56 protein-coding genes and 2 tRNA genes (1 of these 58 running past the window's edge) are annotated in these 55,089 nt (G+C 59.6%); 37 read left to right on the top strand and 21 right to left on the bottom strand.

Annotated elements, in window-relative coordinates; genetic code table 11:
* The 3 genes from ACP26L_RS25255 to ACP26L_RS25245 form a co-directional block, all read left to right on the top strand.
* Nucleotides 1–11, top strand: partial view of a late competence development ComFB family protein gene (locus tag ACP26L_RS25255; protein ID WP_426447451.1) — the 3' end only. 259 nt of this gene lie to the left of the window's left edge; 11 of the gene's 270 nt are visible here — the last part of the coding sequence; its start codon lies beyond the left edge, outside the window; the stop codon is at nt 9–11.
* 134 nt (nt 12–145) lie between these two features.
* Nucleotides 146–231, top strand: a tRNA-Leu gene (locus tag ACP26L_RS25250).
* 147 nt (nt 232–378) lie between these two features.
* A complete protein-coding gene (locus ACP26L_RS25245) occupies nt 379–597 on the top strand; it encodes a spore germination protein (RefSeq protein ID WP_426447449.1) in 219 nt (72 codons plus the stop codon).
* Nucleotides 598–726: 129 nt separating this feature from the next.
* Here the strand turns inward: ACP26L_RS25245 and ACP26L_RS25240 are convergent, their stop codons facing one another.
* Complete coding sequence (locus tag ACP26L_RS25240) at nt 727–1,194, bottom strand: hypothetical protein (protein WP_426447448.1); 468 nt, start codon at nt 1,192–1,194, stop codon at nt 727–729.
* Between the two features lie 143 nt (nt 1,195–1,337).
* On the opposite strand from ACP26L_RS25240, the gene ACP26L_RS25235 reads away from it, so the two are divergent.
* The 5 genes from ACP26L_RS25235 to ACP26L_RS25215 are packed head-to-tail and all read left to right on the top strand — an operon-like array spanning nt 1,338 to nt 2,992.
* The gene (locus ACP26L_RS25235; RefSeq protein WP_426447446.1) at nt 1,338–1,571 is read left to right on the top strand and encodes a spore germination protein; all 234 of its coding nucleotides are present in this window, start codon (nt 1,338–1,340) and stop codon (nt 1,569–1,571) included.
* Nucleotides 1,572–1,574: 3 nt separating this feature from the next.
* Complete coding sequence (locus ACP26L_RS25230) at nt 1,575–1,796, top strand: spore germination protein GerPB (protein ID WP_426447444.1); 222 nt, start codon at nt 1,575–1,577, stop codon at nt 1,794–1,796.
* A 16-nt stretch (nt 1,797–1,812) separates the two neighbouring features.
* Nucleotides 1,813–2,427: a spore germination protein GerPC gene (gene gerPC, locus ACP26L_RS25225; RefSeq protein ID WP_426447443.1), complete on the top strand. Its 615-nt coding sequence runs from the start codon at nt 1,813–1,815 to the stop codon at nt 2,425–2,427.
* Complete coding sequence (locus ACP26L_RS25220) at nt 2,424–2,609, top strand: spore gernimation protein GerPD (protein WP_426447441.1); 186 nt, start codon at nt 2,424–2,426, stop codon at nt 2,607–2,609. The genes gerPC and ACP26L_RS25220 overlap by 4 nt, the downstream gene beginning before the upstream one ends.
* A complete protein-coding gene (locus ACP26L_RS25215; protein ID WP_426447439.1) occupies nt 2,606–2,992 on the top strand; it encodes a spore germination protein GerPE in 387 nt (128 codons plus the stop codon). The genes ACP26L_RS25220 and ACP26L_RS25215 overlap by 4 nt, the downstream gene beginning before the upstream one ends.
* A gap of 6 nt (nt 2,993–2,998) precedes the next feature.
* On the opposite strand, the gene ACP26L_RS25210 is transcribed toward ACP26L_RS25215, so the two are convergent.
* Nucleotides 2,999–3,235, bottom strand: a complete 237-nt coding sequence (locus tag ACP26L_RS25210; protein ID WP_426447438.1) for a hypothetical protein — start codon at nt 3,233–3,235, stop codon at nt 2,999–3,001.
* A 216-nt stretch (nt 3,236–3,451) separates the two neighbouring features.
* Here ACP26L_RS25210 and ACP26L_RS25205 point away from each other — a divergent pair, with 216 nt between their 5' ends.
* Complete coding sequence (locus ACP26L_RS25205; RefSeq protein ID WP_426447436.1) at nt 3,452–3,841, top strand: VOC family protein; 390 nt, start codon at nt 3,452–3,454, stop codon at nt 3,839–3,841.
* Between the two features lie 12 nt (nt 3,842–3,853).
* Complete coding sequence (locus tag ACP26L_RS25200; protein WP_426447434.1) at nt 3,854–4,057, top strand: hypothetical protein; 204 nt, start codon at nt 3,854–3,856, stop codon at nt 4,055–4,057.
* 83 nt (nt 4,058–4,140) lie between these two features.
* Here ACP26L_RS25200 and ACP26L_RS25195 read toward each other — a convergent pair whose 3' ends face one another.
* Nucleotides 4,141–4,302, bottom strand: a complete 162-nt coding sequence (locus ACP26L_RS25195) for a hypothetical protein (protein WP_426447432.1) — start codon at nt 4,300–4,302, stop codon at nt 4,141–4,143.
* Between the two features lie 146 nt (nt 4,303–4,448).
* On the opposite strand from ACP26L_RS25195, the gene ACP26L_RS25190 reads away from it, so the two are divergent.
* Together ACP26L_RS25190 and ACP26L_RS25185 are read left to right on the top strand one after the other, a co-directional pair.
* A complete protein-coding gene (locus ACP26L_RS25190) occupies nt 4,449–4,655 on the top strand; it encodes a hypothetical protein (RefSeq protein WP_426447430.1) in 207 nt (68 codons plus the stop codon).
* 51 nt (nt 4,656–4,706) lie between these two features.
* On the top strand, nt 4,707–4,880 hold the full coding sequence (locus ACP26L_RS25185) for a hypothetical protein (RefSeq protein WP_426447428.1): 174 nt from the start codon (nt 4,707–4,709) through the stop codon (nt 4,878–4,880).
* A gap of 70 nt (nt 4,881–4,950) precedes the next feature.
* On the opposite strand, the gene ACP26L_RS25180 is transcribed toward ACP26L_RS25185, so the two are convergent.
* On the bottom strand, nt 4,951–5,133 hold the full coding sequence (locus ACP26L_RS25180; protein WP_426447427.1) for a DUF3973 domain-containing protein: 183 nt from the start codon (nt 5,131–5,133) through the stop codon (nt 4,951–4,953).
* A gap of 513 nt (nt 5,134–5,646) precedes the next feature.
* On the opposite strand from ACP26L_RS25180, the gene ybaK reads away from it, so the two are divergent.
* A complete protein-coding gene (gene ybaK, locus ACP26L_RS25175; protein ID WP_426447425.1) occupies nt 5,647–6,117 on the top strand; it encodes a Cys-tRNA(Pro) deacylase in 471 nt (156 codons plus the stop codon).
* Nucleotides 6,118–6,204: 87 nt separating this feature from the next.
* The gene (locus ACP26L_RS25170; protein WP_426447423.1) at nt 6,205–7,092 is read left to right on the top strand and encodes a DNA ligase; all 888 of its coding nucleotides are present in this window, start codon (nt 6,205–6,207) and stop codon (nt 7,090–7,092) included.
* A 60-nt stretch (nt 7,093–7,152) separates the two neighbouring features.
* On the opposite strand, the gene ACP26L_RS25165 is transcribed toward ACP26L_RS25170, so the two are convergent.
* Together ACP26L_RS25165 and ACP26L_RS25160 are read right to left on the bottom strand one after the other, a co-directional pair.
* Entirely contained in the window at nt 7,153–8,502 is a 1,350-nt protein-coding gene (locus tag ACP26L_RS25165; RefSeq protein WP_426447422.1) for an Nramp family divalent metal transporter, read from the bottom strand.
* Between the two features lie 169 nt (nt 8,503–8,671).
* Nucleotides 8,672–8,744 (bottom strand) — tRNA-Val (locus ACP26L_RS25160).
* 219 nt (nt 8,745–8,963) lie between these two features.
* On the opposite strand from ACP26L_RS25160, the gene ACP26L_RS25155 reads away from it, so the two are divergent.
* Nucleotides 8,964–9,908 carry a hypothetical protein gene (locus ACP26L_RS25155; protein WP_426447420.1) on the top strand — a complete coding sequence of 315 codons (945 nt, stop codon included), beginning with the start codon at nt 8,964–8,966 and terminating at the stop codon, nt 9,906–9,908.
* On the opposite strand, the gene ACP26L_RS25150 is transcribed toward ACP26L_RS25155, so the two are convergent.
* A complete protein-coding gene (locus ACP26L_RS25150) occupies nt 9,905–10,336 on the bottom strand; it encodes a PilZ domain-containing protein (RefSeq protein ID WP_426447418.1) in 432 nt (143 codons plus the stop codon). The two genes, ACP26L_RS25155 and ACP26L_RS25150, sit on opposite strands and share 4 nt — an antisense overlap.
* Nucleotides 10,337–10,450: 114 nt before the next feature.
* Nucleotides 10,451–10,678 (bottom strand): hypothetical protein, encoded by a 228-nt coding sequence (locus ACP26L_RS25145; protein ID WP_426447416.1) that lies wholly within the window; start codon nt 10,676–10,678, stop codon nt 10,451–10,453.
* Nucleotides 10,679–10,787: 109 nt separating this feature from the next.
* On the opposite strand from ACP26L_RS25145, the gene ACP26L_RS25140 reads away from it, so the two are divergent.
* The gene (locus ACP26L_RS25140) at nt 10,788–11,831 is read left to right on the top strand and encodes a phosphotransferase (protein WP_426447415.1); all 1,044 of its coding nucleotides are present in this window, start codon (nt 10,788–10,790) and stop codon (nt 11,829–11,831) included.
* On the top strand, nt 11,828–12,127 hold the full coding sequence (locus tag ACP26L_RS25135) for a YfhH family protein (protein ID WP_426447413.1): 300 nt from the start codon (nt 11,828–11,830) through the stop codon (nt 12,125–12,127). Before ACP26L_RS25140 ends, ACP26L_RS25135 begins: the two co-directional genes overlap by 4 nt.
* 2 nt (nt 12,128–12,129) lie before the next feature.
* Here ACP26L_RS25135 and ACP26L_RS25130 read toward each other — a convergent pair whose 3' ends face one another.
* Nucleotides 12,130–12,852 (bottom strand): Crp/Fnr family transcriptional regulator, encoded by a 723-nt coding sequence (locus ACP26L_RS25130; RefSeq protein ID WP_426447412.1) that lies wholly within the window; start codon nt 12,850–12,852, stop codon nt 12,130–12,132.
* Nucleotides 12,853–13,064: 212 nt separating this feature from the next.
* Between ACP26L_RS25130 and mobA the strand changes: the two genes are divergently transcribed.
* Together mobA and ACP26L_RS25120 are read left to right on the top strand one after the other, a co-directional pair.
* Nucleotides 13,065–13,685, top strand: a complete 621-nt coding sequence (mobA, locus tag ACP26L_RS25125) for a molybdenum cofactor guanylyltransferase (protein WP_426447410.1) — start codon at nt 13,065–13,067, stop codon at nt 13,683–13,685.
* Between the two features lie 92 nt (nt 13,686–13,777).
* Nucleotides 13,778–14,305 carry a divergent PAP2 family protein gene (locus ACP26L_RS25120; RefSeq protein ID WP_426447408.1) on the top strand — a complete coding sequence of 176 codons (528 nt, stop codon included), beginning with the start codon at nt 13,778–13,780 and terminating at the stop codon, nt 14,303–14,305.
* Here the strand turns inward: ACP26L_RS25120 and ACP26L_RS25115 are convergent.
* The 5 genes from ACP26L_RS25115 to ACP26L_RS25095 all read right to left on the bottom strand — a co-directional run bounded on the left by ACP26L_RS25115 (nt 14,274) and on the right by ACP26L_RS25095 (nt 20,782).
* Nucleotides 14,274–15,911 carry an ATP-binding protein gene (locus tag ACP26L_RS25115; RefSeq protein ID WP_426447407.1) on the bottom strand — a complete coding sequence of 546 codons (1,638 nt, stop codon included), beginning with the start codon at nt 15,909–15,911 and terminating at the stop codon, nt 14,274–14,276. The two genes, ACP26L_RS25120 and ACP26L_RS25115, sit on opposite strands and share 32 nt — an antisense overlap.
* A gap of 278 nt (nt 15,912–16,189) precedes the next feature.
* Nucleotides 16,190–17,893 (bottom strand): methyl-accepting chemotaxis protein, encoded by a 1,704-nt coding sequence (locus ACP26L_RS25110; RefSeq protein ID WP_426447405.1) that lies wholly within the window; start codon nt 17,891–17,893, stop codon nt 16,190–16,192.
* A 449-nt stretch (nt 17,894–18,342) separates the two neighbouring features.
* Nucleotides 18,343–18,576 carry a DUF3892 domain-containing protein gene (locus ACP26L_RS25105; RefSeq protein WP_426447403.1) on the bottom strand — a complete coding sequence of 78 codons (234 nt, stop codon included), beginning with the start codon at nt 18,574–18,576 and terminating at the stop codon, nt 18,343–18,345.
* A 118-nt stretch (nt 18,577–18,694) separates the two neighbouring features.
* On the bottom strand, nt 18,695–19,609 hold the full coding sequence (gene rocF / locus ACP26L_RS25100; RefSeq protein WP_426447401.1) for an arginase: 915 nt from the start codon (nt 19,607–19,609) through the stop codon (nt 18,695–18,697).
* A gap of 432 nt (nt 19,610–20,041) precedes the next feature.
* A complete protein-coding gene (locus ACP26L_RS25095; RefSeq protein WP_426447399.1) occupies nt 20,042–20,782 on the bottom strand; it encodes an MBL fold metallo-hydrolase in 741 nt (246 codons plus the stop codon).
* Between the two features lie 482 nt (nt 20,783–21,264).
* On the opposite strand from ACP26L_RS25095, the gene ACP26L_RS25090 reads away from it, so the two are divergent.
* Nucleotides 21,265–21,879: a stalk domain-containing protein gene (locus ACP26L_RS25090; RefSeq protein WP_426447397.1), complete on the top strand. Its 615-nt coding sequence runs from the start codon at nt 21,265–21,267 to the stop codon at nt 21,877–21,879.
* 106 nt (nt 21,880–21,985) lie between these two features.
* Nucleotides 21,986–22,279, top strand: a complete 294-nt coding sequence (locus ACP26L_RS25085; RefSeq protein ID WP_013917654.1) for a DUF1292 domain-containing protein — start codon at nt 21,986–21,988, stop codon at nt 22,277–22,279.
* Nucleotides 22,280–22,481: 202 nt separating this feature from the next.
* Here the strand turns inward: ACP26L_RS25085 and ACP26L_RS25080 are convergent, their stop codons facing one another.
* Entirely contained in the window at nt 22,482–22,901 is a 420-nt protein-coding gene (locus ACP26L_RS25080; RefSeq protein ID WP_426447395.1) for a DUF1885 family protein, read from the bottom strand.
* A 139-nt stretch (nt 22,902–23,040) separates the two neighbouring features.
* On the opposite strand from ACP26L_RS25080, the gene ACP26L_RS25075 reads away from it, so the two are divergent.
* On the top strand, nt 23,041–23,904 hold the full coding sequence (locus ACP26L_RS25075; RefSeq protein ID WP_426447393.1) for a Cof-type HAD-IIB family hydrolase: 864 nt from the start codon (nt 23,041–23,043) through the stop codon (nt 23,902–23,904).
* Between the two features lie 21 nt (nt 23,905–23,925).
* On the opposite strand, the gene ACP26L_RS25070 is transcribed toward ACP26L_RS25075, so the two are convergent.
* A complete protein-coding gene (locus ACP26L_RS25070) occupies nt 23,926–25,218 on the bottom strand; it encodes a stalk domain-containing protein (protein ID WP_426447391.1) in 1,293 nt (430 codons plus the stop codon).
* Between the two features lie 182 nt (nt 25,219–25,400).
* Nucleotides 25,401–26,876 carry an aminotransferase class I/II-fold pyridoxal phosphate-dependent enzyme gene (locus ACP26L_RS25065; protein ID WP_426447390.1) on the bottom strand — a complete coding sequence of 492 codons (1,476 nt, stop codon included), beginning with the start codon at nt 26,874–26,876 and terminating at the stop codon, nt 25,401–25,403.
* A 273-nt stretch (nt 26,877–27,149) separates the two neighbouring features.
* On the opposite strand from ACP26L_RS25065, the gene ACP26L_RS25060 reads away from it, so the two are divergent.
* Nucleotides 27,150–28,328: an MFS transporter gene (locus ACP26L_RS25060; RefSeq protein ID WP_426447388.1), complete on the top strand. Its 1,179-nt coding sequence runs from the start codon at nt 27,150–27,152 to the stop codon at nt 28,326–28,328.
* 290 nt (nt 28,329–28,618) lie between these two features.
* Here the strand turns inward: ACP26L_RS25060 and ACP26L_RS25055 are convergent, their stop codons facing one another.
* Together ACP26L_RS25055 and ACP26L_RS25050 are read right to left on the bottom strand one after the other, a co-directional pair.
* Nucleotides 28,619–29,182: a GNAT family N-acetyltransferase gene (locus ACP26L_RS25055; protein WP_426447386.1), complete on the bottom strand. Its 564-nt coding sequence runs from the start codon at nt 29,180–29,182 to the stop codon at nt 28,619–28,621.
* Nucleotides 29,176–29,871, bottom strand: a complete 696-nt coding sequence (locus ACP26L_RS25050; protein WP_426447384.1) for a TetR/AcrR family transcriptional regulator — start codon at nt 29,869–29,871, stop codon at nt 29,176–29,178. The genes ACP26L_RS25055 and ACP26L_RS25050 overlap by 7 nt, the downstream gene beginning before the upstream one ends.
* Nucleotides 29,872–30,256: 385 nt before the next feature.
* Between ACP26L_RS25050 and ACP26L_RS25045 the strand changes: the two genes are divergently transcribed.
* The 6 genes from ACP26L_RS25045 to ACP26L_RS25020 all read left to right on the top strand — a co-directional run bounded on the left by ACP26L_RS25045 (nt 30,257) and on the right by ACP26L_RS25020 (nt 39,751).
* Nucleotides 30,257–31,900 carry an extracellular solute-binding protein gene (locus ACP26L_RS25045; protein WP_426447382.1) on the top strand — a complete coding sequence of 548 codons (1,644 nt, stop codon included), beginning with the start codon at nt 30,257–30,259 and terminating at the stop codon, nt 31,898–31,900.
* A gap of 107 nt (nt 31,901–32,007) precedes the next feature.
* The gene (locus ACP26L_RS25040) at nt 32,008–32,970 is read left to right on the top strand and encodes an ABC transporter permease (protein ID WP_426447380.1); all 963 of its coding nucleotides are present in this window, start codon (nt 32,008–32,010) and stop codon (nt 32,968–32,970) included.
* A gap of 27 nt (nt 32,971–32,997) precedes the next feature.
* Nucleotides 32,998–33,879 (top strand): carbohydrate ABC transporter permease, encoded by an 882-nt coding sequence (locus ACP26L_RS25035; protein ID WP_426447378.1) that lies wholly within the window; start codon nt 32,998–33,000, stop codon nt 33,877–33,879.
* 390 nt (nt 33,880–34,269) lie between these two features.
* Entirely contained in the window at nt 34,270–36,726 is a 2,457-nt protein-coding gene (locus tag ACP26L_RS25030) for an AraC family transcriptional regulator (protein WP_426447376.1), read from the top strand.
* 564 nt (nt 36,727–37,290) lie between these two features.
* Nucleotides 37,291–38,556 (top strand): hypothetical protein, encoded by a 1,266-nt coding sequence (locus ACP26L_RS25025; RefSeq protein WP_426447374.1) that lies wholly within the window; start codon nt 37,291–37,293, stop codon nt 38,554–38,556.
* A 190-nt stretch (nt 38,557–38,746) separates the two neighbouring features.
* On the top strand, nt 38,747–39,751 hold the full coding sequence (locus ACP26L_RS25020) for a GDSL-type esterase/lipase family protein (RefSeq protein WP_426447372.1): 1,005 nt from the start codon (nt 38,747–38,749) through the stop codon (nt 39,749–39,751).
* A gap of 990 nt (nt 39,752–40,741) precedes the next feature.
* Here the strand turns inward: ACP26L_RS25020 and ACP26L_RS25015 are convergent.
* A complete protein-coding gene (locus ACP26L_RS25015) occupies nt 40,742–41,476 on the bottom strand; it encodes a hypothetical protein (RefSeq protein WP_426447370.1) in 735 nt (244 codons plus the stop codon).
* 102 nt (nt 41,477–41,578) lie between these two features.
* Nucleotides 41,579–42,262 (bottom strand): DUF1054 domain-containing protein, encoded by a 684-nt coding sequence (locus ACP26L_RS25010; protein WP_426447368.1) that lies wholly within the window; start codon nt 42,260–42,262, stop codon nt 41,579–41,581.
* A 269-nt stretch (nt 42,263–42,531) separates the two neighbouring features.
* Here ACP26L_RS25010 and ACP26L_RS25005 point away from each other — a divergent pair, with 269 nt between their 5' ends.
* From ACP26L_RS25005 to ACP26L_RS24970, 8 genes are all read left to right on the top strand, one after another.
* Nucleotides 42,532–43,494 (top strand): ABC transporter permease, encoded by a 963-nt coding sequence (locus ACP26L_RS25005; RefSeq protein WP_426447367.1) that lies wholly within the window; start codon nt 42,532–42,534, stop codon nt 43,492–43,494.
* 27 nt (nt 43,495–43,521) lie between these two features.
* On the top strand, nt 43,522–44,400 hold the full coding sequence (locus tag ACP26L_RS25000; RefSeq protein ID WP_426447365.1) for a carbohydrate ABC transporter permease: 879 nt from the start codon (nt 43,522–43,524) through the stop codon (nt 44,398–44,400).
* A 429-nt stretch (nt 44,401–44,829) separates the two neighbouring features.
* Nucleotides 44,830–46,392, top strand: a complete 1,563-nt coding sequence (locus tag ACP26L_RS24995; protein ID WP_426447363.1) for an extracellular solute-binding protein — start codon at nt 44,830–44,832, stop codon at nt 46,390–46,392.
* Nucleotides 46,393–46,446: 54 nt separating this feature from the next.
* Nucleotides 46,447–47,487 (top strand): response regulator transcription factor, encoded by a 1,041-nt coding sequence (locus ACP26L_RS24990; RefSeq protein WP_426447361.1) that lies wholly within the window; start codon nt 46,447–46,449, stop codon nt 47,485–47,487.
* Complete coding sequence (locus tag ACP26L_RS24985; RefSeq protein ID WP_426447359.1) at nt 47,484–49,367, top strand: cache domain-containing sensor histidine kinase; 1,884 nt, start codon at nt 47,484–47,486, stop codon at nt 49,365–49,367. The genes ACP26L_RS24990 and ACP26L_RS24985 overlap by 4 nt, the downstream gene beginning before the upstream one ends.
* 424 nt (nt 49,368–49,791) lie before the next feature.
* Nucleotides 49,792–50,559, top strand: a complete 768-nt coding sequence (locus ACP26L_RS24980) for an SDR family NAD(P)-dependent oxidoreductase (protein ID WP_426447357.1) — start codon at nt 49,792–49,794, stop codon at nt 50,557–50,559.
* Nucleotides 50,556–52,670: a heparinase II/III domain-containing protein gene (locus tag ACP26L_RS24975; protein ID WP_426447355.1), complete on the top strand. Its 2,115-nt coding sequence runs from the start codon at nt 50,556–50,558 to the stop codon at nt 52,668–52,670. The genes ACP26L_RS24980 and ACP26L_RS24975 overlap by 4 nt, the downstream gene beginning before the upstream one ends.
* A 7-nt stretch (nt 52,671–52,677) precedes the next feature.
* Nucleotides 52,678–55,002, top strand: a complete 2,325-nt coding sequence (locus ACP26L_RS24970) for a DUF4962 domain-containing protein (protein WP_426447353.1) — start codon at nt 52,678–52,680, stop codon at nt 55,000–55,002.
* Nucleotides 55,003–55,089 lie beyond the last annotated feature (87 nt).

Genomic DNA, 55,089 nt, shown 5'->3' with positions numbered 1-55,089 from the left:
TAACAGAGTGAAATCATGAAAAAGAAAATGTTGATTTTTCTAAGGTTCGTGGATATAATAAATCTCATTGGTCTGTTGGGACTGAATCCGTTGGTTAGAGCGGTCAGCTCATAACAGGGGATGAAGTCCCTCAGGGCCCACTCATGCCGGAGTGGCGGAATTGGCAGACGCACAGGACTTAAAATCCTGCGGTGGGTGACCACCGTACCGGTTCGATCCCGGTCTTCGGCAGATGCTTTTGACATCATAGGGTTTATCTCCATTTCGTCTTCGGGCGGAGGGAGATAGACCCTTTTTTCATTGGTGCCCGGCAATTCCAGTGTTGTTTTTCATGGGCGGCACATATACTTTACCACTACAAGTAGAGGAGGAAGCCATATGCCTTCCATTATTCTGGCACCGATCAAGATTACGGGTAACGAAGGAGAGCTGGTCTTCGGCGACGTGCTGCAGATCACCCCCAAGAGCACTTCGAAGACGGCCTCGGGGGCGGGGGGCGGCAATACCGGAGATTTCAGCGCTACCTTCACCCTGGTGAGCTTCACCAACACGCTCGATCCCGATATAGCGGATTCGAACAATACGGCGAATAACTAGCCGCTGCTGGAACACGGCGTGGTTCCTGCAGGCAGAGCCCAAAATACGCGCACTGGACCTTCTTCTGCAAAGAAAGGGATACAGCTGCGCGTTTTTTGATCTCCGCGTAAGCTTCGGGCGAAAGTTCTCCTATGAGAAACGGATGTCGATTTCGTGAAACAGGTTATCAGCCGCCTGCTTCCGCAGGTGAAGCTGGAGTACGCCCTGGCGGTAGACGGCTTTGCAGCTCCCGGGGACAATGGGAGAGGTGAGGCGGATCGTCTGCGTATTGTCATCCGGCAGGTTCTCCAGGCGCACCTGGCTGACGCTGAGCAGAAGCCGCAGCCGGCGCGCCTGGGCCCGGTCGGGAATATGCACTTTGACGATAACGCTCTTGTGGGTATCGAAGATTTCGGTATGAAAATGATGCTTGATGGACGGCGCTTCCGCAGCCGGCATGGCCTGTCGCAGCACGTCCTTCACGTAATTCTCCACCCAGGCCATCCCTTCGCCGGCACCCGGCACACCGGCCTGGCCGGCGAACGGCATTTTGCCCCCAAAGAACTGCTCGAACTGTTTCCAATTCATCTCGAACGGATTGGGGTTCGGACCCTCCATATGTCATCAACTCCTCGCTGCTTCCAGTATATGAGCCCGCCCCTCAAAGCATGATTGCCCGGCGGCAGCCGCTTCATCAAAACATACTTGAACGCGCAGGATCATATACTGTATCAAATCCAATAACGGATAGGGTGTTGCTCATGCCGGCAGTAGTAGGAGCCATCAAGATTGTCAACGTCGGTACAGGCTCCGTAGTGCATATCGGCGACTCGATACAGATCGCCCCGTCCTCTGTTGCCAAAACGTTTGCCGGAGCAGGCTCATTCAATACCGGCGACGGACTGCGGATTTATAATATGGTCAGCTCGACCAATACATATGATGCGGACCTGGCCGATTCCATAATCACGTCGGCGGATAAGGCGGTGGGGTGAATCGTGCAGCTGGTGATCCATCAACAGATCGTGATCCACCAATTGAAGATAGGGTCCGTGTCCAATTCGTCCGTTCTGCAGATTGGAACGGCGGGCACGATCCGGTCGCTCTCCAATCTATACAATACCGGCGGATTCACCGGTCCCGCACCTGGCTTTGAACAGGGGGCAAGCGGGGAAGAACAGTCTCCTCTGCCTTTAGTACCGCTGCCATCACCCCGGTGAAACGGAGGAATAACCGATGAAGTTTATGACACCCGAATCGTACTTCCGCAAGCTTAACGAATATCTGGCCTGGCAGACGGACCGGATCCGCTGGCTGGAGAAGCGGGTGGATTCCATGGCACAGGAAGTGGAGGCGCTGAAGAAGCAAAAGGGGATCACCATTGAAAAAATCGAATATAATTTCGATCAGCTCAAAGTGGACCGGCTCGAAGGGACGCTGAATGTGGGGCTTTCCCCCCAAGGGCTCGGTCCTTCGGCGCTTGAAGATGCTTCTGCGGGCGGAGAGCCGATCCGGACGAATACGGCGAAATCCGAGTCGTTTGAACGCATCCAAAGCAAGGTGTTCAATTACCTGAATGAGAGCTGTCCTGCGGAGCTCGGCGAGCTGGAGCGCCAGTACGGCGTGGAGTTCGGAACTGATTTTCATAACGTCATGATCGGTGATCTGCAGAGTCAGGTGGGGCCGAGGATCGATTATTACTTGAAGTCCGCTGCGGCTCCGGATCAGCCTGTACTGACGGCGGAGCAGGAGAAGTGGGTGGAAGATCGGGTGATCGACGATGTCCGCAGGGGCATGCAGATGTACTTCGTGAACAAGAAAGCGGATTTGAAGGGAGAAGACGGCACATGAATCTGTTCGTGGACAATAAGGAGCTGCATGTGGGCAGCGTTCAAATTACCGGGGTGGCGAGCGCCTCCCTGTTCCTGATCGGGGATGCGAATCTCATCCGCCTCTCGAGCGTGTTCGATACGCCGCCCGAGTCTCTGATTATCGGGCCGATAGAGCCCTTAACCCCGGAGGAGCCCGAGTGAGCCGCGGTGTCCGGACCTCCGTCGTCGGGAGCATCCGTGTCATTGACATAGGCTACGCTTCCACGCTTCTGGTGGGCGATCTGGTCGATTTTGCTCCCGTTTCGCTGGCCTTGGCCGTACAGCGGGAAATCCCGCGCTTTTACGGGAATGAGGGGAAGTTCGAGAACTTCCCCTTGTTCGTCGTCCCGATTCCGCTTCCCTCCGCAGATCAGCCCGTTCGGATGACCGTAAGACAGTCGTGTCCCCGGATTCAGGTGGACCGGGTCCGGGTAACCGCCGTCTCTTCCTCTTCGATGCTCCAGGCGGGAACTCTCGGTTCAGCCCGGGCGGAGTCGAGAGTGAAGCATATCCGGCAGCTGCAGCGCGCCCATACCGACAGCTGATGGGGGTTACACGAGGTACGTCCCCCAGAGATGGAATACCGATCCGCTCTGGTAAGGGGGGAACACTTCGCCGGCTTCCCAGGACTCCACCATGCGTGAGGCGCTGAGGGGGTCCATGCCGTGCTTGAGAAGCTCCTGGAAAGCTTGGGGGTTAGAAAAGCCGCCAGGGGCGGGGGAAGAGGGGGAGACGCCGTGTCCGGCCTCTGAGGGAGCGAGAGCTCGAAGTATCGCATTACGGTTCATGGACTGCCGCATCCTTTCGGGCGATTCCCTGGGGAATCGAGTAGGGTTTCTACCACTATATGCCCACTGCCACGTCAGGGTGCCCAGGGGCTCCGTCTGTGCCGCGTCAGCCGAAGGCCGGCGGGAGAGAAGCCTCGGTAGGAGGCGGTGATGCGGGAGGATATGGTATAATACGGTGAAACCAAGCGGTTTACCAGGAGAGGGGAGCTGGCGAAAGTGGCACGTACCAGAATCGAACACGTAGGCATTATGGTCAAAGATATCGATACCTCCGTAGCCTTCTATGAAGAGGTGGTGGGACTGAAGCTCAAGGACACCCTGCTTCATACGAACGGTGTCATCAAGCTGGCATTCTTAGGCTTTGGGGATCAGGGCGAGACGGAAGTCGAGCTTATCCAGGGGTATAACGGAGGACTGCCCCAGGAGGGCAAGGTGCATCATCTGGCCTTCACCGTAGATGATATTGAAGAGGAGTTCGAGCGGATCGGCAGGCTGGAAGTGCAGCGGATCGATGAAGAGATCATCACGCTGCCGAACGGTTCAAGGTACTTCTTCTTCCATGGTCCGGACGGGGAGTGGATCGAGTTTTTCCAATCGACACGTTAAGGCGGTAAAGCTATGCTTCTGAGCAAGCAGCAAAAAAAGCTCATTGTGGACATTCTCATGAAAGAGAGGCGGCGCCTGTTCTCCCGGCACAAGGGGGAGCTGCTCGACCGGACGATCGCCGATCTGCTCCAGGCGGTCCGCAATGAAGACATCAACATTACGGACCCGCGCGACAGCTCCATCGATTGGGGCAGCCGCGGACGGCCGAAACGGTAAACTTACATACGAAACGTCAGCACCAAGACGCAAAAGGCACCTTCTTCCAAGAGGGTGCCTTTTGCGTCCTTGTGCTGTGCTGCTCAAGGTTTGGAGATCAGCTTCAGTTCCAAAGCCTGCTCCTCGGTCAGAATGAATTCCTCCCGAGGCCAGAATTCCTCTCCGGCATCCCTTCCGAACAGGGTTTGTACCTGCGGCCACACGCCTTTCTCAACGGCTTCCTCCGCCGTGACCATAATTTTCATGAGCGAATCCTCCTGCCCCTAGCATTGGCGATTTGTTAAGATATTACACCAAATGGACAGGAATGCACCACTTGAAATGCGAACGAATGTTTGGCATAATAAGAGGTAAGGGAACGGATGTTCTGTGTTTCGGAGGAGGAATGACTGTGGAAGCCTGGATGCGAAAGTACAAAGGAAGCATGGTGGAGCTCATCTATTCGGATGGTGCCGAGCGTTTCACGAAGCGGGTGGTCCGGATTTTGTCCGTGCACGGAAGCTATGTATTGGTCTATTGTACGGAGCGCAAGGCGGTCCGCAGCTTTGCTCTGGGAGGCATACTGGCATACCAGCCGCTCTCGGGGAAGGGCGCCTAGCGGGTCTCCCCTGGGATAGAGGCATGATGCAGGGTAAGGAGCTGGATCGGGATGAAGAGCAATCTGTACGATGAACTGAAGACGAACGGGAGAGATGAAGGGGAACGGCTGCGGCTGCTTATGGATGAGATCCGTTCCCTGCTTGAGGCGAAGAAGAAGCGGACGCGGCTGGCGAAGCTGCGGTCCCTGCGTCCGAAGACGGTGCCGAAGGCCTGGGAACCGTAAGCGGCCGTTGCGGCGGTGGCACATAGCGCTGTCATGGTGGAATCTGGCGTCCCTTCCTGAGAATCAAGAATCAAGCGGAAGTGGACTGCAGTACATGTACCGGGGCCGGTGTCTCCGGACGTTTCGGTACCTTCACGCACATACCTGCCCGGTACAGCGTGTCGTGAACGTAGTGGAAGCCGGTCGTAAATACCATGTGATCCGGGGACGACTCGGATGAATGCAGTTGTTTGCATACGATGCAGTAGTACATAGGGGTTGTCTCCTTTTATTCACATTATGACAATGATAGACAAAGTGTATGCATGTGTTGGACGCAGTATGCCAACAATCCGATGGGGCGGGCCGACGGGCAGGCCTATAGTGAAGAGTTATTCTCCCTTACCCTCTTTCGACAAAATTGAACCGAGAAACAGCTTGAAATTTGTCGAATTATAGGCGGATAAGGCGTGAAAGTAACAGAAAATACAGAATCCGACAGAAACGGTCTGTCGAAGTCCGGCGTACAAGGCCTCCGCAGGCTTTGTGCGTTTTTTGCTTTCTTGTGGGTTCCTAATAAGGCTGGAGTGAATGGATGAAGGGAGGACGACTATGGAGGAAAGGAGAGGTACAGCCAAGATTCGCCTCAGGCCGCAAGCTGCTGGCGGGACGGAGACGGAGCGGCGGAAAGCCCAGGCTGCGGCACGCCCCCCGCAGTATGGTATGATATATGGAAACGTGGAAGAGAGCTTTCCGGCTTTGCCGGAAGAAGGAGAGGGGGATTCCTGTGGCGTCCAAAACCAATGCCTGCCGGCTGCTCGATAAGCTTGGAGTGGCCTATACGCTGCATGAGTATACTTGGGAGGAGGACCAGCTTGACGCGGAAACGGTGGCAGGCAAAGTAGGTCTGCCGGCCAGTCAGTTGTTCAAGACGCTTGTGCTTCGGGGAGACAAGACCGGCGTGCTGCTCGTTTGTATCCCGGGAGACGAAGAGCTCGATTTGAAGAAAACGGCCGCTGTCAGCGGCAACAAGAAAGTCGAGATGGTGCCGGTCAAAGAGATTCAGGGACTTACGGGATATATCCGCGGGGGCGTATCCCCCTTAGGCGTAAAGAAGGCTTATCCGCTGTATTTGGACCGCAAGGCGCTCGCTCTGGATCCGGTGAGCATCAGCGCGGGCCGCCGGGGAATGCAGATCTTCCTGGCGGGAGAGGCGCTGGCTGAGGCCGCCGTGGCCGTACTCAGTGAATTGACGTAAGAGTGGGGAGAGAGTAAGGTCAACGGGCGGGCAAGCGGTACCCGCGCAGAGAGGAGAAGATGCATGCTGTTTACCGGGATAACCCCCATGCGGGCTGAAGCTGCCTGCGAGCCTTTCGATGACGCGGACTTCCTCTTCGAGCCCAAGTGGGATGGGGGCCGTCTCCTGCTGCACAAGCAGGACGGCCGCTGCGAGATCTACACGCGAAGCGGGCGCACGGTGACGGAGAAGCTGCCGGAGCTGCGGGAAGCGCTGGCGACGCTTCCTGTCCGCTCCGTGATCCTCGACGGGGAAGGCATCGTGCTGCGCAGCGGGCGTCCGGTCTTCGACGACTGGGCGTACCGGCTGCGGATCAGCCACACGGCCAAGATCCGCACCGCCCGGCAGACGCACCTGGTCCTCTTCGCGGCGTTTGACCTGCTTTACACGGACAGGCATCACTTGGACGAGCCTCTGACACAGCGCAAAGCCCGGCTCGGGGAGCTGCTTGTGTCGCGGGGAGGGATTCTTATGCCTACGGTAACCGTGGAAGCCCAGGGCCGCCGCCTCTATGAACGGACGGCGGCGCAGCAGCTGGAAGGGATCGTGGCGAAGCGCAAAGACTCCATCTACGTGCCGGGCCGACGCAGTCCCGATTGGATCGGGATCCAGCATCCGCGCCTAATCGATGCGGTGATTCTGGGATACCGCGCAGACCCGTTCGAGCTGGTGATCGGACTGCACTTCCGCACCGTGAAGAACAAGCCGGTAGGGAAGGTGGCGGGAGGGCTGACGCCTGAGGACCGGAGCCGGTTTCTTGCGCTTGCCCAAGGGCTGTGGACCCGGAAGGAGGGAGGGATCCAGTGGATCGAGCCCCGCCTCTGCTGCCGGATCTCCTACCGGGACCGCAGCGAGATGCATCAGCTCGGCGGCACGAAGTTCATCTCGTTCCTGTGGGAGAAGGAGCCGGAGGAGTGCGTCTGGCCCTATACATAAAGCTCCCCGGCTTCCTTGCGGACACCGGGGAGGGGAGCCGGGCAGCGCCTTGGCCGGCCGCTACCCCAGCAGGGTCCGGTACAGCAGATAGGCGTTCAGGCCGATGATGAGTGCGGCGACCCCCCAGGCGAGCAGCTTCACCCAGCGGGCGTTGACGAATTCGCCCATCTTGCGCGGATCGCCGGTGAACTGAACCAGCGGCACAACGGCGAAGGAGAGCTGCAGCGACAGAATCACCTGGCTGAGAATGAGCAGCCGGGCCGTTCCACTCTCGCCGTACAGCGCCGTGACGATGACTGCCGGGATGATGGCGATCACCCGGGTTATGAGACGGCGCAGCCAGGGCGACAACCGGATCTGGAGGAAGCCTTCCATGACGATCTGCCCGGCCAGGGTGCCGGTTAAGGTGGAGTTCTGGCCCGAAGCGAGAAGCGCCACGCCGAACAGGATGCTGCCGATGGTCGTACCCAGCAGCGGTGTAAGCATGTGATACGCTTCTCCGATCTCCGCAATCTCGGTCAGGCCGGCCCGATGAAAGGTCGCAGCCGCGAGAATGAGGATGGAGGCATTAATGAACAGGGCGAAGAACAAGGCAATGGTGGAATCCCATGTGGCGTACCGGATCGCCTGCCGCTTCCCCTCCGCCGTTCGGGCATAATCGCGTGTTTGTACAATAGAAGAGTGCAGATACAGGTTATGCGGCATTACCGTCGCGCCCAGAATCCCGATGGCAATGTACAGCATCGCCGGATTCGTGACAAGCTCGGTCCTTGGAACGAACCCGTGAAGAATCCCGCCCATATCGGGCTTCGACAGCCAAATTTCCGTCACAAAGCAGCCGCCGATCGTTGCGATGAGCACGATAACCAGCGCTTCGATATAGCGGAAGCCCTTGTTCTGCAGCAGGAGCACGAGAAGCACATCGAAGGCGGTGATCAAGACGCCGTAGACGAGCGGGATGCCGAACAGCAGATTCAAGGCGATGGCGGCCCCGATCACCTCCGCCAGGTCGCAGGCGGCGATCGCCAGCTCGCACAGGAACCACAGGACCATCGCCACCGGCTTGCTGTAGTGGTCCCGGCAGGCCTGGGCGAGATCCCGGCCGGTCACAATGCCGAGCTTCCCTGAGAGTGCCTGCAGCAGGATCGCCATCAGGTTGGACAGCAGGATGACCGACAGGAGGCTGTAGCCGAACAAGGACCCGCCGGCAATGTCGGTGGCCCAGTTCCCGGGGTCCATATACCCGACGGCGACCATGTAGCCGGGCCCTGCGAAGGCCAGAAACTTCTTGAGCCAAGAGCCGTGTGCCGGCACCTTGAGCGATCTGTGAGCCTCAGGCAGACTGGGGCTCTGCCGGGCTTCCCTCCAGCCCGAAGGGGGGAGGGGCTGCTCTTTTGCCTGTTCGTTCATAAGCGGGATACACTCCTTTGCGTTCTCATGTATCATAGCCCCGGCTAACTCTTTTGGTCAAGGGCAACATTAAGGCTAATTACCACCGATATTCCGGGTTTAACCAGTCAACCCGTGAGGAGGGAAAAAGAAAAGAGCCCTTGATAGCTCAAGGACTCTTCTGCGTGTATGACCTGTACTGGGCTCGAACCAGTGACCCCCACCCTGTCAAGATGGTGCTCTCCCAGCTGAGCTAACAAGTCATAATAGGAACGGATCGAACTTCGAATTGAGTTGATCTCGTTTTGCTTGGGACGTTTATTATCATACCAAGGGAGTGGGTTCGTGTCAACTCCCCTATCAATTTTTTGTGAAGGGGTTCGCACCGGAGGGGAACAAGCTGTGACGGTTCGCATAGGTTTCGCCGGAATCGTTATGCTATACTTACAGGAAAAACGAGCCTCTGAAGGGAAGGGAAGCGTATGAGAGACTTTAGATGGGGATTGGAGCCGCAGCAGCCGGCCGATCCGGCTCAGGCGATAGATGCAGACAAGGAGACCCTCGACTGGGGGGAAGCGGAGTGGGGGACGCACCGGTACCATATCCGGGGGCTGGTTAACGATACGATCGCGCAGCTCGGCCGGAGGGAGAAGGCCGCTGTACTGGGCGCAGGAAATCACGGAGACGTGGACCTGCCGGATGTCAGCACGCACTTCCAGGGCTTGACGGTGCTCGACACCGAGGACAACGTGCTCGAAGAGGTGCTTGAGTCCACCGGAAGCTCCGCGGCGGGGCGGATCAAATCCCTGACCCGCGTGGATTACACGGGGCTCGATCAGATCTCGTTCTACGAGAGGTATGAAGAGCTGCTGAGCGGCGGTGCGGCTGCGGACAAGCTCGTCGCTTTCCTGAGGGACAGTGCGTTTGAGGCCCGGCGGGTCGAAGTGATGCCGCATCTCAAGAAATCGTTCTCGCTGGTCGTTTCTTCCGGCGTACACACGCAGCTTTTCTATGCGGACGCCCTCGCGCAATTTCACGGGTACATGGAGCAGTATACCGAGGCGCAGCGGAAGGCGATCATTGAAGCGATCCGTTCGCTCCGCAATTCGCTTGTGACCGCGTACAACCAGACGCTGCTCTCGCTCCTGAAGCCCAACGGACGGATCGTCGTCTGGAGCGAGATGATCCTGATCGACGAGAGCAAGTCGGAGATTATGGAGGAGCTGAACGGGAAAACCCTCGGTTCCGAGCGGACCGCCTATCTCTTCTCGGTCTTCGGCAAGTTCGGCATGGATGCGGCGGTCCTGGGTCTGAAGGATCTGCATGACAAATTAAAAACGGACCAGCTTCTGTTTCGCAGCTGGTCCTGGTATACGGAGTCGGGTAAACGGTATCTTGTGGCGGGCTTGTCCGGTCCGGTACGCTAGAAGAGGCCAAGCCCCTCCAGCTCGTCCTCGGGCAGGAAGCTGCAGGAAGCGAGCACAGGACTCTTGCGCAGCTTGACGGACAGCTGGTTGATGACGCTTGCGAGGGAGGCGGTGTCCTGCTCGTCCAGCGAGAACTGGGCGCAGTACTGGGGATTCCCGCCCGTATCCACTGTACGGACAATGACGCCAAGGGGTTTATAGTCTCTGCCGAGCGCAGTGAACCGCAGCTCGACAAGCAGGTGCTTCTCATCGGGCAGAGGGCCGGTAGCGATGAACCGGGCCCCTCCTGCGGAGAGGTCCAGCAGGGCCGTCTTCATCGTGCGGGTCACCGCCTGGTTGTCATGAACACCGACCATGCGCAGCTCGGCGCCGAGAGGGCGCTGAAGCTTCAGCCGGAAGAAACGGCGCTTGTTGGTTTGTTCGCTCATGTTGGACCGTCCTTCATATCTGTAAGATGGGAATGGTATGTCCACTATACCGCAGGACCATCACTTCCGGCAATCGGTAAAATCCTAGCATGAAAGAAAATGAAAAAACCGCTCTTAGTAGAGCGGCAGTTGAACGCTGCTGCGGGCTTTGGAGTCGTACAGGACGGCGTTATTGCCGATGACTTCAATATGGTCGATCTCTTGGATCGGAGGGCAGGACGGCACAGACTGCCGATGCTGTGAGCTTTCCAGCACGGTAAGGAGTCTTGGAATCGCTTTCTGGTCACTCGAGATGAAACGAACGGGAATCTTGCGGTCGCCGATAATGAGTTCAGTCGTCATCGGAATCATTCCTCCCTTTCCACTTCGGATAAATCTATTATACAATAGTTCTAGCAAAAAACGATCCTAACTTTGTTACATAAGGTGACATGAATCGAGGGAATGAGACATGAACTTTACAAGCGAGGAGCGAATCGGCTCGATCCTTGCCGGCTATTTTGAGAATCCGTCGTGGATTGTCGAAGAAAAAGAGAGCGGTGTCAACAACACCACCCGATATATACGGATGGACGGGGAGCTTTATGTGCTCCGGATTTACGAGAATCATGCGGACGAACAAAAAGCGGCGTTCGAGCACGCCGTACTGCACGCCCTGGGCGGGGCGGGACTGCCCTTTGCCGTGCCACAGCCCTGCCTCTCGCGGGAGGGAGGGACGTATGTATACTCCGCCGACGGCAAGCTGGCGGTGTTGTTCCGCTATATCGAGGGAGAGCGTGCCCGGCTGGACGTACCGGAAGTGGCGCGGTCGGCCGGCGAGGCCGTGGGGCAACTGACAGCCGCGCTGCAGCAGGTACGGATACCGGACGCACCTGCGTACGAGCCCTATTACGATATCTATAACGTACACCCGCTGGTCAGCCGGAAGGTACTGTGGGATTGGCTGGACGAGATGGGGGGCACAGGGATGGGAGAAGCGGCGGAGTGCGTCCGCACGGCTCTAACAGCCCTGGAGCAATCGCTTCCGGAGCTGCTCCGGCTGCCGGTGCAGCTCGTTCACTCCGATATCGTATACGGCAACATGCTGGCATCCGGAGACGAGATCACCGCGGTGCTTGACTTTGAATTCGTTACGCCGGATTGGCGGGCGATGGAGCTTGGCGTCTTCCTCGCCGAGCTCTTCCCGCCGGACTCCCTCGGCTCGCCGGAAGCTGAAGAGGCCTGCTGGCAGGCGGCGGAGCGGGCGCTCGAAGGCTACGGCCGGGCAGCCGCCTTGACGGAGGCGGAGCTGCAGGCGCTGCCGCAGCTCGTGCTGCTGCGGCGCCTGGTGCTGGTGCCGCACTTTTTGGGCCGCAGCTTGGCCGGTGTAGAGGCCGGGGACCGCGCAGCGTATTATCTTGCAGGCTTCGCCAAGATTCAGCGTCTGATCGCGGAGCAGGGGCTCCGGCTCACGGCGCTGGCGGAGCGTTATATTCGGAAGGAGCGGGAAGCATGAAGAAACTGTATAGTCAAATGTCGAGGGAAGAGCTGGAGCACGAAATGAAGACGCTCCGTGAGGACATAGAACGGGCGGAATTCCCGAGCCAGAAGGCGGTGCTCGAGAGCAAATACGAAACAGCCAAGTCTTATACGCTGGACCCTGCGGATTTCCCGCCGGGCCTGTACAAAGTGCACAATGTGCAGCTGCCCTTCCATGTCGTCTATCTGAACGGGATTATGGCCTGGGGCACGCTGGACGGCCGGGAAGAAGCCAGCTTCCCCCTCTCGATGCTGACCCGTTTTCAGCCCTGAATTCAGATGCGGCACATGTCGAGCGGGCAATTCTCGCACTGGCAGATGTCCCTTAAATAAGAGAGATCTTTGACGATGGTATAGCCGCCCTCCAGGGTGACGACATCGGCTTTCTTGAGGTCGCTCAGCATCCGGTTCACGCTCTCCCGTGTGGAGCCGATCATCTCGGCGAGCTCCGTGTTCGTCACCTTACGGGTGATGCGGATGGCGTCGCCCTGCTTTTCCCCGTAGGAATTGCAGAGCCGGATCAGCGTGGAGCAGAGGGCGCCCGGCTTGCCGAACATCATCAGGTCGCGGAATTTGGTCTGCGTCATGCGATGGATCAGCCCCATCCACTTCATGAATTCCACAGCAAGATCCCCATGCTGCCAGAGCAGGGTATCGAGGTCCTTCTGTTGGATGAATCCGATGACGCTGTCTTCCAGCGCCTCGGCATTGAAGCTGTGCAGAGATGCTTGGAACGGATCCAGCTGTCCGAAGAGGTCGCCTTCGCCATGCGTATAGAGAATAAAATGCTTGCCGTCCCCGCTGTCCTTGGTGATGCGCACGCTGCCGCTTTTCACATAGTACAGCTTGTCGGCCGGATCGCCCTCCCAGAACAGGTGGTCACCGGCCTTTACGTTCATCTCGTACATGGTTGCCTTCAACCGGTCGAGGTTCTGGGCGGAGAAGCACTCCGAGTTCGCTTGGTGGCGGATCATGCCGCTTGATTTGGTGTCTGTCATATTGGTTCTGGCACCCTCCTGCTCTTCCTGAAATCCCCGTACTGCAGCTCTTTCTTCTTAAGATACCCCAATCTCCCGGGGGTTGATGTGATGGTTATCACGTCCGGCTAACTTTTCCTGCCGGAGTTGTGACCGTTGTGACAGGCAGACGGGAGCAAAGGCGGTATAGTGAGGATATATCATCTGGCGAAGCCGGAGGGGGAACAGACAGTATGATGACAGGAGTGATTCTGGCGGGCGGTACCATGCGCCGTCTGAGAGGAATCGAGGCAGGGCTGCTGCCTTACGCGGAGAGTACGATCATGCAGCGCCAGCTTCAGGTGATGGAGTCCTGCTGCAGCGAGATCATTCTCATCACCGACGACCCGCGGCGCTATCTCGAGCATGTGCCGCGGCGTGTGCGCGTGCTTGCCGATTATTATGAAGGCCGGGGGCCCCTGGGCGGACTCCATGCTGGGGTCGCCCTGGCGCAGAACGACGCTGTGTGGGTTACCGGGAGCGCCATGCCTTGCGTGTCGCCGGCCGCGGCCTTGCGGCTGCTGGAGCGGATGCTTCAAGACGGCAGCTTGGCCTGCCTGCCGGATGGGGAGCATGGCGCCTTCCCGCTGCACGGGGTCTTCTCGACCCGCTGCCTGGCACCGCTCGAAGGGCTGCTGCAGGGCGGGACGGTGGAGCCTGATTGGACGGCGCTGCTTGATCTGCTGCCCGTATCGAGATATAGCGAGGCGGAGCTGGCTGCAGAGGGCATCGAGCCGGGCTATGGGCTGCGGATCCGCCATGCAGAGGACTACTGGAGGGCACTCGCGCAGGATGCGGCTTCACGTGAAGATTAGGGTCACGGGTGTAAGCGGTAGGCAGGCTAGGAGAGGATGGAAGGCATAGAATCGGGGGCAGCTTCGGATGCTAAATCCGGGGGTGATGTGTAATGAACAGGGCGTTATGGACGTCCATCGCCGGGATCGGCGCCGCGCAGGCGCTCAAAGTCCCGATGAAGCTTCGCCAGTCCGGTCGGATCGAGTGGAAGGATCTGTTCGGCACCGGAGGGATGCCGAGCTCTCATTCGGCCGCGGTTGTGTCGCTTGCCACCTATGTGGGCCTCAAGAAGGGCTTTGCTTCCATTCCGTTTGCCTTGTCCACGATACTCAGTCTGATCGTCATGTACGATGCGATGGGGATCCGACGGCATGCCGGATTGATAGCCGAAGAAGTGAATGACATCGGTGCGGCTCTGCTCAAGCTTACGAACCCGATGATGCGGGAGGCGGGGGACAAGCCCAAAGAGGAGCTGGAAGAAAGCCTGGGGCACCTGCCTGAGGAGGTTTTGGGCGGTGCCCTCTTGGGAATGGCTGTCGGTTGGTTGAGTTACGCCTCCGAGAGGCGTCATGATCCGATGCAGCAGGCTGCCGAGCTGTGGAACGGGCTTATACGGAAATCGTTGGCCGGCTTGTCGTGATCAGCGGCTCGCTCGGACGCGCATCTGCTTCCGTCAGCGGAAGGGTAATGGTGAATTTGGTGCCGAGGCCGAGGACGCTTTCGACCTCGATGACCCCCTCATGGTCCTGCACGATCTTATGGCAGATCGAGAGGCCGAGCCCGGTGCCTGAATCTTTGGTCGTATAAAAGGGAATGAAGATCTTGTCGAGCTCCGTTTCGGGGATGCCTTTGCCGTTGTCGGCGATCTCGATGACGGCCATCCCGTCACGGGCCGCGAGGTGAATATCGACCATCCCCTGCTCCGGCATGGCCTCATAGGCGTTTTTGACGAGATTGAGCAGCAGCTGCAGCATCTTATCCTGATCCATCAGCATCCGGAGATCTTCTTCGGGATGTACAAAATGGATCGAGTGCCCCAGCCGGGTGGACTCCGACTCCAGCAGCTGGATGATCCGGTAGATGCATCCTGTGATGGACTGCACCTTGTACTGAGTGACATGGGGCCGGGAGAACTGCAGGAATTCCGCCGTCAGCATGCTCATCCGGTTGATTTCGTCCATGATGAGGTCGTACCACGGCTCCACATTGTAGTCCCCCGCTTTGGACAGCTGCAGGAAGCCCTTCACCGTCGTCAGCGGGTTGCGGATTTCATGCGCCATGCCCGATGCGAGCTCCCCTACGACACGCAGCTTCTCGCTCCGCAGCATATGCTCTTCCCGCTTCAGCCAGCTGTCCCGCTTCATCAGATATAAGTTGTGTTCGGCGACCAGAATCAGGTCGTCTTTGTGCTGTCCTTCCTGGGGAAAGCAGGCCATTCCGAAGTTCACTTCGATAGCCGCAAGCCTGGGAAATTCGGAGGCCAGCAGCTGGGTCATCCGCTGGGAGCTCTCTTCCATATCCTCCGCCTGGATGACCAGCGCGAATTCGTCTCCTCCGTAGCGGGAGATGAGACAGGCGTCCGGGAACATAATCCGCAGCAGCTGCGCGGCCTGCTTCAAGATGCGGTTTACTCCCTGGAAGCCGTTCGTAGTGTTCAGGGATTTAAGGTCTTTGCAGTCGATCAGCACAAGAATGAAAGGATTCTTGGCCCCGGCAAGCAGCTCAAGCTGCCGGTGGAATTCCTGGAAGTTATAGAGACCGGTGAGCGCGTCGTGGGTACTGAGATGCTTTTTCTCATTGCTCAGGCGCTGTTTTTGTTTCTCAATATCGTGAATGTAGCTGCGGAAGAGGAAGGAGAGCGCCAGGCAGCTTGCAGCGGCGAACAGAATGAGCAGGGCGGTGTCACGGTGCATCGGCGTATGCGTTAGCGTGACCGCTGAGAAGGCGGCCATCAGGGAACCGTTTACGACCATGGCCGCCCATAGGCGGTGGAGCCGGTAGGCCAGGAAGCTCATGTGCAGATAATAGAGCACGAGAATCCACCATGTACCGCTGAAGAAGTGAAAGACGACAAGCAGGACCAGCTGCAGTCCCTGGAACGGCAGGCCGGGCTGCTTCTTCAGAAGGGAGAGAGCATACACGGATGCGGCAAGGACCAGCAGCAGAGGATTCGGCGATTGATCGTAGAACATGGAGGACAGACAGACTGCACCTGTGTAGAGGAAAAAAATCCATTTCGCGTTCATTTGGTACTCCAACTCCCGGTGTTGTGTATTCTTTGTTCGCGGTCAGACCTTAGGTACCTGTGTTCGATCGGCTCCGGTACGAAGGGGCTGCGGGGATGCTGGAGATTCTTGGGGATGGAGGGCACCCGTACCTTATACTTTAACAAAAATTCTGTGCGAAGCGATAAAATCCTGCCAGCATCTCCCTGTCAAGCACTTTCTTTTTTGGCGGGGCGAGCCGGGCCCCATCAAAATGAAAAGCCCTGTACGCTGAGGATGCGCATAGGGCTGGAATCGTCTTACACCCGGAACCGGGACAAAGTATGCTGTAGTTCTTCGGCAAGCTGGGCGAGGGAGCGGGCGGAGCCGGCGACCTCCTCCATTGTGGAGAGCTGCTCTTCACTGGCGGCCGTGGTCTGCTGGACGCTGGCGGCACCCTGTTCGGAGACGGAGCTCAACTGCTCCATCGCTGCCGTGATATGGGCCGATTCCGCTGCTGCCGTACGGATGGCGGCATCGACGGCGCGCACCTTCTCGCTTACGCGGCGGATGGCCGCTTCGATCGACTGGAACGCTTCGGACACGGCTCCGCTCTGCTTCACGCCTTGTTCCACACGCTCGGCGCCACGGTTCATGGACTCGACCGCCCGGAGGCTCTCCGACTGGACGCCGGTGATAATGTCGGCGATCTGCTTGGAGGATTGGGAAGTGGCGTCAGCCAGCTTACGGATCTCTTCGGCTACGACGGCAAATCCGCGTCCGGCCTCTCCGGCCCGCGAAGCTTCAATGGATGCGTTCAGGGCAAGCAGGTTGGTCTGTCTTGCAATCTCGTTGATCGTGGTAACGAACGTGCCGATCTGCTCCGTCCGCTCCCCGAGGGTCAGAATGCGCTGCTGCGTCTCCGACACACTGCTCTCGATCTCGCCCATCTGGCGGAGAATCGAGCTCACCGCGTGGACGCCCTGATCAGCTGCCGAGGAGGCGGTGCCTACAAGCTCGGACATTTCGGCGCCGTTCTCTTCAATATCGGTAAATTTGAGGTGCATGCTCTCCACAGATTGGGAGGCTGTGAGCACGGTGCGGACCTGGGTGTCGAAGCCGCCGGCCATCTCGCTGGTAGCCGATGCGATCTGCTCCGAGGCCCGGACGGTCTGCTCGCTGCTCGCCGTCAGCTCTTCCGCGGAAGCGGACAGGGTCATCGCCTGGTCGCTGATCCGGTTGACAAGCGTGCGGAGCCCGCGCACCATCGTATTGAACGAGCCGGTCAGCTGCCCGATCTCATCTTTCGATTCGTAGGTGCCCTGCACGGTCAGATCGCCGCTTTCCGCCTGAGCCATCAGCTCCTGGATGGAGCGGAGCGGACGGGTGACCAGCCGGGAGATGTAGGCCCCCATAGCAAGGAACAGGAGAGTGGACACGACGACCGCCGTAAGGTTGAGCCGCTGCACGCTGACAGATAATTGATAGGTATCGGCGTTTTTCTTCTCAGCATCCTTCTTCAGAACATCGGACAGTTCCGAGAGAGTAGTGTTCAGATTCTCGCGCAGATTCGAAGTTTCGTTGACATAGATCGAGTAGGCCTCCTCGTTCAGGTTGCCCATGGCGAGATTAACGACTTTCTTCGTGGAGTCGGAGTAACCGGGAATTTGCTCTTTGTATTTCCCGAGAGCCTTTTGCTGCTCGTCCGATTTCAGCATCGATTCGAGCTGGGACGTGAGCTCCATGTTTTGTTGGATGCGATCCCCAATATTCTTGTTCAGGCTCTCGTTCCTTGCCTCATCCGTCGTCAGCATGAGCTCAAGCACAGAGGTATCGATGGCCCGGTTGTTAATCCGGATCTGAGCCGTCGTAGAGATGGCCACCAGGTTGTCTCCGTACATAGAAGAGGAGGCATGGGACATGTTGTTTGTTGCGAAATAGCCGTACCCGCCGATGCCGAGAATAATCAGAATGGACATGGCGGTAAGAATGAGCAGCTTGACACTGACTTTAAGGTTCTTCATCGGTATCCCCCTGGAATGAATGTTGAATGAAAAATAAATGTTGAATGAAAGCGACGGTGAAGCCGCCTGGTACTGCCTGCTGCCCGTTCAAGCTTGGCAGCATGAAACAGGCTCATGCATAGGTTTATCGACAAGGAGGGGGAGATGATGAAGAGGCGGAGGAAGGGAGTAACTGGCGGCTCCGCGAACGAATGGGAAAAGGTCATCGGATGAAAACATGGAAGGGCCGCCCTCTCGGTAAGTCGGCAGCAAGTTCCCGGCCTGAATGTCGGTGGTGCCAGCTAAGGTAAGGTTCTTAGGAAGGGATCGTGGTGAAAAGAGCCTGCAGCGGTCAGGGGAGAGCACACGGGAGAGTAAGCAATGGCGGCAGGGGAGAGCACAAAAAAACAGCCGGAAGGATCGCTTCTCCTTCCGGCTGCCTGTACAGAACCGCAACGCTGGCCCAAGGGCTAGAAGCCCGGCAAGTTATCGAGGTTGTTGCTCGGGTCGCCATCGGCATTGGAACGCAGGTGCTCGTCACCGTCACGTCCACGGAACACGTTCAAGCCGGCGATCTGCCCGTTCTTCGTCATGGCCTGGGCTTCGAGGTAATCGACGACCTGGCCGCTGGACAGCTTCAGTTCCACAATATCGCCGTCGCCGTTCTTGCGTACGGCTACCACTTGCTCTTTAGGGGATTCCATAGGTATCGCCTCCTGGTAGAGTAGCATGCCCAGGTTCTCTCCGCTTTATGCCGGGACTTGCGGACGGTACGGCTGGATCTGTTGGTGCCCGGAAGAGGCGTGACTCTCCCTCTTCTTATTATAATATACGCTGACCGAGCAGCGAGCCCATGAGCTCGGCGGCCAGCCGGGCGGTCTTGTTATCGGTATCGAGCACCGGGTTCACTTCCACGACCTCGGCTGAGCGGACGAGGCCCGATTCATGCAGCATTTCAAGCGCACAGTGCGCTTCGCGGTAGCTCAGTCCCCCGCGCACGGGGGTGCCGGTGCCCGGCGCTTCGCCGGGGTCCATGCTGTCGATGTCGAAGGAGACGTGAATGCCGTCCGTTCCGGTGCCTGCGGTCTGCACGGCTTCTTCCATGACCCGGGAGATGCCCAAGCGGTCGATCTCGTGCATGGTGAAGCAGCGGATGCCGAGGGAACGGATCAGCTCCTTCTCCCCCGGATCGAGCGACCTGGCGCCGATGATGACCGTGTGCTCCGGCTTGATCTTCGGGGTAATGCCCCCGATCCTGACAAGGCGGTCATGACCGAGACCCAGGGCGGCCGCAAGGGACATGCCGTGAATATTCCCTGACGGGCTGGTCTCCGGGGTGTTCAGGTCCGAATGGGCATCGAACCAGATCACTCCCGGATTCTTGAGATGCGGGGTGATCCCCGCCACCGTACCGATGGCGATGCTGTGGTCTCCCCCAAGGACGAGCGGAAAGCGGCCCCTGCCGAGGATTCCCCTGACGGCCTGCGCCAGCAGCTCGTTCAGCCCGGCCGTCTCATCCAGGTGATGAAGGGTGCCCGCGTACTGGAGGGCCGTGTCCAAAGACCCTGCCTGCGGAACCGGAAACGGCTGCAGCACTTCCACCTGGAGTCCGAGTCCCCGCAGCCTGCGCTCCAGTCCGGCTTGGAGGATTGCATGCGGCCCGAGGCGTACGCCCCTGCGGCCGGCCCCCAGATCAAAGGGGACACACAGGATGGAGATGTCCTTTACTGCGCTCATGATACCTAACCTCCTGTCAAACGTGGGTGGATCGGGCGGCCTAAGATTTCGCACGTGTGCTAATCGGTCGAAGCCTCCACTGCTGCTAGTCTATTCGGGCGGGCAGAGGGAAGAGACATGTTTGTTAGAATGAAGGCGCTTGCGAAAGAAAAAAGGGCTGTCTGCATCTCATGGTCATGCCATTGTATGGAAGATGCTGGGGAGGTGTGCATGCCGATAAGCCCGATTTGGGGATCGGGCTTGCAGATGGAGTGCGATGCGAACGACCGGGCTGGTTCGGCAGGGATGGGCATGCCGAAAAACCCGATGGGGGATCGGGCAGGAAGAGGGCAGTCCGGTATAGGCATGAAGAGGAAGGCTGGATTCCCATGACCGACCGTGATCGGGCCATTTCAGCGGGTCCGGTATGCTGGGGATGAAGGGGGGCTCCGCCTAGTCCAGCGGATAGACGCGGCCCTGCTCCATGAAGGCCATCCGTCCGGTACGGCCAATATAATCTGGCATGCTGTCGCCGTAATGCATGAGCAGCACCTTCCCCTGCAGGTCCTCCGGCAGGGTAAGCAGATCGTCCAGCGAGGCGTGGACGGTACCCGGGGAGAACAACTGGCAGTCATGAAGAATGTGCCGGATTCCCTGGGCGTGGAGCGAACGCAGCAGTCCCGCATCGAAACGAGCGTCTGCGCTGTAGAATACCGAATCGTTCAGCAGGATCGAGTAGCTGGCTTTGTTTGGAATATGAGCTGTCCGCAGTAGCTTCAGGCTGAGTCCGCCGAATGGGGCGTAGGGCACGCCCTCCTGCAGCGGGATGACCTCAAAGTAATCATGAAGCCCGGCGAGCCCGTCCTCCCGGTTCTCGAGACCGCCGCGCAGAGAGTGGTTCCACAGCACATCGACGAGGGTGTCTGCGATGAGGAGCTTGATTTTGCGCTTGTGAATGTAGAGCAGCCGGAAGGCGAGCTCCTCTAGCCCGCCGATATGATCCGCGTGGATATGGGAGATGAGCACCGCGTCCAGCGAATCCAGCGGGATGTCGAGGGCATGGAGCGCATGGGGGGCGGTCACGCCGCAGTCGATCAGCAGACGCCCGTCCGGTGTGTTCAGCAGGGCATTATTATTGAAGTATTTTTTTGCAAAAGCACTTCCCGTTCCGATCATCCGGATCGTCAGACTCAAGGGGTTTCCTCCGCTCTCTATAGACTTAACTTGTTAACGGCCTCGCGGCCTCCATATCCTGGTTTCGTATTTCAGGCCGGATGGGAGCTGCATCTTACACTCTCCGTTTACTTTTGTTTCCAGCGTTTTTTTCTTACGCTCCATCTTACCTGCCAGGCCGCATTCCTTCAATGAGAAATTTACCACAAAACGGACGATATCACGATGGTTCTTCCGTTTTTTTTATGGGAATATTACCCGGGAAAACGTAAAAAACGTCAAAGATCGACAAAACTCACCGAATCCTCCGGTGTCCCAAGCCCGACGGATGTAATATAGGATTACCATATTTTGTTGGACCAAGCCCTAAAAGCTCGGATACCCACTAGATATAGAGGGGCTTCCAAATTATTTTAACGAACTTCTTCCGAATGTGCGCAACTCTTGGGGGCTGCGGGAGTATAACCTAGCAGACATGCCAAAGATGATGGAGGTTGCTCGAAATGAAAGTGCCGCGCTTGCTGACGCTGGTGCTGTCGTTATCCCTGTTCGGGACGGCGGGGGCAGTGGCCAGCTCCTTATGGGGCGATTACGAAGGCTTCTCGAAAGCCAAGGTGTTGATTAATGATGCGGAACAGTCCTTCGGTGAGAATGAGGCGCCCGCTTTTTTGATTAAAGGAAGTACGGTGTTCCCGGTCCGCGTCCTGTCCGATTCGCTGCAGGCGCTGGTGAAGTGGGATGACGCGAACAAGACCGTTGCGATCTACAAGCCGAATGTTCACATGTTCGTCGCGAAGAAGATCAGCAACGATTATTCCATCGAGCAGCCGTTCGGCAAGGTGAAGAAGGGCGACAGCCTTGAATTTGCGGTCGTGGCGCAGGTGGATTCCCTGGTGACGCCGATTACGGCGTTCAAGCTTTCGATCGTATCCCCGAGCGGACAGGAGGTTCAAGTTCATGAAAAGCCGGTGATCGGCCAGCGCGAGAGTTTCTGGTACACGTGGCCGTTCGATGTAGCCTTCGACGAAGCCGGCAGCTACAAAGTGAAGTTCGCGATCCAAACCGAAGAGGGCGGGGCATACACCGTCGTATCGGAGAAGACGATCGCGTCGGAATAAGGCCAAGGCCGCCTTGCTTTAGGCCTGTCTTCATTGACTTGTGCGGATGGCCCATGGTACGATACGGGGGAAGCATTCAATTTAATGACGAAATGAGGTTTTCCCCATGAGCGATCACATCCATGACGCTTCCTGCGACCATGATCATGAAGATGATATTTTTATCGTAACCGACCAAGACGGCGTCGAGCATGAGATGGTGATGGTATATACCTTCGAAGCGAACGACCGTGCTTATGCGGTCCTTCTTGATCGCAATGACGTGGAGGCTGACGGAGTCATCTTCCGCATCGAGGAAGAAGACGGTGAAGCTTTCTTGGCAAGCATTGAAGACGAAGAAGAGTGGGATCGCGTTGTTGCTATCTACAATGAGATTGTAGAAGAACAAGAGCAGCCCTAACTGATATGGTCTGCCAGACCCTTCTTGTTCACGCATACGTGAGCAGGAAGGGTTTTTCGTGCAAATCGGGAAGCCCGTTTATCATGGAAGAGGAGGCGGTTTCGGGGACGGAGCGGAGGATGCATGCCAAAAAGCCCTGCTTCTGACGTTCCGCAGCCGGATGTCGTAAGCGGGGCTGGGGCTGAACCGACAAGCCCTGATGCTATTTGCGTGGATTGAAGTACATCGTCCGGCCGTTGAACAGGTGCAGCTCCGCTTTCCACAAACGGCCGAAATACTTGCAGAATTCGTTGCCCTTCGACTTGTCGCCGTGGGTGGCGCCGTCGGGGAGAACGACCTGTACATAATGGCGCTCGCTGTCACCGGCCGGCTCCGAGCCGATGCCCATCACGATGTATTTGTAGAGCGGATTCTTGCCTTTGAGATAAAACCAGCGGTGCTCGCCCTCGGATTTCTCTTCGATGGCATAAGGGAATCCCGCATCGTCGTATTCCCAGCCGAGCTGCCGTCCGGTCTGCGCGAGCTGGCCCCGGTAGTGCTCCAGCTGGGCCTTCAATTCGTCAAGTGTCAGGGTGGAGCGGGCGGAACCGTCAACGAATTTGATATACGCGCTTTGCGCCATGATCAATGCACCTGCCTATGAATGGACTTCGAAAAGTTCTTCCAGCACTATGCTTCGAACGTGCTCAAGCATCATCATAGCATTCCCCCAGGGGGAAATACAACCAGTCTCCGGGCAGGAAGGCCGGGAGGCCGGTTCTATGCCGGAGAGAGAGGATAGGGTCATGGATACGAACAAGTTTGCCGGCTACCTGCTGGTGACGGATATGGACGGAACGCTGCTCGACAGCGAGAAGCGGATCTCTCCGGAGAATGAGGCGGCGATCCGGCGGTTCACCGAGCAGGGAGGCCGATTCACGCTTGCAACAGGCCGCATCGCGGCTTCGGCGAAGCCTTACGCCGACCGGCTGCCGCTGAATGCGCCGGCGATTCTTTACAACGGCGTGGTCATTCATGACTTCCGGCGGGGTGAGAACGTATGGGAGCAGACGCTCCCCGCATCGTGTGCGGGTGTACTAGAACGTGTGAAGATGAAGTTTCCCGGCATCGGCATCGAGATTTATCCTCAGGGGGCGGACATCCCCTACTTCCTGCAGGACAATCTCATGACGGAGCGCCACCGCCGGATCGAAGGATTCCCGGAGAGACCCATCACGTCGCCAGGTGAAGCACCGGGACCCTGGAGCAAAATTCTGTTCGCCTGGGATCCCGAGCTGCTCGACGAATACACGGATACGATCGTCGCGCAGACCCAGGGGGCCGAGATCGAGTGGGTCCGCTCCGACGACAGGTACCTGGAGATTCTGCCTTACGGGGCGACCAAAGGCCACGCGCTGGAGCGCCTGATGGACATGCTGGACATTCCGCGGGAGAATACCATTGCGCTCGGCGACCATCTCAACGACCTGGAGATGATCCGCCGGGCCGGCGTAGGCATCGCCGTGGCGAATGCCCACCCGAACCTGCTGAGCGTGGCGAAGCGTCACGGCGTGCATCACAACGAGCATGCGATTGCCGACGCCGTCGCCTGGCTCGAGCGGCGTATCGACGGGGAGGATGCCTAGGCGGCAAGCGCTGCTCGCGGCTTAATGCGAGGAGGGCAGCGCCGGCAGGTGATCTTCGGTCAGCAGCCAACCGGCCGGAAGCTCCGGAAGCGGCCGGCCCAGTGCCGCCCCGAGCCTGCTGCGCAGGGCGGGGTCGAGCGGCAGGCGGCTGATCAACCCGCCGTCTACGGCAAGCTCCGCTTCGCGCTCCGCGGAGCGGAGGAACAGCCGGATGCTGTGTTCGTACAGAGGAGAGCGAGGATCAGATAGATCCTCGAAGCTTCCGGTACGTACAAGGGCATCGGGCTCTTCGGCATGCGCTGATTCCGGGTGCGCTGCCGTAGGGATCCGGTAGATGAAGCCTTCGGAGCCTAGCTGCTCCATCACCAAATCGGGGCCGTCCATGCGGCCGGAGACCAGCTTTAGTGTCAGCTTGGCGTCCGCTGCGCTGGCGAAAGGGACGCGCGGGGACAGCTCCACCGTCCCGTCCGCCCAGGCCGCTACATAGCCGAGCTGCTCCGCAGCGGGGCGCAGTGGGACGTACAGCTCGCCGCGGAGCAGGAAGGGCTCTTCGGAGGAAGGCAGCTCCGTGCCGTCGAATGTCATCCGGGTGCCGGGAAAGAATGGAATGCCGGCATCCGGAGCGTTCTTATCTTCCAGATAGGGGGCGCCCCCTTCCGAAGACATGGCCTTACCGGTGCTGCGGAAGCTCACCGTGTTCTCCTCGGGCAGCCAGTCTGCGGCCAGCCCGAGCGATTCGCGGTAGAAGGAAAGCGGCAGATAAAGCGAATGATCGTAGATCACCGGGATGCCTTCCGGAGGCAGCATTCCTTTTTCGCCATAGATTCGTACGTCGGGCCTGTAGTACAGGAGCCGTGCCGATTCGGGATGAGCCGCGGCCGACGCAGGGTGGTGAAGGCCTGCAGGTGCCGGACCGCCGGGAGACGGGGGCGCTTTCATATCGAAGATCGAAATGCGGTGAAGAAGACCATTCGTGCGGTGAGAGTAAAACAAGTACCGGTCACCGGCGGCCGCAGGAGCTCCGCACTGGTCGCTGTCCAAGGCTGTCAGCACGGTCAGGGGCGCTTCGCCTTTGAAGGCGGGGCTTTCCGGAGCCAGGGTGAGCTGGCGCATCGGATAGCCGCCGTAATAGACTTTCCGGTCCGAGATTACTTCGGCCGTGAAGACGGCATCGGCTTCCATAAATTCCTGCTCGGGAGCAGGGAACTCCCCTTTTGAACAGGCGTAGGCTGACTCCGGAGGAATCGGCTGAACCGCGGCGAGCAGGCTGCTGAGGAGAAGTGCTGTGCGGATCGTGCGGGAGGGGAGCTTCATAAGGACATCCTTTCTGTGTGCAGACGGTGGCTGGACCGCCTGCGGAGCTGTTTTGATTACCAGACGGATTCCGCCCCTTCCGAGTTGCGCTTGCACGCAGCTGCATCGTACAAAAAAACAGCACCCGCTCCCGTTGCCATTGAACGGAAGAGCGGATGCTGCAGGGACAGAGGGAGTTGGGCTTAGAAGATCGCCGGTGTCTCCACAATGACCTTGACGAATTCGATGCTGCGGTCTTCGGGGCCTTTGACCGGGAGGCCGACTTCGACGTGCTCGGTGATGTAGTCGATGAGCTCCTGCGAGATGACCTCGCCCGGAAGCAGGATCGGAATCCCCGGCGGGTAGACATAGATGAATTCCGCGATGATGCGGTCGGCGGATTCCTTGAACGGGATGATCTCCGTATCGCCGTAGAACGCGTCGCGCGGTGTCAGCGTCAGCTGCGGGATCTTCGGGTTCTTGATCACCAGCTCGTTCGCCTGGCGGACGTTGTAATTCTCCTCGGACAGGCGGCGCAGCGCGGTGAGCAGCGTTTCGACGTTATCGCGCGTATCCCCCGGTGTAACCAGGCAGAGAATGTTATACATGTCGCTGAGCTCCACTTCGATGTTGAACTCGTCGCGAAGCCAATTCTCCACCTCGTATCCCGTGATGCCGAGATGGCGGACGTGGATGTTCACCTTCGTCGGATCGAAGTCGAAGGTGGCCTCGGTCCCGAGAATGTCCTCCCCGAAGCAGTACAGCCCCGGAATGCGGTTGATCTCGGTGCGCGCATAATTGGCAAGCTCAATCGCCCGGTCGGCCATGGCCCGTCCGTTCAGCGCCAGATTGCGGCGGGAGGTGTCGAGCGAGCCGAGCAGAATGTAGGAGGTCGAGGTCGTCGTCAGCATGGAGATGATCGTCTTCGCGCGGCGCACGCTGACGCGGGTTCCCTTGATGTTGAGCACGGAGCTCTGCGTCATGGAACCGCCGAGCTTGTGTACGGACGTGGCGGCCATATCCGCGCCCGCTTCCATCGCGGACATCGGCAGCTTCTCGTTGAAGTGGATGAGCACGCCGTGCGCTTCGTCCACAAGCACCGGAATGTTGTAGCCGTGCACGATCTCGACGATCTCCTTGAGGTTCGCGCAGACACCGTAATAGGTCGGGTTGATGACCAGCACGGCCTTCGCGTCCGGATGGCGTTCAAGCGCCCGCTTCACGGAGCTGGTCGTGACGCCGTGCTCGATGCCGAGGTTCTCGTCGCGCACCGGCTTCAGGAAGACGGGCTTCGCCCCGGCGAAGATGATGGCGGCCATGACGGATTTATGCACATTGCGCGGAACAATGATCTTGTCGCCCTGCGAGCAGACCGTGAGGATCATGGTCATGATCGCGCCGCTCGTGCCCTGGACGGAGAAGAACGTATGATCCGCCCCGAAGGCTTCGGCGGCAAGCTGCTGCGACTCCTCGATGACGCCGGTCGGCTGATGCAGGTCGTCAAGCGGTGCTATATTGATCAGGTCGATGGACAGCGCGTTGTCGCCGATAAACTCCCGAAATTCCGGGTCCATGCCGACACCTTTCTTATGTCCTGGAATGTGAAACTGTACCGGGTTGCGTCCGGCATGCTCCTTCAGTGCGGTGAACAGGGGAGTTTTCGTTTGATCCACGGTCATCCCTACCCTTCGTGTGCGAAATTTGTTGGAAAAAAGCAAACAAACTGAGTATAGCAAAATAGGACGAGGATGCAAGCGGTTTTCAGAAATCGTTACGAAACTTTTGGGTGAGCTCAAGGTTTGTCGATTTTGTTAATCTTCAGGACGCGTGTTTCACTCGCTTCTCAAGATATGGTACGATAACAGGGACCCCGCACCTGTTTTTGGCACCGCTCGAAGCGGCCGGGGGCATGACCCTCTACCTATCCTCCTTTGAAGGGAACCTGCACACATATGAATAAACAGCTTGGTGTCGTCATGATTCTCTTGATGACGATTTTTATCGGTTTTGGCATTATCATCCCCGTCCTGCCGGATGCCATAACCGGGTCAGGGGCGAGCAGCTTCCACCTCGGGCTGCTGCTCTCGGTGTACTCGCTCGCCTCCTTCCTCATGTCGCCCTTCTGGGGCGGCCTGTCGGACCGGATCGGCCGGCGTCCGCTGATCATGACCGGAGCGCTCGGCTTCAGCCTGTCGTTCTTCCTGTTCGGCATCGCAGGGGACAACCTCGTGCTTATGTACCTCTCGCGGATTCTCGGCGGCCTGTTCTCCGGCGCGGCGACAGCCTGCGCGGTGGCCTACGTTGCGGATATCACTTCGGAGGAGAACCGGACGAAGGGCATGGGCCTGGTCGGGATGTCGATCGGCCTCGGCTTTATCTTCGGCCCGGCCTTCGGAGGCCTCTTGAGCGGCTTCGGCACCGAGGTGCCTTTCTTCGCCGCCTCCGTGCTGGCCTTCGCAACCTTCGTCTTCGCGTTCTTCATGCTGCCCGAGTCGCTGACTGAGGACAAGCGCCGCAAGCCGCAGGAGCCGAAGGTTTCGCGCTGGAAGGCCTTCGACGGGCCGCTGAAGTACCTGTACGTGCTATCGTTCTTCGTCTCATTCTCCTTAGCGGGGCTAGAGGCGACGCTGCTGCTCTTCCAGCGGGACAAGATCGGCGCCGACGCGCAGCAGCTCGGCATCATGTTCGCCGTCAGCGGCATTGTCGGCGCCCTGATCCAGGGCGGCGTCGTGCGCCGGCTGATCAAGAGAGGGCAGGAGTCCACGGTCATCGGCATCGGACTGGTGCTGTCGGCGGTCGGCTTCGTACTCATCCTATTCTCGACGTCGCTGCTCACCGCATCGATCTATCTGAGCGTCTTCGCGGCGGGCAATGCGCTGATCCGCCCGTGCGTCACCTCGCTTATCACGCAGAAGACGAAGGTGGGGCAGGGGGTGGCTTCCGGCCTAAGCTCGTCGATGGACAGCCTCGGCCGCATCACCGGCCCGCTGCTCGGCGCCGGCGTGTACGATTACAGCCACAACCTGCCGTTCTACTCCGGCGCTCTGATGTCGGCTGCGGCCGTGTTCCTGCTTTTCCGCTTCATCGCGGCGGACCGGGCCGAAGGCGGGCGTCTGCGCCAGACGGCTTAGCGCTGCTGCTGGCCAAGGCCTCCAGCACCAGGGAAGTGTGCAGTCATGCAGCTCTTCTGCAGGCATGCTCAAAAAGGCTGCCCTGCCACCGGATTCATCCGGTCGGCGGGGCAGCCTTTTTGGGTTGATTTTAACTTGGAATCCTTGGGGACGGGGGCGGCGGAAAAGAGACACGGCAAGCACGCAGGGGGGGCGCTGGAGGCAGGCCGGAACGATCCCCGTACGGGTAACCCGGAGTGCTTGGACACTTGGCAGCGGCACGCCAGCAGCGCCCGCGGGCGGGAAGCCGGCTACCCGGCGGTGCTTCGCCGCTCCCTCCACTCCTCCGCGGTGATGGCATAGATCCGGTGGTCCTCCCAGACGCCGGCGATGCGCAAATACCGCTGCGCGAGGCCCTCGAAGCGCATGCCGTTCTTCTCGGCCACACGCTGCGATCCGAGGTTGCGCGGCATGATGCCGGCCTGCACCCGGTGCAGGTTCGCATGCTCGAAGGCGAACCTCAGCGTCAAGCCGACGGCTTCGGTCATCAGGCCGCGGCCGTTCCACCGCTCGGCAAGCATGTAGCCGAGGTTGGCGTTCTGCCACGCCCCCCGCACGATGCACGAGAGGCGGACCCGCCCGATCAGCTCGTCCTCCGGCGTGAAGATGCCGAAGGAGAAGCTGCCGCCCTGCTCCTGCTCGGCGAGCGACTGGGCGATGAGCTCCTTGACGGCTTCCCGGGTATAGGAAGCCTCGTCCTGAACGGGCTCGAACGGCTGGAAGAACTCCCGGTTCTCCGTCTTCAAACGCCACAAGGCATCGCTATCGGAATGGAGCAGAATGCGTGTATAGACCGCGTGTCCCTGCATCAGCATGGCGGCTGCTCCTTTCCCCGGGAGCCGGCGGACAACCCGTGCATAATGAAGTTCACACAGATCTCAAGCTCCTCTTCCTCGTCCCAGTCGAGCTCAGGGAAGAGCATGAAGCGGGTGATCAGGAACCCGACCACGACGGAGACGGTCAGACGGACCACGGTGAAGGCCGGCAGGGCGATGAGCTGGCCCTGGGCCTGGAAGTGGTGAATCACTTTTTCGACCCGGACATACACTTCCCTCATCAGCACCGCCTTAAATTCCTCGCGCAGCTCGGTCTGAAACGGAATCTCCTGCATAAGGATACGGATCACCGGCAGGTGCCGGCGCACGAAGACGAGCCGGTTGCGGACCAGCGCCCGCAAAAAGTCGTCATAGCCGGCGTACCGGGCTTCCAGCACGGGAGTGAAGTCGCGCAGCACGAACGGGGCGACGAGCTTGGCCATGGTGGGGCCGACGATCGACAGAAGAAGATCCTTCTTCGTCTTGTAGTGGCGGAAGATCGTGCCCTCGGCCACCCCGGCCTTCTGGGCGATCTCGCTGGTGGAGGCGGCGGAGTAGCCCTTGACCGAGAAGATCTCTATGGCTGCCTGCACGATTTTGAGCTGTTTTTCCGTCATGGCTTTGCCGGATTCTCCAAGCTCAAGCAGCTGCTGCAGCCAGGCATCCTCTGCTGACGGTTCGTTTGACATGGGAGGCACCTTCCTTCTTGCTGCCGGATGGCTGATATTCTATAGTATAAAACAAAACGAGCCAAGAGTGTGAGTAACCGCTCATTCAGAAGCATCCGTGGAAAGAGACGACCGGGATTGCTCGTGATTTCTTTATATTTAAACGTTTCAATCATAAGAAGAAGCGGTATCCTTCAGAACGGATAGCCCGGATTCACGAATTTATAAGGTCGCTCTGAAGAATTCGCAGTTCACAGGGAAGCAAGTGCCGGCGTATGATGCAGCCATGACATCAGGGGAACGACGCAGAGCTCTTGCCACAGCTAACTGTAAGCGGTTTATTTCGAAACCACGGGCAGCATCCCCACCGTAAGGGGCGGGATCGAACAAGGGAGGGTACACTCGGATGAAGCAAACGAACGGAAAGCACCCACGGAGCAGACAAATAACAGCGGGTGCGGCAGCAATGGTATTGACGGTACTTGCGGCGGGATGCTCGGGCGGGAGCCCGGAGCCTGGCGGTGCGGCCGCCCCGGGTGGAGGCAAGGAACCGGCCAAGCTGACAAGCCTGACCTATTGGACCGGCATGGCGACACAGGTGGCCGCCACGATGAAGAGCTATAACGAGATCGCCATGTACAAGGAGCTCGAGAAGAAAACGGGTGTGAAGGTCGAATTCCAGCATCCGCCGCAGGGGCAGGAGAAGGATCAGTTCAACCTCATGATCACGGGCGGCAAGCTCCCGGATGTCATCGAGCATTACTTTATCAATGACTATCCCGGAGGTCCCGAGAAAGCGATCAAGGACGGCAAGATCCTCAAGCTGAACGATTATATCGACAAGTACGCGCCGAACCTGAAGAAGGTGCTCGACGCCAATCCCGAGATGAAAAAGCAGGTCACTACCGACGAAGGCAGCATTTGGGGCTTCCCGTTCCTCCGGGGGGATAAGGCACTTCAGGTATATCAGGGGCTTGCGATCCGCAAAGATTGGCTCGATAAGCTGGGCCTCCAGGTTCCGACGACCATTGACGAGCTCTATACCGTGCTCAAGGCGTTCAAGGAGAAGGATCCGAACGGCAACGGCAAGGCGGACGAGATTCCTTATCTCATGCGCGCCTTTACGCCGGCCACCGGTGAGCTGAACTCGTCTGCTGCGATCCTGGGGGCCTACGGCATCTCCTACGGCTTCCACCATGAGAACGGCCAAGTGAAGTATGGGCCGATCGAGCCGGGGTACAAGGAGTACCTCACCCTCATGAACAAGTGGTACAAGGAGGGGCTGCTCGACAAGGATTTTGCGGCGACGGACAACAAGCTGCTCGATGCCAAGATTACAGGGAACCAGCTCGGCGTGACCGTCATGAACACGGGCGGCGGGATCGGCAAATACATGAATCTCATGAAGAGCAAGGATCCGAACTTCAAGCTCGTCGCGATTCCATATCCCGTGCTGAAGAAGGGGGATAAGCAGCTTTGGGGGCAGATCGATTTTATTTTTAACGGCAAGGCGGCATCGATCTCTTCTACCAACAAGAATGTCGAGGAAACGGTCAAGTGGCTCGATTACGGCTATTCCGAGGAAGGGCACATGCTGATGAATTTCGGCATTGAGGGCGTCAGCTACAAGATGGAGAACGGCTATCCGAAGTTTACCGATCTTGTCATGAAGAACCCGGACGGGCTGCCGGTGCAGCAGGCGATGGCCAAGTATGCGCGCTCCTCGTGGGACGGCATGTTCGTGCAGGATAAGCGGTACCTGGAGCAGTACGCCGAGCTGCCGGAGCAGAAGGAGTCGCTGAAGGTGTGGGCGGAGCCGACGAACGAACGACGGATGCCGCTGGTCACGCCGAACCGTGAAGAGAGCGGCAAGTATGCATCGATCATGAGCGACATCAACACGTACCGCGACGAGATGTACAGCAAGTTCATCATGGGCGTGGAGCCGCTGGAGAACTTCGACAAGTACGTGCAGACGCTGAAGGGCATGGGACTCGAGGAAGCGATCAAAATCCAGCAGGCTGCGCTCGAGCGCTACAATAAGCGGTAAATGGGGCTTTTACCTTAAGAAAAGAGTGCGGTGGATGGAGGGCTGGCAGGCGCGGGCGGGAGACCTGACGTCTGCCTCCGCACCCACACACGGGAGGAGGAGAAGGGATGGCGATGATGGAAGAGAAGCTGGCCAGCGCGGCCAAAGCCCGTACCAAAGGCGGCCTTCTCCGGCGAATGGGCAGGGACCTGCGGCGCAACCGGGTCATCTATCTGATGGCGCTGCCGGTGCTGCTCTATTACGGGGTGTTCGAATACGGACCGATGTACGGTCTGCAAATCGCCTTCAAGGACTACAGCCTCGGGGACGGGATTCTCGGCAGTCCTTGGGTGGGGTTCAAGCATTTTCAGGAGTTTTTCGAGTCGTTCTACTTTTGGCGGCTGATCCGCAATACGCTGCTGCTTAGCCTGTATGATCTTTTGTTCGGCTTCCCGGCGGCGATTGGGCTGGCTCTGCTGCTCAACGAGCTCCGCGTGCAGTGGTTCAAGCGGACGATCCAGACGGTGACGTACCTGCCCCATTTTATCTCCATCGTGGTCGTGGTGGGGATGATGGTCGACTTTCTGGCGCGCGACGGTGTCGTGAACCAGCTGCTGATGGTGCTCGGCATGCCGGAGACGGCTTATATGCGGGAGCCGGACTGGTTTCGCTTTCTCTACGTGGCATCCGGGATCTGGAAGGAAGTGGGCTGGGGCTCGATCATCTATCTGGCGGCGCTGGCCGCGATCGATCCGACGCTGTACGAGGCGGCGAAGGTGGACGGCGCGGGACGATGGAAGCAGGCGCTGCATATCACAATCCCGGGCATCATGCCCACCGTGATCATTCTGCTCATTCTCAAGATGGGAACGATGATGACCGTCGGCAGCGAAAAGATTCTGCTGATGTACACGCCGCTGACCTTCGAAACGGCCGATGTCATCTCGACATTCGTCTACCGCAAGGGGATTCTCGAATCGAACTACAGCTACACGGCGGCCGTGGGCCTGTTCAATGCCGTGATCGCGTTCACCCTGCTCGTGGTCTCGAACAGCCTCTCGAAACGGCTGACGGACACGAAGCTGTGGTAGCTCCCGAAGATAAAGGAGGTGTGACTTATGCTGAACCGCCGGACCTGGGAAGAGCGGATGTTCGACGGCTCGAACGCGCTGTTCATGGTGCTGCTGAGCATCCTGACCCTGTATCCGTTCCTCTATGTGGCTTTCGCTTCACTGAGCGACCCGGCCTCGCTGATGCAGCACCGGGGGCTGCTCCTGATGCCCGAGGGCTTCTCGCTTGACGCCTACAAAGCGGTCTTCGACAACCCGATGATTCCGGCAGGGTACCGCAATACGCTGTTCTATGTCACGGCCGGCACGGCCATCAATCTTTTCATGACCTCGCTCGGCGCCTATGTGCTGTCGCGAAAGGGACTGTATTTCCGCAATGCGATGATGTTCTTCATCGTCCTGACGATGTTCTTCCAGGGCGGGCTTATCCCGACCTACCTGCTCGTGAGCTCGCTCGGCATGATCGACACGCCTTGGGCGATGCTGCTGCCGGGTGCGATCTCGACCTGGAACCTCATCATTATGCGCACTTCGTTCCAGGCGGTGCCGGTGTCGCTCGAGGAGTCGGCGCGCATCGACGGGGCGAACGACTGGACGATTCTGTTCCGGGTCATTATCCCGCTGTCGCTGCCGGTGATCGCCGTCATGATCCTGTTCTACGGGGTCGGCCACTGGAACGCCTGGTTCGGGGCGATGCTCTACCTGCGCGACAGGGAGCTGTATCCGCTGCAGCTGGTGCTGCGCGAGATTCTCATTACGAACTCGACCGACAATATGACGACCGGCGCCTCCTCGCTGGATAAGATTCCGATCGGGGAGACGATCAAGTACGCGACGATTATCGCAGCGACGATTCCGATCCTGCTGCTGTACCCGTTCCTGCAAAAATATTTCGTCAAAGGCGTCATGATCGGCGCGATTAAGGAATAGCGGCGCTGCGGGAGGAGGGCGGAATTCCGACAATCCACGATGGTCGAGGCGCGATGAATGGGTTAGAGCAGCGGACGAAAATAAGCAGTTGACGAATGTAGGGCGGACGGAAGGAATTCGGGAGCTGGGCGCGAAATAGGATTAGGAAGAAAGCGCTTGCGCATATGCTGTGCGCAGGCGTTCCTGTTCTTGGATCCGTAAGCATTCGCAGCTGGTCTGTTTGAAACTACCTTGACAAACGCGCACCGTCCTTCGTGGACGGCGAAGCCGTTTATCCTGGAAATTACAGAAGGTATAACTCGCAAGCGCTCGTTTCAGCCATCTGTAATTTATGATAAACGGGTACAGTCTTATGTAGAAGACGGCAGCCGTTTACGTTAGGAGGTCCCCATGATCCCGAAGCTCATCCGTCTTCCGTCTTTCGTCTGGAACCGCAAAAGTGTTTTTCTGACCCTGCTTAGTTCTTATCTGCTTATCTTTCTGCTGCCGGTGTCCATCGGGATGGTCCTGTATTCCAAGGTGGAGGGCATGATGATGGAGCACGCAGAGCGGGCCAATACGGCCCTGCTCGATCAGCTGCGGCAGACGCTGGACGTGAGGCTGCGGGAAGTGGAGCAGGCGTCGCAGCGCATCACCCTGAACCCGAAGCTGCAGGGGCTGCTCAACAGCGACGGGTCGGAGGCGCCGGAGGATGCATACAAGCTCGTAGAATTTATGAAGGACCACCTGGCCCAGGACCGGGGAAGGGGCACGCTGATCAGCGATGCCTATTTGTATTTCGGGGCGTCGGATACGATCCTGTCGTCGAGCGCGCGCACGGATACCCGCACCTTTTTCGAGCGGATTTACCCGGTGGAGGGGCTGTCCTACGTGGATTGGAAGCGGCAGGTGCTGGATTCGTACCATCATCGTTCGTATCTGCCGGCCAGGCAGATTTCATCGAGCGATGTGGGCCGGCGCACCATGCTGACTTATGTGCAGTCGCTGCCGCTGGTGGAGACCAAGGATATCAAAGGGGCGCTCGTGCTGCTGCTGGACGCCGCACCGGTCCGCTCCATGCTCTCCCAGGCGGCGGCGGGCGGAGGCCGCGTGTTCATCGTGAATGCGGACGGGGAGCTCGTACTCGGCTCGGAGGAGGACGAGGCTCCGGACAGCGGTCTTCTGGAACGGATCGGCGGGGGCTCCGGCCGCTTCGAGCTTACGGATGAGCACGGACGGGAGCACATTGTGACGTATGCCCGCTCCGATCAAACGGCGTGGCGCTATGTGCTTGTGCTCCCGGAAGACCTGGTGCTCCGGAGCCTGCAGACCTTGAAGGCTTGGGCGCTCGGTCTGCTGCTCCTGTGCCTGCTCGGCGGGGGGCTTGCCGCCTACCGGATGGCTTACCGGAACTCCTCGCCGATCCGCGAGCTGGTCGGCTTTATCCGCAGCAGCCGGGCTCAGGTGGGAGGGGCTTGGGACGTAGAGCTCGGCGAGTTCGAGCTGATCCGCGAGACGATCGAGGTCAGCCGCGAGGAGGAGCGGCGGCTGCGGGACAAGCTGGCCGGGCAGACGCCGGTGCTGCAGGCGAATTTTCTTCAGCGGCTGCTGCGCGGCGAGGTCGATCCCGGAGCGGTCACACCGGAGTCGCTGCGGTTCATGCAGATGAGGTTCGAATCGGACCTCTTTGCCGTGCTGTTCGTACGCGTCGGCGATATTCGGGAGTTCGGCGGCGAAGCATCGGAGCGGCAGTGGGCGCTCGTGCGCTTCATCATCTCGAACGTCTGCCGGGATCTGCTGGCAGAGGCCCATCACGGGTACACCGTGGAACTGGACCGTACGACGATGGGCGTGCTCGTCAACTTCCTTCCGGAGAAGGCGGAGAAGGTGCAGGGAGCCGCTGCGGTGAGTGCGGGAGAAGGGGCGAGGCGGCCTGAGCGTGACGGGGGGCGGCAGCCGGATGAGCGGACCGCCGGCCGGCTGGAGGATGAGCTCCTCGAGGCCGCGGTCACCCTGCAGCATGTCATGCGAAGCCGCTTCGGAGTACAGCTGACCCTGGGGGTAAGCGGCATCCACGAAGGCCTCGGCCGGATCGGCGAATGCACGCTGGAGGCGGCAAGGGCGGCCGATCACCGCATTGTCAGCGGTGCGGATACCGTCATCCGCTTCTCCGACCTCCGGGAGGAGGAGCATCACTATCACTACCCGATTGAGCTGGAGGTTCAGCTTATGGGGGCTGTGAAGAGCGGCGATGCGGAAGGGGTGCGGCGGCTCCTGGAGAGCATTTATGCACTGCATTTCGGCTCCCGCCGGATTACGCCGGAGATGGGGCGGTGCCTCTTTTTCAATATGGTGAGCACCCTGCTCAAAATAGTGAACGGCATGAGCCTGCAGCCGGCCGATATATTCCCGGGCAGCTTCGATCCGTTCAAGAAGCTGTCGCTGTGCGAGACAGCGGAGGAAATGCATGCGGAGATCTCCGGCCTGTTCCTCACCCTCTGCCGGTACATGAAGGCCCGCTCGAGCGACCACAGCCAGCTGCTTCTGCAGGCGATCCGCGATCACATCGAGGAGCGGTACGGGGACGGGGGGCTCAGCCTGACGTCCATTGCCGATGCGTTCCACATTACGCCGCAGTACTTGTCGGCTTTCTTCAAAAAGCAGCAGGGCGAGAACCTTACCGATTACGTGGCGAAGGTGCGGGTCGGACATGCGAAGAGGCTGCTGCGGGACAAGCGGCTGACGGTGACCCAGATCGCGCATCAGGTGGGGTATGCCGCCGATATCGGGCTGATCCGCGTGTTCAAGAAAATCACCGGTACCACGCCGGGAAAGTACCGCGAGACCGCCGGGGAAGAGGCGCTTTAAGGAAGAAGAGGTGCAGGGAAGGGATGCCGGAGGGGAGGAAGGCTCGGGTCTACTGAGTAGAGAGGAAGGTCTCTCTTGATCGGAACGGCGTTTATTCAACGTCAGTGCGAGCTTTTCAACAAGGATAAGCATGCAGCTGCGGGTGGTTTTTTCCAGCTCTATGACGGTTGGTACTGAACATCGCGCCGCAGAACGGATGCTTGAATTCTGGGCGCGGAGCTTGCCGCATGAAATGACACCCGGTGGCTCTGCCGGCCTACGTTTTTTCATTGACAGGTGAAGACCTTCCTTCTGCGAACGGCTTCGATTTTTTTCGCAGCTTATGCTTGGCAGGAAGCCCGTCTCCGCGCCCGCTGCGGTGTGGCAGCATTCCTTGATCCGTGGAGTTGCTGCTGTTTCCGCCCAACCACGGTTCCGACAAGATAGTCTACAGGTTCAAAATAATCCAAACCCGGAGGACAAGATCGTACCGTTGCCTTGCGGTGGGCGCAGAGGATATCATGGCCCATATGTGCCGCGGGAGCGAAAGTGGCTGCTCCTATGAAGGCAGCAGGAGGAGATAAGATGACAAGTGGTGCAAGTTATCCCCATTTGATAGCAAAGCTGGATATACGTGCGGCAGGCCCCCGGTGCAGAATGCTGCTCGGCGACCTTGACGGAGACGGGAGAATGGAGCTGCTGCTCGTGCAGCCGGATGACCGTCAGGATGTGCGGTATTTGCCGCATCAGGTACAATGTCTGACCGCCTTCGATCTCGACGGCCGTCTGCTCTGGCAGGCAGGGAAGCCGAGTGAGCAGGCCGGTGGCCCGGGCTCCGACTACCCGGCACAGGTCTACGACCTGGACGGGGACGGGAAGCTGGAGGTGATCTGCGTCATGGACGGACGACTGCAGGTGCTGGAGGGAGCTACCGGACGCGTGAAAAGGTCAGCCGAGCTGCCGGACCCGCATGCCCATGACTGCATCATCGTCGCGAACCTGACAGGCGGCCCGCGCGCCCGGGACATTATCCTAAAGGACCGGTATCACCGGCTGTGGGCCCTGGATCCGGAGCTGCGTCTCTTGTGGACCTTCGAGGGCAATCCGGGGCATTATCCATGGTGCCATGATCTGGACGGGGACGGCTTCGATGAGGTGATGGCGGGGTACGATCTGCTCGATGCCCGGGGACAGGTGCGGTGGAGCTGCAGGGACCTCGAGGATCATGCCGACTGCATCTGGGTCGGGGACGTCAACGGCGATGGCCATAAGGAGCTAGTGATCGGCGGCAGCGTTACGGTGATGTACGACAGGGAGGGCCAGGAGCTGTGGCGCTATTCCAGCTCCATCGAATCACAGCACGTGGCGCTCGGCCGTTTTCGCCGGGACCTGCCTGGACTGCAGGTGGCCGGACTTGACCGGATGGTGCGGGAGGACACAGGGAAGCTGCAAAAAGGGAAGGACGCCCTGTTCCTGCTCGATGCCGAGGGGAACGAAGTGTGGAAGGAAGACCGAAAGACAAACGGCTGGCTGACGATTATCGAGACCCTTCGCGGATGGGACGAGAGCGGCCTTGATTATATCCTGGCCTACCGCAGAGGCGGAGGGGTGTACCCAAGCCTGTACGACGGATATATGCAGGTCCACACGGAGTTCGGTGCGGACGGGTATGCGGCACACGGCGACCTGCTGGGCACGGGCCGAACACAGGTGATCATCTACGACGGGCAGTCCGCTTCCGTATACTCAAGCCGGCCGGAATCCCTGCAGCCCGCTGTGCCGGGCCGTCCGCTTCCGCAGCCGAAGCACCTGTCGCATTCCACCTTGTATCCCGGAGGGGAAATCGCTTAATACGGGATTCCGGCAGGGGCGTTCCGTTTGGGGGTAGAGCGGGTAATGAGGACTGTGACCCGGTCGTCAGCGAACCGGCGGCAGGCGATGCTCACGGGCCATAAGCCGATAACGGCGGGACCACCCATCAGCGAAGCGAAGGCGGAGTCATCCCAAGGGGTTCTTCCCGCCCGGGAAGGGGAGAAGGATGATGAGGTACCACAATGTGGAGCTGCATAATGTCGAGACGGTGCTGCCGATGGAGGGCGGCAGAGTCCGCCTGAGCCGGGTCCCGGAGCCCGTCCGGCTGGCTCTGAATCCGAAAGCCCGCGATGAGAGTGCTTACCATACGTGCGGCTGCGAAATCCGCTTCGTGCTTCGGGGGGATGAGGCACGTATTACGCTCCGCCAGGCGGACCGGACGGCCATCTCCAGATCGGGACAGACTGAGGTCTACTTTGGCCCCTTCCAGGGCGTCTATCCCTGGGCGGCTGTGCACGTGGACGGGCAGCGCAGCGAGATTGTCGTGCGCAGGCCCGGCCATCTCGAGCAGCTGCAGACGCTGGCCCGGGCAGGGGGCATGGGCTTCGACCCCGCCGTCGTCCGGATCATCCTGCCGAGCGACGGGATCTGTGAGCTCGCGGGCATCGAAGGCGATCTTCTTCCCCCGTCGTCCGGCCAGCTTCCGGCTCAGCGCCTGCTCTGTTACGGCTCTTCCATTACGCATGGGGGCGATGCCGTAAGGCCCGCCGGCACTTATGCGATGCGTACGGCCTCCCGGCTCGGCATGGACCTCATCCATCTTGGCTTTGCTGGAAGCGCTCACATGGATGAGGCCATGGCGCTCTATATCGCCTCCCGCAGCGATTGGCACCTTGCTGTCGCGGAGATGGGCATCCACGGCATCGGCGACTGGGAGGAAGAGCGGTTCGCGCGGCAGGTGCACCGTTTTCTCGTGATGCTGAGTATAGGCCTTCGGAACCGGCGGCTGATCTGTACGGATCTCCTCCCGTGTCCGGAGGAGGGGGAGGCTTCGCGGCTCCGCAGCATTGTCCGCTCGGCCGCAGAGGCACTGGAGCATCCGGGGGTGCTCTATGTCCCTGGCACGGGGCTGCTGCCGGACATGTCATGGCTCAGCGCCGATCTCGTGCACCCTTCGGCGGAGGGGCATGAGGAGATTGGGGCACGGTTGAGCGCACGGCTGAGGCAGGGCTGAGCGCTCGGCTGAGTGCTCGGCTGTATCATTTTGCGCTCCGTTGTGCTTCGCACAAAGGTCGCTGTCAAAATGATACAGCCTCGCTGGTAGAAGGGCGGAACTGCAAAACCGGAACTGCAAAGCCGGAACTACAAAACCGGAACTGCAAAACCGGAACTACAAAACCGGAACCACAGAACCGGAACCCAAAAACGCCAACTATGACCCCGGAGCACGAACCCAGGAGCACGTGCTCAATAGCGTGAACCCAGGGGCACGATGCTCAAAAGTGCGTGCCCAGTAGCATGAACCGGGGAGCGCATGTCCAGGAGTGCGTGCCCAGGAGCAGATGCCCGGGAGCACGTGTCCAGGAGTGCGTGCCCAGGAGCAGATGCCCGGGAGCACGTGTCCAGAAGTGCGTGCCCGGAAGCGTGGACCCGGGATCACAAACCAGACAACATAAACCCAAGGAAAAAAATCCTGCCGACTATCCTATACATGTGGACAGCTGAGGGATAGGAGATACGGCCGATAAGGGTTCGGTAGAACTGCAGTTTGCTTTTGGCCTGCACTGAAGATGTCACTTTGAGTAAGTTTGCTGCAATGAAGCGGATCCTGGAGTCTCTCCCTAGCAGATGCCGATTAATCAAATAGCGGAACTCCAGTTCTTTATTTGATTATTTCCCTTCATTTCCCGCAGGATAGCGGAACTCAGGTTCGTTATTTTGCGCTGAACCCTGCATTTGGAGGGCTCAGCGTACTTATAGCGTATCTGAGTTCCTTTATTTTTGTAGCGACGCATCGAATCATAGAAATAGAGCATCTGAGTTCCTCTATTTTCATAGGGCCAAGGGCAAAAGGCCAACCAAGCGCGCAACCGGCTGCCCGATTGAAGGCAGCGGTTGCGCAAGGGCGGGGCCAAGGCCAACCGGGCGCACCAGCGCCGCATAACCAAAAGCCGTCCGAGGCCTGAGCCTTCGGACGGCTTTTAGTTATGCAGAAAGCCCGAGACTACTGGGCTTTCTTGGTCTGGCCTTCGGCCGCGGGGTGCTTGCGGTCGACCATCTTTTCGATCCACGGGGTGATCTCTTCCTTGATCTTCGCCACGAGCTGTTCCTTCGATATGCCCTTGGCGGCGGCGATCTCGGTCAAGGACTTGCCGGCCGCGAGCTGCTTCTTCAGCTCGTCCTCGGTGATGCCGAGGATGCCGGCAAGCTTATCCGGCGCGGGCAGCATGGTATGCCTGCCGCCGTGGTGCTTGCCGCGGGCCTCTTCGCCGGTGAACTTGCGGTTGACCATGAGGCTGAGATGCTCGCCCATGTGCTGCTTGATCTTCTCGGCTTTCTCCGCAGTCAGCCGTCCTGCGGCAACGGCCGCGTCGATCTGTTTCGTGCGCTCGGCCTGCAGCTTCGCGATGAGATCCGCTTCGGAGATGCCCTTCTCGGCGGCGAGCTGGACGAGCGTCTTGTCCTTCAGCGCGGCCTTCAGGGCCGCCTTGTCCATCCCGAGCACCGCGGCGGCTTCTTCGTAGAGCGGCATGCCGCGGCCTTCATGCTTGCCGCCGCGGGCTTTACCTTCCGTTTCCTTTGCGGTATCCGCTCCGGCGGACGGCTGCGCGGTGACGGCGGCGTCGGCCGGGTCGGCCGCCAGGGCCAGCTGGGTCTTGCCGATGACCGTGCCGCCGCCCAGGAGAAGGGCGAGTGCGAGGGAGGTGGCGAGTGCTTTTTTGGCGTAAGAGCTGTTCATGGGACACCTTCCTTCTAAGGGGCTGATGGGCTTGGCAGTTCGTGCCATTCCCTAGGATATACAAGCAGGCTAAGGTTTATCTTAAAGGAACCTTAGGCTTACCTAAATTTTTGATGAAAAAGCGAGCGATTCTTCCAAATCTTCCTCCGCCGGCCCGGCCCCGCGCACCGCCAGCTGGTACAGCGGCATCAGCGTGCGGAACGTCTCACGTGCCGTCTCCAGGAATGCCTCGCCGTTCTGCAGCATCGGAGTGCCGGCCGGGATATTCCGGCCGATGAGCAGTTCGGCCTTCTTGACATCGCGGAACCGTTCGACCGCACGGCGCACGCCTTCTTCGCCGAGATCGCCGAAGGAGTCGGCGTCTTTTTTCATGTGATCGGCCGAGAGCATGTAGTCTGTCGGGACCGCTGACAGTACGGTATCCAGCTCATTCAAGTAAGTGCGGGCGATATTCACTTTGTTCGGAAGCTCATAGATGAGCGCCAGCCAGAGGAACACCCGGTCGTCGAACAGGCCGATCTGGAAGTGGGGCAGCTGCTTGTAGCCGCGCTTCGAGCTGGAGAAGCTCATCCATGTATCGACGGGCGCATTGACCTTGCGCCGGGCATGCTTCGCGATATGCAGGTGCAGCTCCTCGCCCGCCTCGACGGACAGCTCCTGGAGCAGCGCTTCGCTGATCTCCCGGAACTTGGGCTGAATCCGGCTCTGGATCGCTTCCATGCGACCCTCCAATCCTTCGATGGAGAAGGTGTCAAAATCATGTGGGGTAAATCCGCTAAACGTCATGAAGGTAACTCCGTTTCTGGTAGATTCATGGCTGCAGGGAAGGGTCCCGGTATACCTCCGGCTCACAAAAGCGCGGACAGAACCCTTGTTGCAATTAAGACTAATTCTAATTATAGCATAACGCCGATCCCTCCGCACCTGCCCCTCCCGCCGGCGAACTCCTAAAAAAAACACAAGGAGGCAGAAAGCCGCTCCCTAGTGTGAAATCGCTTTCTCCGGTACGATACAGCTATAAACAACCTGCTGAGAAGCACAAAGGAGGAATCCCTATGGCGGCCAACATGCAGGCGGCGCCCCCGGTAACCGCGCCAGCCAAAAGCAAGACGGGCGGCAGCCGGCTTCGGCTGATGTGGAAGTACAGAGCACTTTATCTCATCTCACTGCCCGGTATCCTGTATTTCGTGATTTTCAAGTACGTCCCGCTGCTCGGATCGGTCATCGCCTTCCAGGAGTATAACATCTTCCAGGGCTTCACGGGCAGCAAGTGGGTCGGGCTGGAACACTTCAGGCGCATGTTCGCCCACGGGGAGTTCCTGAACATCCTGAACAATACGCTGCTCATCGGATTGTATGATCTCGTCCTGGCCTTCCCGGCCCCGATCCTCCTCGCGCTGCTGCTCAACGAGCTGCGCCTTGTCTTCTACAAGCGGGTGCTGCAGACGGTCGTGTACATGCCGCATTTTCTCTCGTGGGTCATCGTAAGCGGGATTGCGATCGGCATCCTCTCGCCGACGACCGGCGCGGTGAACCAGTTCATTGCCTGGCTGGGCTTCGAGCCCGTCTACTTCCTCGGCGAAGAATCTTGGATCCGCACAATCCTGATCTCTTCGGGGATCTGGAGAGACTCCGGGTACGGCACGATCATCTACCTGGCGGCGCTGGCCGGCATCAATCCCGATCTCTACGAGGCGGCGGAGGTCGACGGGGCGAACCGCTGGCGGCAGACGCTCTCCATTACGCTCCCGGCGCTTCTGCCGACGATCATGATCCTGTTCCTGCTGCATATCGGCAAGTTCCTCGATTTCGGCTTTGAGCGCGTGTACGTCTTCCTCAATCCGCTGAACAAGGACAGCGGGGAGATTCTCGACACGTACATTTACCAGCTCGGTCTACTAGGCCAGCAGTTCAGCTACACGACAGCCATCGGCCTGTTCAAATCGCTAGTAGGCCTGGCGATGATCGTTATCGGTAACGTGCTCAGCCGCAAGACAACGGGCGAGAGTCTATACTAATCGGTATCCATACAAGGAGGTGACCCTATGAGAAAAGCAAGCGCCGGCTGGCAGACCTTCAACGCCGTCAATCTTACCTTTTTAACGCTTTTGGCCTTGGCGATGTTCCTGCCGTTCCTGAACGTGCTCGCCCAGTCGTTCTCCTCCTCGGAGGCGATCGTCAGCGGGAAGGTGCTGTTCCTGCCGGTCGATTTTACCTGGATCAACTATCAGTATGTCTTCAGCGACGCCGCCATCTGGAGGTCGTTCGGGATTACGGTCTACATCACGGTGGTCGGGACGCTGATCAATCTCATCGCCACCGCTTCCCTCGCTTACCCTGTCTCGCGTCCGGAGTACATGGGGCGGGGAGCCATAGTCATCATGGTGCTCATCACGATGGTCTTTAGCGCGCCGCTCATCCCGAACTTTATTCTGATGAAGTCGCTCGGTCTCACGAATTCCTTATGGGCGCTGCTCCTTCCGGGGGCGATCTCGGCCTTCAACTTCTTCGTGATGCGCTCGTTCTTCATGCAGATTCCTGGTGAGATTATCGACTCGGGCCGGATTGACGGCTGTTCGGAGCTGCGGATGATCTGGAGCATCGTGCTTCCGCTGTCGAAGCCGGTGATGGCGTCGCTCGGTATTTTCTACGCCGTCAACCACTGGAATACGTACATGCATGCGCTGTACTACGTCAACAAACCGGCTCTATGGCCGCTTCAGGTGAAGCTGCGCCAGCTCATCATGAGCGACGAGATTAATATCGACCCGTCGGCATCCCAGTTCAGCTCGCTGGCCCATATGGATCCGGAGGGCATCAAGATGGCGACGATTATCATCGCGACGATCCCAATCGTGCTCATCTATCCGTTTCTTCAGCGGCATTTTGTAAAGGGCATGATGATCGGCTCGGTGAAGTCTTAAGCGAATGAAGCAAGGGGGCAGGCGGGGAAGACGCACGAGAAGTTTGATCGTCCCGCTTGCATGTCGATAAAGCCGAGGGAACTGTCCGTAGTTGTCACCGTCTGGTATTCGGTTTGACTGTTCGTCAGTGTAGATGGTTCGGTGTGGCAGTACTGTATTGACGGTTCAGTGTTGACTGTTCTGTGTGACTGTCCTGCGTTGACTGATTTGTTTTAGCTCCCTACTTTGCTTGTATCGTTTCACCTGTCCGATCGTTACCAGTCCCGTTCGTCTAACGGTCCTAATCCAGGGCCGGATTCTAAGCGATCCAAGGGACCTCCTGCAAAAAACACAAGGAGAGCCAAAGTCACTCCCTTGCCGCAGCGGGAAGGCCACCCTACAATACAAACTATGAAAGCGCTCTACATCAAGCGAAAAGGGGCTGTACAGATGAAAACATGGCTCAAGGTAGGCGTATCCTCGGTACTCGCGGTGAGCATGGCCGCCGGCTGTGCCCAGCAGGGGGAAGAAGCGGCGCAGGATGGCGCGGCGGGAAGCGGTAAGGCGAAGTTCTCCGTCTCGATGCGGACGCTGGCGTTCAATCACGTGGAGAAGTCCCCGAACATCAACGAAGACAAGTGGGTCAAGAAGCTCGAGGAGATGACGAATACGGATCTCGATATCGTGCTCGTGCCCCACAAGGAATTCGAGCAGAAGATGATCCAGATGTTCGCGACCAACGACATCCCGGATGTGGTGCAGGGCAGCGGCGGCGTCTCCGGCAAGGAGATGGCGGGCTCCGTACAGGCTGGCGTGTTCCTGCCGCTCGACGATCTGCTGCAGAAGCATGGGCAGAACCTGCTCAAGAAGATTCCGAAGGAAGCGTGGCAGAAGGAGACGTACCAGGGCAAAATCTACGCGATTCCCGAATTCCTCTCGAACCCTTCCCGCCGGGCGACGGCGGTCCGCATGGATCTGCTCGAGAAGACGGGGCTGCCGGTGCCGAAGACGGTCGACGAGTATCTGAATGTGCTCCGCAAATTCAAGGAGCTTGGCGTAGAGCAGCCTTACCAGGGGCGCGAGAATTTCAAGTATGCCGATACGTTCTTCGGGGCATACGATGTCTTCCCGTATCTCTCAATGTTCACGGAGCAGGGCGGCGAGATTGTGCCGAAGTTTTTTAATACGGAGAACATGACGAAGGCGCTGCAGACGTACAAAACGATGTTCGACGAGGGGCTGATCTCCAAGGAGTTCGCAACGATCAACCCGACGGTCTACAAGAACAACATTCTCTCCGGCAAGGCCGGCATGTGGTCGATGAACGCCAATGAGGTACTCCAGTGGGAGAAGCAGCTGCAGGCCAGCGTGCCCTCCGCGAAGGTCGAGCTCATCCCGTCCCCCGTCGGGCCGGACGGCAAGAGCGGTTACTATCTCTACAACTCCGTCACCCGTGCGTGGTTCATCAACAAGAATGCGAAGAATCCCGAGGCGATCATCAAGTTCTACGACTGGATGCTGTCGGATGAGGCGGAGAAGTTCTTCACCTTCGGGATCGAAGGAGAGAATTACAAGACGGTGGATGGCCGAATCGATTACAAGTCGCCGACCGATCCGCAGGGCGTGGATGAAGAGCGCTACCGCCAGGCGTTCCTGTGGATGGTGCAGGATACGACCTACAATAAGGGCACGCTCAGTCTGACGGAGCCGGGCAAGAAATTGATGGGCATTTATGATACCATGTTAGCAAAAGAAGGACGGGACGGCATCCAGTTCGAGCCGCGCCTCGAAGCCTTCGCGAAGAATCCGGATATCGCGCCGGAATCCGACTACGCCGCACCGGTCGTTCTCCAGCACATGGTGAAGATGGTGTACGGCAAAGAGCCCATCTCCGATTGGCCGAAGGTCATCGAAGAGTGGAAGTCGAAGGGCGGCAGCGAGGTGCTCAAGGAAGCAACCGAGAAGTTCAATAAAAAAGACCCGGCTGTGACGATCTCCATGCCGCGCCGGTAGCTCCTGCAGACAGCCAGATGAAAGCGCCCCCACCCCGAAAGGAGACTGACGACTATGTACCGCATCCTCATCGCCGACGACGAACCTATGATCCGCCGAGGCCTTCAGAAGCTCGTCGAGCAGTCAGGCATTCCCCTGGCCAGCATCCGTACCGCGGAGAACGGGGAAACGGCCCTGAGGCTGATCAGGGAAGAACGGCCGGACTTTCTGTTCACCGATATCCGGATGCCGAAGATGGACGGCCTGGAGCTGTGCCGGGCCGCCGCGGAGATGGATGCGGATATCCAGACCGTTGTCATTTCGGGGTACGGGGATTTTGAATACGCGCAGAAGTGCGTCTCCTACGGGGTCAAAGAGTACCTGCTGAAACCCGTGAGCATCGGGCAGTTCCGGGATGTTCTGCAGAAGCTCATCCGGGTGAGCACGAAGCTGAGGACGGAATCGTTCGTACCGGTAACGAAGCTGGAGAGCTGGGCGACCGGGCTTGACGAAGCCGTCTGGACGCTGCAGGAGGAGGAGCTGGGCAAGGTGCTGGAGCGGATCCGGGAGGAGCTCGGCTCCTTCGGCCTGAAGCCGAACCGGCACGGGGAAGTGCTTGCCGAGCTGCATGCCCTGCTGATCCGGCGGCTCAACACACGCGATGTGTTCGAGCTGCATGCGGCCTTCGACGAAGCCGGTGCGGCAGCGCCCGAAGCGGCCTGGAGCGGGTTCTGCGGAAGCTGCCGGGTCCTGTTCGGGGAGCTGCGCAGCAAGCGCAAGGGACGGGTAAAGGATCCGGTGGAAGAGGCGAAGGGCTACATCGAGGATCATCTGGCGAGGGAAGTGTCGCTTGAGGAGGTCGCGGAGCACATCGGGCTTAACCCCTCGTACTTCAGCCAGCTTTTCAAGCAGTCCACGCAGGAGACATTCGTACAGTACCGGACACGTAGGCGGATGGAGAAGGCGAAGAAGCTGCTCCAGCTGCCGCACTACCGGATTACGGACATTTCGGGCGAGGTGGGGTATGCGGACCATCCCCATTTCACCAAGACCTTCAAGAAATACGCCGGCTGCCTGCCTTCGGAGTTCCGGCAGAAGCTGGGCATGGACTCATGAAGCGGCGAACGCTATCCGCCCTGATCTACCGCTATTTTCTGGTCGTGATCGTGTTCTCGCTGACCTGTGTCGGCGTAGTCTCTTACATCCAGTCGGCGCGGACGCTCGACCGGCAGGTGGAGCAGTACATGGGCCAGACCATCGACAGCGCGGTCAACCAGACGGATTTGTACCTCCAGACCTACGAGCTGCTGAGCAGCACCATCTCCTCGAATCCCCAGGTCCGCGCTTTCATGGAGATGGACCCGGCTGACGCGTACGAATATTACTTCTATTCGGAGGCTATCAAGAAGTTCGCCCAGAACTCGGTAACTTCGATCATCCCTCTCTATAAGCAGCTCAACATGATCTATGTGGTCGGCCATCACGGGCGCTCGATCGTGTACGACAACCAGAACGTCCTGATCCTCGACCCGCAGCAGATCAGCGCCAAATACGACGAGCTCATGAGCTCGACGCCCGGAGACGGCCGCATCATCCTGCTGGACCTGAGCATCCGGCCGGAAGACCGGGGGACGGTGGCCACGATGGCCGTCAAGGTCAGAGGGGCGTCCTATGCGGAATCCAACCGCGGGATTGTGGCGATCGAGCTGAAGCTGGCGGAGCTGGCGAAGCTCTGGGAGCGGGTGAATGCGGGCCGGGGCGGCCAATTCTTCATCGTGGACGACAGCGGGAAGTACATCTATCATCCGCACGGGTCTGAGGAGGAGACCGCCCTTCCGGCCGGGCTTGCGGACCGTGTGCTGCACAGCGCCGGCCAGCAGGCGATCATCGGGGACTATGCCGGGGAGAAGCGGATGTTCGTCTCGCGGAAGTCCGCTTATGCGAACTGGAACCTGGTCGTCTCCGTACCGGTGGATGAGCTGAGGGCGCCCGCGGTGACGATCCGCACGACGACGCTCGCCGTAGGCCTTGTGACGCTGCTGGCGGCGCTGGTGCTCGCCGGCCGCTTCGGCCGTTCGATCGTCGCACCGCTGCGGGAGCTGCGGGAGAGCATGCGCGAGACGGAGAAGGGCAACTGGCAGCACATCGACGAGATCGGGCGTACCGACGAGATCGGCGGACTGATTCACAGCTACAATCTGATGGTCACGCGGCTTTCCGAGATGATCGAGAAGGTGTATGAAGCGGAGCTTCAGCAGCAGAAAAATGCGCTGGAGCTCGGCCGCTCGGAGCTTGAGCGGCAGCGGGCGGAATTCCAGTCGCTGCAGCTGCAGATTAACCCGCATTTTTTGTACAACACGCTCGAGACGATCAACTGCTATGCGATCGTGCAGGACTCGCGGGAGATCTCCGAGATGGTGGAGGCGATGGCATTCATGCTGCGCTATTCCATCCAGACGAATCTGGAGGAAATCACCGTCGCCAACGAGCTGAACCATGCCCGCAACTACATGATCATCCTGCGGCACCGGACCGAGCGGGATTTCGAGCTGGATGTGGTGGTGCCGCCTTCCCTGCTGCTGGAGAACATGGTCCGGCTTACGCTGCAGCCGCTGATTGAGAACGTGTTCCAGCATGCGTTCCCGGACGGCATCGAATCCTATCACCGGATCACGGTGGATGCGCAGAAGAGCGGCGGACGCTTCCTGGTCACCGTCTCGGACAACGGCGTGGGCATTCCTGCGGAGCGGCTGGCGGAGCTCCGCAGGCGGCTGAGCCAGAACCGGCTGGCTGACGAGGCGGAGGCCGGAATCCGGCGCGGAGGCATCGGGCTGATGAACGTGCACCGGCGTATCCAGATGGTGTTCGGGGAGGCGTATGGTCTGCAGATCGACAGCGTCCCGGGGGAAGGAAGCCGGATCACGATGGTTATGCCGGAGACGACCGGCCCCGCGCTGCGGACGAGGCAGGAAGCGGAGCGGGAGGGGCAACGCTGAGGACGGGTTCGGATGAAGTGAGGAATGAATACCGAAGCGGGGACGATGCCATTGCGGCAGGTACGGATGGGGCAGGAGGCGATGAAGGAAGCCTGGCGTGGGTGGATGCGGGCTTCGCTGCAGCGTCGGGAGATTGGACTGTAAGAAGGGCTGCTCCCACCCGCAGCCTCGGGCCGCATCCCCAATCTGCCGGAAGTGCCCGACAGCGTCCGCACCCGCATCTCGTCGGAGGACTTTTGTAAGGCGGAGGCTGCAGGGGGACTGGAATGAGACTTCGGCAATTCATTTTTGCAGATATAGGTCGCAGAAGAACAGTCGAACACATGCACGATAGAACGATTGGACGACGCTTGAATGCGTGGAGGCCTGGACGTTCGAACGATTGGAAGAGCGGAAAAATGATATCCATCGGGAGGAATTCGAGATGAAGATCGATCTTACGGGAAAAATTGCACTGGTCACCGGCTCCAATGCAGGGATCGGCCGGGCGATTGCCGTCGCCTTGGCGGCGAACGGCGCGAAAGTGGGCGTCAACTGCCTGCGCAATGTGGCACAGGGGGAGGAGACCGTGGCAGCGATCCGCGCGGAGGGCGGTGAAGCCGTACTGGTCCAGGCGGACGTGACGGATCTGAACCAAATCGACACCCTGGTCAGCCGGGTGGAGGAGGTGTTCGGAGGAACGGTCGACATTCTCGTGAACAATGCGGGGCACCTGGTGCAGCGGCTGGCGAACAGCGAGATGACCGAGGAGCTCTACGAGCGGATCATGGATGTCAACCTGAAAAGCACCGTCTTCCTGTGCAAGCGGGTCCTGCCCGGCATGACGGCCAAGAAATCGGGGCGGATCATCAACATGTCCTCAGTGGCGGCCCACAACGGCGGCGGACCCGGATCATCGATCTATGCGGCGAGCAAGGCGGCTGTCCTCACCTACTCCAAGGGACTGGCGAAGGAGGCGGCGCCGCACGGCATTACCGTCAATACCGTATCGCCGGGCTTCATCGGCCAAACGATGTTCCATGCGACGTTCACGACGGACACGGCCCGCGCGGCCACCGTAAGCGGCATCCCTCTACAGCGGGAAGGGACACCCGAGGATGTCGCGGGTGCCGTGCTCTATCTCGCTTCCGATCTGGCCTCCTACTTGACGGGGGAGACGATCGAGATCAACGGCGGGATGCTGATGCGATGAACAGGGCGGTGAAGACCGGGCTGAGGACAAAGGTTGAAGCATACGGCTGGGCCTCCAGCGTGGTTGAAGTGCTCAAGGCGGAGCTCAAGTCGCTGGCTGCAGCAGGGGCGCTGGCCGTTCCATCGGAGCCGGGCGGCTGGTGGCATCAGTACGTTTGCCCCGAGCATCACACCGAGCTGGAGTTTAGCCCTCTGGAAGTGGATGCGGCGAGCTTCCGCTGTCCGCATGGCTGCCGACTCGAGGGGGCGGAATACCGCGGCGCCTGGCTGGTGTTCAAGCACCAGTCGCTTGCCCGGGCCGCCCTGCAGGGGGCTGCCGTATATGCGGCGGCGGGGGATACCCCCGCAGGGGAGCTGGCTAAGCGGCTGCTCCTCGCGTATGCGGAGCAGTTCCCGCGCTACGAGGTGCATCCGGACGCGCAGCCCTGGATGCTGAAGGGCCGCGCGTTCCACCAGGCGCTGACGGAGGCGATCTGGTCTGTCACCATGCTGCGCGCGTATCTGCTTTTGAAGGAGGAAGGGATGGTTTTTGCCGCCGAAGAAAGCGCTGCCATTGATCTCTTCCTTTCCATGCTGGAATCGAGCATGACCGAATACCGTCGAATTCTCGTCCAAGAGCGCCGGAATATCGAGAACAATTATACGGCCTGGCTCAACGCTTCGCTGTCGTGCGTCTATGCGGTCCGCGGAGAGCGGAGCAGGCTGGAGGAGCTCATCGAAGGGGAGGGCGGCTGGAAGCACCATCTGTCCACCGGGGTGAACGCCGACGGCTTCGAGTTCGAAGGAAGCACGTATTATCATCTCTTTGTCCTGCGCGCCTATCTCATCACGGCGGAGATGGCGGAGCGCTTCGGGATGGACCTGTATGAGGCTTCAGGCGCCGGTGGACAGTCGATGCGCCAGATGCTGCAGGTCTTCGGCAGCTTGGCCGATGATACGGGCCGGCTTCCCGCGCTCCATGACGGACCGATGGAGAGGGAGCCGTATGCCCGCGAGATCGCCGAGACCGTGGAGCAGGGGCTGTCCCGCTATGGGCTGCCGGAGCTGAAGCCCATACTTCGGGATGTGTACCGCCAGCTCGGGAGCGGGGAGGGCCGCCGCTGCGGATTGGAGGCGCTGCTCTACGGAGAAGGTGACGATCCTGCGGCCGTACAGCCGCAGGGCACCGGCTGCTCGGGATCCCGCCGAAGGGACGCCCTGCTGCTGCCGGATTCCGGTTTCGCCGTCGGCCGCCGGCCCGGCAGCCCGCTGGGGTTCATCGCCGACTTCGGCGCGCACGGCGGTTCGCACGGCCATTACGACAAGCTGCATCTTACGCTGATGCACCCGGGCGGCACCCTGACGCCCGATGTCGGGATGGTGCCATACGGCTCGAAGCTGCGCCGCGAATGGTTCGCGGAGACCGCGGCCCACAATACCGTCGCGATCGGCGGGATGTCGCAGCAGCCGCATGCCGGCCGCTGCCTCCGCTTCGAGGAGCGGGAGGAGGCGCTGATCGTCCGGCTGCAGAGTACGGATGCTTATCCGGGCTGGCGGCTGGAGCGGCACCTACTGCTCACGGACGATTGGCTGCTGGACTGCTTCGAAGTGGCGCTGGAGCCGCAGCAAGAGGAACAAGCGCCGCAGGAGCCCGGGGAGCCGGGGCACGAGCTCCAGTGGTGGATGCATCCGCTTGTCGCCCCAGCCGGCAGCCCGTCAACTGTTCTGCCGGCTGGGGCGGGCACCATCGTCCAAACGGTCGGCGGCACCGAACTCCCGCTGGCCTTCGCCGCCCGGTACGAGCCTGAGCCCGGCCCGGACGGCTCGCTCACGGTGCAGCTGGCTTATGAGCCCGCCGGCGGCGGCACGCTGTCCCATACGGTGCTGCTGTCTCCGGGGGAGCGGCTGTATGTCGTACGGACGCCAGGCACCAGCGTAGATCCGAGCCTGGAGCTCACGGCGCTGCTGCATACCCGGCGCGGCCGGCGGGCGCGTTTCCTGCATGCCTACCGGGCCGGCAGCCCTGTGGAGCTGAAAGAAGTCGGGCCGGGAGCGTGGCTTGTCACTGCCGGTGGCCGGCAGCGCCTGTGCCGGCTGGATGAACAAGGATGGAACCTAATCGAAGGGAGCTAAGCTTACCATGAGCACCGAGACGCACACCCCTTTATATGAACCCCGCAGCGGCCGGCTGACCGTGCAGTACCAGCCGGACGAAGAGACCATACTCGTGGAGAATCCGCCGCGCTTTACCTGGATTCCCGCGCTTCCCGAGAATGACCGGTATATGCTGCAGGTTTCCCTCTCGGAAGATTTCCCCGAGCAGAGCACCCGGACGATCCGCGGTATTCCTTATAACTTCCATACGCCGGACGAAGTGCTCCAGCCGGGAACGTATTATTGGCGCTATGCGCTGGAGCTGGCGCAGGAGGGAAGCACGGCCGACCGGACTGCCTGGAGCCGGGTGCGCCGGTTCAGCGTTCCGGCGGGTCTGCCGGAGACACCGCTGCCGTCCCGGGAGGCCCGGTACGCGCAGGCGTCCGAAGCCCATCCGCGCCTGTGGCTCCAGGCGGATGAGCTTACGGAGTTCCGGGCCCGGATCGGTGAGGATCCAGCCTACGCCGGCTGGGACGTCTTCCTGGAGCGCTCGGTGAAACCTTGGATGAAGCGCGGACTTATGGCCGAGCCCCAGCCGTATCCCGGCAACAAGCGGGTAGCGAAGCTCTGGCGGCAGATGTACATGGACTGCCAGGAGGCGCTTTACGCGGTGAAGCATCTCTCCATTGCGGGGGCGGTGCTCGGGGACGGGGAGATGACGGCGCGGGCCAAAGCCTGGCTGCTGCACCTGGCCGGCTGGGACCCGCTGGGCACCACGTCCCGGGATTACAATGACGAGGCGGCATTCCGGGTGGCGGGCGCGCTGGCCTGGGGCTACGACTGGCTGCACGGCGAGCTCACGGTGGAAGAGCGGGAGCAGGTGCGCGAAGCGCTGACCGCCCGCGCGGCTCAGGTGGCCTTCCACGTCATCGAGCGCTCCAAGATCCACGAGGTGCCGTTCGACAGCCACGCCGTCCGGTCGCTCTCCAGCGTCCTTGTGCCCTGCTCCCTTGCCCTGCTTGGCGAGGAGCCGCGCGTGAGGGAGTGGCTGGACTACACGCTGGAGTACTATGCCGGGCTGTATACGCCTTGGGGTGGTGCGGACGGGGGCTGGGCCGAGGGGCCGATGTACTGGACGACCGGCATGGCCTTCGTCACCGAAGCGATGAATCTGCTGAGGAAGCACCTGGGAATCGACTTCTACCGCCGGCCGTTCTTTACGCGCACCGGGGACTTCCCGCTGTACTGCTTCTCACCGGACACGGTCCGGGCCAGCTTCGGAGACCAGTCCACGCTTGGAGACCCCGTGTCGCTGAAAACCGGCTTCAACATCCGGCAGTTTGCCGGGGTGACGGGGAACCCCTTGTACCAGTGGTATTACGAGCGGGTCAAAGAAACGGACACGGAAGCCGAAGGCAAGTTCTATAACTACGGCTGGTGGGATTTCCGGTTCGACGATATGGCTTACCGTCATGATTACCCGCAGGTGGAAGCCGCGGCGCCGAAGGATGGCTCCTACGAGCCGGTCAAATGGTTCCGCGACGTCGGCTGGGTCGCCTTCCACAGCCATATGGACGACCCGCAGCGGCATATCATGCTGCTGACGAAGAGCTCGCCCTACGGCTCGATCTCGCACAGCCACGGGGACCAGAACGGCTTTCTGCTCCATGCTTACGGGGAGCCGCTGGCCATCGAGAGCGGGTATTACATCGCCTTCGGCAGCACGATGCACCGGGAGTGGCGGAGGCAGACCCGCTCGACGAACAGCATCCTGATCGACGGCCTCGGCCAATATGCGGGCACGGACAAGGTGCAGAACATGGCGGCCTCGGGCACCGTGGAAGCGGCCGAACGCCGGAATGGATACAGCTATTCCCGCTGTGATGCGACAACCGCCTACCAGGCGGACGTACCGTATCTGCAGCGTTATATCCGGGAGCTGTATTTCATGGACGACTCCTATATCGTTGTCGTGGACCAGGTCGATCTCGACCAGCCTGCCCGCGTCGACTGGCTGCTGCAGACACTGCATGAGCCGAAGCCGGAAGGTCAGCGGTTCCGCGTCCAGGGGAGCCGGGCCGATCTCGACGGCCGGTTCGTTTACTGCTCCTCCGGGGACCTGGAGCTGACCCGCGAGAGCGGGTTCCCGGGCGTCGATCCGGCCGAGATCGAGGGTCTTGCGCCGCATTGGCACATGAAGGCGGCGACCCGCATGGCGCGCAGCCACCGGATCGTTACGCTGCTGGTTCCCGTCAAGCATGGGGAGCCGAAGGTTGTCTCCTACTTCATGGATGATCAGGATCATGGCGTACATCTGTATTTTACCGATAACGGGATCACCCGCAGGGTTGAAGTGCCGAAGGCGTATTAAGCCGGTGCAGTCCGGCGTGACGCATGAGCATGATGTAGGCGAATGAGACTGGCACATGATGGATGGGGCATGAGGTATGAGGCACGA

Source organism: Paenibacillus sp. S-38, assembly GCF_049942825.1.
Lineage (GTDB): Bacteria > Bacillota > Bacilli > Paenibacillales > NBRC-103111 > Paenibacillus_G.
Note: the sequence above shows the minus strand (reverse complement) of the source record. Positions and strands in the feature narration are given on the sequence as shown.

What these genes read in the sequence shown, in the direction of transcription:
- ACP26L_RS25245 (WP_426447449.1), top strand. Translation starts at nt 379, where the DNA reads ATGCCTTCCATTATTCTGGCACCGATCAAGATTACGGGTAACGAAGGA.
- ACP26L_RS25240 (WP_426447448.1), bottom strand. Translation starts at nt 1,194, where the DNA reads ATGGAGGGTCCGAACCCCAATCCGTTCGAGATGAATTGGAAACAGTTC.
- ACP26L_RS25235 (WP_426447446.1), top strand. Translation starts at nt 1,338, where the DNA reads ATGCCGGCAGTAGTAGGAGCCATCAAGATTGTCAACGTCGGTACAGGC.
- gerPC (WP_426447443.1), top strand. Translation starts at nt 1,813, where the DNA reads ATGAAGTTTATGACACCCGAATCGTACTTCCGCAAGCTTAACGAATAT.
- ACP26L_RS25220 (WP_426447441.1), top strand. Translation starts at nt 2,424, where the DNA reads ATGAATCTGTTCGTGGACAATAAGGAGCTGCATGTGGGCAGCGTTCAA.
- ACP26L_RS25210 (WP_426447438.1), bottom strand. Translation starts at nt 3,235, where the DNA reads ATGAACCGTAATGCGATACTTCGAGCTCTCGCTCCCTCAGAGGCCGGA.
- ACP26L_RS25200 (WP_426447434.1), top strand. Translation starts at nt 3,854, where the DNA reads ATGCTTCTGAGCAAGCAGCAAAAAAAGCTCATTGTGGACATTCTCATG.
- ACP26L_RS25195 (WP_426447432.1), bottom strand. Translation starts at nt 4,302, where the DNA reads ATGAAAATTATGGTCACGGCGGAGGAAGCCGTTGAGAAAGGCGTGTGG.
- ACP26L_RS25185 (WP_426447428.1), top strand. Translation starts at nt 4,707, where the DNA reads ATGAAGAGCAATCTGTACGATGAACTGAAGACGAACGGGAGAGATGAA.
- ACP26L_RS25180 (WP_426447427.1), bottom strand. Translation starts at nt 5,133, where the DNA reads ATGTACTACTGCATCGTATGCAAACAACTGCATTCATCCGAGTCGTCC.
- ACP26L_RS25170 (WP_426447423.1), top strand. Translation starts at nt 6,205, where the DNA reads ATGCGGGCTGAAGCTGCCTGCGAGCCTTTCGATGACGCGGACTTCCTC.
- ACP26L_RS25165 (WP_426447422.1), bottom strand. Translation starts at nt 8,502, where the DNA reads ATGAACGAACAGGCAAAAGAGCAGCCCCTCCCCCCTTCGGGCTGGAGG.
- ACP26L_RS25155 (WP_426447420.1), top strand. Translation starts at nt 8,964, where the DNA reads ATGAGAGACTTTAGATGGGGATTGGAGCCGCAGCAGCCGGCCGATCCG.
- ACP26L_RS25150 (WP_426447418.1), bottom strand. Translation starts at nt 10,336, where the DNA reads ATGAGCGAACAAACCAACAAGCGCCGTTTCTTCCGGCTGAAGCTTCAG.
- ACP26L_RS25145 (WP_426447416.1), bottom strand. Translation starts at nt 10,678, where the DNA reads ATGACGACTGAACTCATTATCGGCGACCGCAAGATTCCCGTTCGTTTC.
- ACP26L_RS25140 (WP_426447415.1), top strand. Translation starts at nt 10,788, where the DNA reads ATGAACTTTACAAGCGAGGAGCGAATCGGCTCGATCCTTGCCGGCTAT.
- ACP26L_RS25135 (WP_426447413.1), top strand. Translation starts at nt 11,828, where the DNA reads ATGAAGAAACTGTATAGTCAAATGTCGAGGGAAGAGCTGGAGCACGAA.
- ACP26L_RS25130 (WP_426447412.1), bottom strand. Translation starts at nt 12,852, where the DNA reads ATGACAGACACCAAATCAAGCGGCATGATCCGCCACCAAGCGAACTCG.
- mobA (WP_426447410.1), top strand. Translation starts at nt 13,065, where the DNA reads ATGATGACAGGAGTGATTCTGGCGGGCGGTACCATGCGCCGTCTGAGA.
- ACP26L_RS25120 (WP_426447408.1), top strand. Translation starts at nt 13,778, where the DNA reads ATGAACAGGGCGTTATGGACGTCCATCGCCGGGATCGGCGCCGCGCAG.
- ACP26L_RS25115 (WP_426447407.1), bottom strand. Translation starts at nt 15,911, where the DNA reads ATGAACGCGAAATGGATTTTTTTCCTCTACACAGGTGCAGTCTGTCTG.
- ACP26L_RS25110 (WP_426447405.1), bottom strand. Translation starts at nt 17,893, where the DNA reads ATGAAGAACCTTAAAGTCAGTGTCAAGCTGCTCATTCTTACCGCCATG.
- ACP26L_RS25105 (WP_426447403.1), bottom strand. Translation starts at nt 18,576, where the DNA reads ATGGAATCCCCTAAAGAGCAAGTGGTAGCCGTACGCAAGAACGGCGAC.
- rocF (WP_426447401.1), bottom strand. Translation starts at nt 19,609, where the DNA reads ATGAGCGCAGTAAAGGACATCTCCATCCTGTGTGTCCCCTTTGATCTG.
- ACP26L_RS25090 (WP_426447397.1), top strand. Translation starts at nt 21,265, where the DNA reads ATGAAAGTGCCGCGCTTGCTGACGCTGGTGCTGTCGTTATCCCTGTTC.
- ACP26L_RS25085 (WP_013917654.1), top strand. Translation starts at nt 21,986, where the DNA reads ATGAGCGATCACATCCATGACGCTTCCTGCGACCATGATCATGAAGAT.
- ACP26L_RS25080 (WP_426447395.1), bottom strand. Translation starts at nt 22,901, where the DNA reads ATGGCGCAAAGCGCGTATATCAAATTCGTTGACGGTTCCGCCCGCTCC.
- ACP26L_RS25075 (WP_426447393.1), top strand. Translation starts at nt 23,041, where the DNA reads ATGCCGGAGAGAGAGGATAGGGTCATGGATACGAACAAGTTTGCCGGC.
- ACP26L_RS25070 (WP_426447391.1), bottom strand. Translation starts at nt 25,218, where the DNA reads ATGAAGCTCCCCTCCCGCACGATCCGCACAGCACTTCTCCTCAGCAGC.
- ACP26L_RS25065 (WP_426447390.1), bottom strand. Translation starts at nt 26,876, where the DNA reads ATGACCGTGGATCAAACGAAAACTCCCCTGTTCACCGCACTGAAGGAG.
- ACP26L_RS25060 (WP_426447388.1), top strand. Translation starts at nt 27,150, where the DNA reads ATGAATAAACAGCTTGGTGTCGTCATGATTCTCTTGATGACGATTTTT.
- ACP26L_RS25055 (WP_426447386.1), bottom strand. Translation starts at nt 29,182, where the DNA reads ATGCTGATGCAGGGACACGCGGTCTATACACGCATTCTGCTCCATTCC.
- ACP26L_RS25050 (WP_426447384.1), bottom strand. Translation starts at nt 29,871, where the DNA reads ATGTCAAACGAACCGTCAGCAGAGGATGCCTGGCTGCAGCAGCTGCTT.
- ACP26L_RS25045 (WP_426447382.1), top strand. Translation starts at nt 30,257, where the DNA reads ATGAAGCAAACGAACGGAAAGCACCCACGGAGCAGACAAATAACAGCG.
- ACP26L_RS25040 (WP_426447380.1), top strand. Translation starts at nt 32,008, where the DNA reads ATGGCGATGATGGAAGAGAAGCTGGCCAGCGCGGCCAAAGCCCGTACC.
- ACP26L_RS25035 (WP_426447378.1), top strand. Translation starts at nt 32,998, where the DNA reads ATGCTGAACCGCCGGACCTGGGAAGAGCGGATGTTCGACGGCTCGAAC.
- ACP26L_RS25030 (WP_426447376.1), top strand. Translation starts at nt 34,270, where the DNA reads ATGATCCCGAAGCTCATCCGTCTTCCGTCTTTCGTCTGGAACCGCAAA.
- ACP26L_RS25025 (WP_426447374.1), top strand. Translation starts at nt 37,291, where the DNA reads ATGACAAGTGGTGCAAGTTATCCCCATTTGATAGCAAAGCTGGATATA.
- ACP26L_RS25020 (WP_426447372.1), top strand. Translation starts at nt 38,747, where the DNA reads ATGAGGTACCACAATGTGGAGCTGCATAATGTCGAGACGGTGCTGCCG.
- ACP26L_RS25015 (WP_426447370.1), bottom strand. Translation starts at nt 41,476, where the DNA reads ATGAACAGCTCTTACGCCAAAAAAGCACTCGCCACCTCCCTCGCACTC.
- ACP26L_RS25010 (WP_426447368.1), bottom strand. Translation starts at nt 42,262, where the DNA reads ATGACGTTTAGCGGATTTACCCCACATGATTTTGACACCTTCTCCATC.
- ACP26L_RS25005 (WP_426447367.1), top strand. Translation starts at nt 42,532, where the DNA reads ATGGCGGCCAACATGCAGGCGGCGCCCCCGGTAACCGCGCCAGCCAAA.
- ACP26L_RS25000 (WP_426447365.1), top strand. Translation starts at nt 43,522, where the DNA reads ATGAGAAAAGCAAGCGCCGGCTGGCAGACCTTCAACGCCGTCAATCTT.
- ACP26L_RS24995 (WP_426447363.1), top strand. Translation starts at nt 44,830, where the DNA reads ATGAAAACATGGCTCAAGGTAGGCGTATCCTCGGTACTCGCGGTGAGC.
- ACP26L_RS24990 (WP_426447361.1), top strand. Translation starts at nt 46,447, where the DNA reads ATGTACCGCATCCTCATCGCCGACGACGAACCTATGATCCGCCGAGGC.
- ACP26L_RS24985 (WP_426447359.1), top strand. Translation starts at nt 47,484, where the DNA reads ATGAAGCGGCGAACGCTATCCGCCCTGATCTACCGCTATTTTCTGGTC.
- ACP26L_RS24980 (WP_426447357.1), top strand. Translation starts at nt 49,792, where the DNA reads ATGAAGATCGATCTTACGGGAAAAATTGCACTGGTCACCGGCTCCAAT.
- ACP26L_RS24975 (WP_426447355.1), top strand. Translation starts at nt 50,556, where the DNA reads ATGAACAGGGCGGTGAAGACCGGGCTGAGGACAAAGGTTGAAGCATAC.
- ACP26L_RS24970 (WP_426447353.1), top strand. Translation starts at nt 52,678, where the DNA reads ATGAGCACCGAGACGCACACCCCTTTATATGAACCCCGCAGCGGCCGG.